Origin of the sequence: Haloarcula sp. 1CSR25-25 (genome assembly GCF_032027985.1) — an archaeon.
Lineage (GTDB): Archaea > Halobacteriota > Halobacteria > Halobacteriales > Haloarculaceae > Haloarcula.
In genome coordinates this window covers 112819-163135 of sequence record NZ_JAHYBW010000010.1, presented here as the reverse complement: position 1 = coordinate 163135, position 50317 = coordinate 112819, and the positions used below count along the sequence as shown (strand labels likewise).

Genomic DNA, 50317 nt, shown 5'->3' with positions numbered 1-50317 from the left:
GCGACGCCGTGCGTGCGCGATCTTGGTACGGTGAATTTCGTGAACTCGTCTTGATGTGTGCGGTTCACAATATCAAGCAATCGCTAAAACAGTGAAATCAAGCTACGTCTGGCGATTCACCACGGCCAATTTGATAGAGTTCAGAGAAGCCTGATGTTCTCAACTTACAAGTACAGGAAAAACATGATAGCCGATAGAATAGCTAGAGTGACCATCAAAATAGTAAAACGAGGGAACATTACACCGAACCGGCCTTGTTGAAACCCTCAATCGGTGATAGTTTCAACAGTCCTGTTGGTACCTATGGGTTATACACTCCACCGGCCCTATAATTTTCCACCGCGCTGTATACGAAGTCCCGGAGCAGCTGGTCCTGGTCTGGTGGAATTTTCGCCTCACCCGTTTCGAACAACACGGTGTGTGGCTTTTCTTCAATATTTTCTGAGGTGAAATAATTTTTCTCGTCGCTGATGACATCAGCAAGGTACGTGTTCGGGGGGTCCCCTTTCAACCACATCACCCCGGTTTTTACGGAGCCAAGATTAATACCCGCACCGCCTACGGCGAATCCACCCACATCGATTCCGAGGACATCCCCTCCGGGAAGATCCAATATAACCATGGATGACCATTCCCATCCGCCAAGCAAAGCGTTGAATCCATGAGCTTCTATAAGGAAAGTTTTGTAGTCGAAGTCGTTGAAATTCGCCGGTTGTTTCGTCGAGAAATTTTCGTAACCTCCCGTAGAAAACGTCGGAACGGGAACGCTAGCGCCAGCTCCTACAACACCATAAGTGCCCGTGCCCTCTACCTTCTGATTGGTTTTTCGATTTTTCAGCCTGAACCTGAAGCCACCCCCGCCCGCGAACGCTTCCACCTCCATTCCCGTCCCTATCTTGATTGCCCAGTCCCGCGTCGCGCCACTAACCCGTTGCTTCTCTTGAATTTTCGCGGTTTGAATAGTATCAATAGCATCATAGAGGGTGATGGTGAGGTCAACGCGACGCAAGGAAGCAGCGTTCGCCCTACGCGCATCTTTACCCGCCTCTTGAAGAGTCTGCTGCGACCCTACCGCGCTGGATTCGACATCAATCGGTGCGGGGGGGTTGAAAAGGTCAGTGTCGAAACTTGTCTGTTGTGAATATCCGAAAACCACTTCATGATTGGGGAGAGCATCACGGAACAGCTGTTCCACCCGGTTGAGAACCGCTTTCTCTCTCTTCTGTGAGAGTTCTAGATTGAGTTTATCGGCCTGAGGACCGGAACTGGCGCTTCTCCAGCGTGGACTAGCATGGCCAGTTACGGTGACCCCCACATATGTCTGACGCTGTCGGTCGGATGTACGCACATCCAATCTTTTTTTGGCATTTCCTGGCGATGTCTGATTCGGGCGCGGTTGTCTAGCGAGGTACTGGCCAGAATGTGATATCGAGAAGGGGTGCTCCTCTGATTTGCCTCCCTCCTGTTGTATGACGTGCGTGAGCTCGTGTGCGATCAGTCGTTGACCCTCGTACGTCTCGGGTGTGAACCGTGCCGGGTTGAACACGATATCAGGACCCACGGTGTAAGCATGAGCGTTCACGTCACGCGTCGACTTCGCCGCTGCTGCGCCGTCATGCACGCGCACGTCCGAAAAGTCGTAGTCGAAGCGCTGCTCCATGTCTCGCCTGAGCGTCGGTTTCAGCGGCCTGCCGGCACTGGCAAGGGTCTGGTCTACGCTGGCTGGCGCCGTATCCGCCTGCCTATTCGACTGTCCTGCGAAGCGCTGGAGACCTGACGGTAGGCCGCTACCGGTGCGGTCAGCCGGCGCTGCCATCACCTGATCGGCAATCCGGTCCGCTTCCTGTTCGTAGATGTCTCCTCGCTTGTTCACCTTCAGTTGCGTTTGTAAACCTGGCCCCTCCTTCTCTCCGCACTGCTCGCACTCACCACCAGCCGCTGTGTGAGTGCCGCAGGCACAGGGACGCTGCATGACAGAGTCCGAAATCCGTGTTACCTGGTCGGCCGCGCGGTCGGCCTCTTGTTCGTAGCGGTCCCCGGAACTAGTGACCCTTTGCTTCTCCTGGGTCTCACTGGAGCGGAGCAGGCGCTGGACAGCCTGATTCCCATGACTCCGCTGTAGGTGGACGGCTGGATGGTCCGTCGAAGTGGGACCGAGATTTTCGTGTTCTCGTTCATCTGAATCCGGCGTACGACCCCGCCTCTTCGCATAAGAGTGCTCTACATTGCCTGTGCTCGATTCTTTCTTTTTTTTCGCTCGCTTCCCTCTCATTGCTCATCCTCATTTGCGACGAGCATTTCTAACAGCGGCCGAATTGCCTCGACACTCGGTCCTTTTGATACCGGGTTTCCGACCCGGTTCCAGTCGATGAATCCATCGCGCACTTGTTTCGGAAAGTGGCCGTCCTTCATTTCGAGGGGGCGCTCGGGCTCCTCGTCACCTGATTCTTCCGCATCAGTACCAACCAGATCATAGTGGTACTGATCGTGACCTAGCAGGCCACGGATCAATCTCCAGCGTTTAACGTGAGCAAGGGCGCCACACAGTCCGTTGGAGGACCGTTCCCTTGGAGCACTCTCCATGCCATGTGAATCCCTCTCAAGCGGATAAATTACGATGCTTTTCACTAGAATATGATTTTAAGAGGAAACGAGTGACAGCCGAGAGAGCTTGCCGACTACGGATAAGAACACTTGGAAGAGAATGACCAAACCATTCTCTTATCTTGCAGAGCGGTACTATCAGCAGTTGAGGGTTTCAACAGAGCCACCGAACCCAAGTAACGCCGTTGGCACACCGATCACAAGCCCAACACCAGTCAGAGATAGCAATCCACCTCCAACGATGAGTATTGCTCCCGCAATTAACCTAGCTCCTGACCCACTCTCCTGAGGATGGTTAGTATCTCGTTGTCTCTTTTCGCGTTTATTGGAATTTGCCGACGGTTTATCTGTTCCACATTGGTGGGCATTCCGACTGATATGGTCTTCACAATAAAATCCATCACAATATTCACAATGTAGACTCTTGCGTGCTTGAAATTCATTTCCACACGTGACACAGTCTACCATACAGTAGATACATTGCTAGGAAATAAAGTAATTTTGACCATCTGAAAATTAACTGTGAACGATTCTATGACACGCTACCGGCGAGTAAGTTCAGAAACTCTTCCTCGGCTGGATCGTCCATCCGCTTTCGACGGTGGGCGAGTTGTACGCTCCGCTCGTCGACACTCTCTCCCTCTTGCACGCTGTTTCTGACAGAAATTGATGAGGTCCGACAAGGCTGTGCAAGATGGTTGTGTACCGACTTGTCCAATAAGTCGTCATCCGGTCAGTACAGTCTGTGAAAGGCAAGGAACCGACCCAATGGGGGGCCGCACTTCGATTGGGTTGTCAGAGGCTACCTCACCCACATGGATCTGCTCCGCGGCAGTAAAAGAATCCCATGTGTTACCCAGATAGTCACAATTCTCCGATTAAAACGAGGTCGTAGTCACCACGCAGATCTACCGTGTGAACAGACCATCGTTCTTTTTCTGAAACGAAGAGTAACGAATTATTACATATACCGCGGTGTTTGTGCACCTTCTCTGAAAACTACAGAGACGAGTCATCAGCGATACTCTTCAACGTCGATGACTCGTTTCGTCTCCTCATGAGTGAGGTCACCGTCGGTCGAGACCACTATCGCATCAAGTTCTCGCCCGACTGCAGCAACGAGCGCGTCGACGCCGTCAAGATATGGTCCCTGTGATCCAATCTCGTCGGCGATTCGCCCCGCTTCGACCGATAGATCTCCATTGATTTCATAGATTTTCCCCCACGACAGCGCTTCAATCGCCTCTTCAATATCGCCCGATGGGAGGTTTCCGACACCGACGAGTGCTTCAGCATGAGCGGGAGCAGGCATTACCCACAGCTCTTCCTCACCACCGTTCGATTTGTAGTACGTTTCTGTGGCGGGATGACCGCTCAGGTAGTCGATGAGAAAGTTTGCATCAAGAACCCTCATGTGCCCTCGTCTAACCGTTGCATCCGCTCTTTCCGCTGCTTTTTCGAGCTCTCGTGCTTGTCTCGAATCCAGTCGGCGTCCTCATCTGAGAGTATTCCGAACCCGTCGTAGAAGTCAGCATCTTCATTCTCGTTGAGGACGCGTTCGAGTACGTCGTTGAACGATTCGCCCTCACGCCGACGGCGATCAAGCTGTCGCTTCACTCGATCACTTACTCGTATCTGCTCATCTGCGGTTGCCATTGTTACGTCAACGTTGGCGTTGACGTTGGTTAATCCTTGTGGGGGTTGAATCGGTGTGTAACGACTTGTTCGATTAATCACTAACTTCTCGATTACGGTGAATTCCTTGACTTCTCTCGGTTATCGAGAAATTGATCGCACCACGTCGGAATGGAATCCATCGGTCCATTTTCAGTCATTTCGATCCGATCTCCTCGAACGCTTGTGTCATCGGGCACACCGAAAAATGGTCCTCGTCGGCGGTTTCGGACTCGTGGGAATTTGATGGCATCAGCGAACACCTGTGTGTGAACGGCTACCACACACAGCCACAAAAAATAATCAGCCGTCAACATGGAGAGGCGTCAGATATTCTGAGCTGACGACTACGGCACTCGCCACACCTTTTTCGCCCAATACGTGGTAACGTGTTACATGGATAAGTCAGAGTCACATATACCCGAATCTCCCCTTGAGTTAGCGGCCGGAGCCGCTGAACCCCACGTAACCGAGGCGTTCAAACTGTTGAGCGACGAGATTCGATTGGCAATCCTGCTGGCACTGTGGGAAGTCTACGATCCTCACGCCGATACCAACGCCATCTCCTTTTCACAACTGTTCGACCGCGTCGGCGTGCGTGACAGCGGGAATTTCAGCTACCATCTCGACAGGCTGGTCGGCCACTACGTCGAGGAGACCGACGACGGCTACCGACTCCGGAACTCCGGGCTCAAAATCGTCCGGGCAGTTATCGCGGGATCGGGTCTCGAAACGCGCCGTCTTTCGCCAACCGAGATTCCTCGGTCCTGCTACCACTGTGGTGCGCCAGTGGAACTCAGTTACGAGGACGAGCGACTCTATCAGCTCTGTACCGAGTGCGAAGGGAATCTTGGCCCTGAGTCTACCGAACAGACACCCGAGGGAACGCTCATCGTGTACGACGATTTCAACCCCGCCGGCTTGTTTCACCGGACGCCGGAGGAGGTTTTTGTGGCAGGAACGATCGAGTATCTTCAAGCCGTCAAGTTACTCATCAGGGGCGTCTGTCCGGAATGTTCCGGACCGATCGAGGAATCGCTGGAGATCTGTGACTCCCACGACGCTGCAGACGGGGGACTCTGCCCCAATTGCGGCACGTCGATACGTGGCGGCTGGAATGAAGCCAGGGTCAGTTACGTGTGCTCAGTCTGCAAGCACAGCGCGTCCTATCCGGCGTGGGTGGCTATCTTCGACCATCCCGCAGTCGTCGCCTTCTACCACGAGCACGGATTCGATATGACCTATGGTCTTGACGACCCCGAGGTCTGTGGTCGGTTGTTTGAACGCCTCAACAAGGAACAGACGGTCGTATCCAGAGATCCTGTTCGGATTCGCGTGACAGCCACGTACGATGGAGCAGCACTCTCCTTGACCCTCGATGGGAATCTTACTGTCGTGGATTTCAGCCGCGACGCCGACGAGTCTGGTCGAGGCTCAACGGAGGACGCGAGTGAGCGGGTTGTGAGCAGTTCCTCCAGTGAGGTCTCCTGTACAGATAGACCGGAGAGTGGTGGTTCGGTCAGTCTTCCAGACACTGATGACTGCCTACAGTTGCTCCGACGCTCTCGTTGGCCGGATGGAACTCGATGTCCGAACTGCGAGAGTATGAATACGATCAAGAAAGGCACGACGAATAAGGGTGCACAACGGTACAATTGCCATACCTGCGATCGCAAATTCAACGACCTGACAGGGACGCTCTTCGCCGACCACCAACTTTCCATAGCGGAAATGGTCCATATCATCCGAGAGGTGAACACAACAGAGATCACGCGAATTGCGCGACAGCTCGATCGTTCCTACAAAGCCGTCCTGGAATTCGCTCATGAGGTCCGAGACAGTGGTAACACGCGTTCCAAATCCACTGCCGTGACAGCCGTATCTCGGTCGAACTCGGACTGACGATTGGTCCCCAACACAACGGACGTGATTGGATATCCGAAAGAGTGCTCCGGGGTCACTGCAATCAGTCTCCACCTGTTCTATCACCCGGTCACAAACGAAGCCAGGTTCGCGATCAATTTTCTCGGACGGCAAACCGAGTTTACCCGACCAGACAGAGCCAGGATACGATGCCTGATTCGAATCTCGTCCGAGTCCAAGTCTTGGTTTTTACATATGACTTCGTAGAGACTTCGAACCCCATCCCCCGCGTCATCAGAATCGCGCCGTAACCAGCAACGCACCTGTGTCGCCAAGACACGGCGAACAAGGTGGATCAGACAGACAGTATGCTTACTGAAATTTCATACAGATTATACTTTTGGTCCGCCCAATAGTATCAGAAGGTGAGTCGTGAGGGCACGATGCCGGCTGCCAATGCCCGCTGAACGACCTCGTGGACGACCAGTGGCACAGAGTATCACGTAGAACGTGACGCGGAAGCACAACCGACGTCGGCCGACTACACGGTGAGTAATCATGGCAGAAACCACACCAGATGATAGAGAACACACACCCGAAGAAACCGAACCGAGTCCGGAACACATCATGCAGGTTGCGACCGGATTTTGGGGGACGAAAGTTTTGGGTGCAGCCGTCGACCTAGAACTCTTCACCGTCCTCGCAGACGGAGGGCTTCGAGCCTCCGAGATCGAACGGGAACTCGGCTTGCACCCCCGGGCGACCAGAGATTTCCTCGACACGCTCGCGTCGCTCGGGTTCCTCGAACGTGACGACGGGGACAATCCCCGGTATCGGAACACGCCGGAGACTGCGGCATTTCTGAACAAAGCCGATCCACGCTACATCGGTGGCGCGATCAACATCTTCAACCAGCAAACCTACGACGTGTGGGGAGGGCTCGAAGATAGCTTGCAGACCGGCGAGCCGCAAGGTGTTATCGACGAGACGGGCGAGCCATTGTGGGAGGAGATGTATGATGATCCCATGGAACTGGAGGCGTTCGCTGAAGGGATGGCCGGTCTGTCGAAGGGGAACTTCGTTGCGTTCGCCGAGCAGTTCGATTTCTCGGGCTACGACTCGATGACGGACGTTGGAGGTGCGCTCGGCGACCTGTCTCGGATCGTGGTCCAACGCGAACCTCGCCTTTCGATCACCACGACGGACCTGCCGGAGGTAACTGAATTGGCCCGCGAGCGCATCCGGGCCGATGGCCTTGAGGATCAGATCGATGCAGTCAGCAGCGACTATAATGAGGACACCATCCCCGATGCTGATCTCGTAACAGCGAGTCTGATACTCCATCAGGAGAATCTGGAGACGAAGAAGACGCTCATGGAGAAGTTCTACGACGCCGTCAATCCTGGAGGAACCTTCGTCGCCATCGACCACATCATCGACGACGAACGCCGGGAGAATACTATGGGCCTGATGATGTCGCTGAACATGCTCGTATACTACGGTGATGCCTTCGACTACACTGGCGAGCAGTTCATGACATGGGCGGAGGAGGCGGGCTTCGAGGACGTCCAGATTCAACATTTGAACGGGCCGGCGAGCATGGGCATCGCATACAAACGTTGAATTTCCACGACTCGGTGGTGGATGAGGTAATCAAATCGGTCATTGATATCAATACGAACCCTCTCACGGCATCCTACACATCACCGGTACGCTGTTCGTCCATACAGACTGATCCGTTGTCGAGGTTCTAGTAAATACGTACGGATATCTTGTAATTGGATCACCCTGCGGAACACTCCTGGAGGTACGTTTATTCGTTCTGTCACGCTATTAGTTACCATGGATCAAACCCGGTTCACTCCCGATCTGAACCTGGATGGACTCTCGCCAAATGAGGCCTTTGCCATTCTAGGAAATGAAATCCGGTTAGATATCATCCGGGTTCTCTGGCGTGCAGACGCTGCTCACGAATACGATGACGGTTCTGATACTGCTACAACGATGTCGTATTCCGAATTGCAAAATGAGATTGATATCGACGATAATGGGAAATTCAACTACCACCTCTCACAACTCGCCCCTCATTTCATCCGCCGCACTGACGATGGATACCGCTTGAGCGGTGCGGGCAAACAAATTGCCAGAACGGTAATAGCTGTTTCCGGAACAGACCGACTCGACTTCTCTACGGAGATCGAAGACGATTGTCCGTTATGTGGAGCACATGTAGAGGCTACCTATGAGGATCAGTGGCTTCGGATCAGGTGTACTGAGTGCGACGGATTGTTCGGAGACCAGGCACCGACGGGGACGCTCTTCCTCACGAGTTATCCGGCCGCTGGAATGACGACCCGCAACCCTGACCAAGCACTCGCAACTGGCCTCTACCGGTGTGCGCTGGATATTACCTATATGATGTACGGTATCTGTCGGGAGTGTGCGGGCCACATCTCCTCGTCAGTAACGGTCTGTGATGGTCACGAAAGTCAGGGGGGCCAGCCCTGCGCCACCTGCGGGACGCCGTTCCCGGTGTGGGCAGACATGCGGTGTGATATTTGCGGGTTCGCCAAGCGGTTGCCGGTCGAAATGTTTGTCACCGGTCTGGCCATGGCGACAGGATTGATAGACAATCAAGAACTGGATATCCATTCTCCCTCCTTCGAGGAGGCCGTCAGCTTGCTTCAAAGCCGTGTGGAGACCACTGTTTCGAAGGGTCCGCTTCGTGCCTCGATTACTATCGAGGGCGAGACGAGTACGTTCACTATCACGCTGGACGACGACATGAACATCCTCGATCTCGACCGAAGGCTTCGATCTGAAACCGCTACCTCGTAACCCGTATTTGCCTCGGTTCGATAAGAGAAATATTATTCTCCTAACACATAAGTCCACTCTCGCATCTAGTATCGTCTGCCAGTAGCGGAGCAAGACCCCGAACGACGTGGCGTCCGTCTCGTGGAAGAACCGAAAAGAAATATCGAGACCTCGGTTGGATGCCACAGGAGGCAGCCAATGACACCACCAAACAACACGAACCCGCACATCGACCGTTTCAGGTTGGGGGCGACAGCATGACGGCCACAGAGCAAAGCAGGCAGGATCGTATTCTTGATTGGGGAGATTTCCCTGGACGGTGGGAAATCACAAGATCGACTGAGGAGACGGACGGCGAGCTGTTGGAAATGCGATTTGAGATTGAATCCGTCCCCGAGGACGGCCCGTTTGTCCACACTCACCCAAACGCCGAGGAGAGCTACGAAGTGCTCTCGGGTGTTCTGGAAGTGTACGAGGACGGAGAGTGGATGGACGTGCCCGCAGGCGAGAAACACACCGTTCCTCCAGGGACGCCGCATACGTTCAGGAACAAGACGCCCGTCGAGCTCATCAATATCCACGAGCCCGCGCTCCAGCACGAGGAGTTCTTCCGCAGGTTTCATCAGCTCGTATCGGAGCGAGGAGTGACATTGCCTCCAGGGGGCTTCAGTGATATCGTGTTGATAGCGATGCTAACGACAGAACATGAAGAGGATATCCGCGCAGTAAGCCCACCGCAATGGGTTTTTCAAATCCTGGCTGGCATCGGCCGCGTACTAAGATACGACATACCGGACTAATCGGCGACGGTGAGTTACGGGACGGGAATCCGTACGCAACTCCGAATCTCACCTGTGCTCTCCGCCTCACATTCTACCGGTGTCAGCCTTTGATGGTTTCGAAACTACTAGCGGTGTCTGAGACATTATTGTGACCGACTATCCGCGAACCCTTGGACGGAACGGGGATGAAGCGGATTCTTTGAAACAGCGTACCGGAATCCCGGCGAATCCATCATTCAACGAATTTCGAGCGCTACTATACTGAGTGTCAAAAGTAATCGGATATTCTGTCCGAGATCCCCGGATTGTGGGCGTCTGAGACCACCAGTCTGCCGAAGTTCCTCCATGGAAACTTCTGGCTTTTAGTATAGTAATCCGTTAGTGTGGTCACCGCGCAGCTGGAGAGGGACTTCTCGGGAAACGGCGTTCCACATTCAGAAACTACTAGTAGCGGTAAATCTGCCAAGAACCAGCAGACGGCAGCTGATTCCCGAATTGACCACCTCAATCTCTGAAATGACTTTGTGGCCTACTGGAGAGGGTACGAATCATGCACAGATTCACTCCCCACTCAGATAATCAGAATGCTCAGTACAGGTGGCTCATTTATCGCTTTTGAGCACCCCTCTGTCAGAATCTGACTACAAAATATTGGAAACTAGAATATGTCCAGTTTTACCTTCTTGAACTCGTTCCCGTCGAATACCATCTGATAAAACTCGACAGGCAAGGAATCGTCTCCCTGATTCATTTCGGAGAGGATTCGAATTATTTCAAAACGATCCTCAAGCTTGGTACGTAGACCAAATACAACTCCTTCAAGTTGAGACATATCATATGTAACCTTTCGATGGGACCCATCTGAACCCGACAGATCGGGTAGCACCATGCGGACTTCTTGTTCATGTTCCCATTGGCCTAGCTTCCTCGTTGACATACTGCCGAAATGTTCCCATAGCTCTTCTCGCCAAGCATCCGGGTCTTCAAAGACTTCATCTATCATTTGACTGGTGTTTCCATCCGGCGTTGAATGCCATGCTGACTCAAGCTTGGGGAGGGGGAGCGTGCCTATAAACCGAAAGAAGTCCACTTCTGGCGGTGGAGATCCATAGTCAACCTCATGCAGTGATGCTGTAATATCCCCAAATATAGGTCCCGAACTTCCCTGACCAGTTCTACCATTGACGGTCATCTCGCCCCATGAATCGTCAGTTTGGCGGTCTGCGCGGAACATTAAGGCGGCTCCTTTGTGTTCGTCTGCATACGTAGCCCACATCGGAGGACTTGCGCATTCCGTTGCGAAACACAATGTGTGCCAATTCGTGTGAATTAGTGAGTTGGTTATTTCTCTAATGTACCGGCGGGGGAACGAATTGTGTAAGAGGTGATGTTTTTTATGACGTAGTTCAAGTTGTTCCACCCCCGATTGCACCGCTTGCCGAAGGTGCGTGTGCGATTTGAGAGGGCCAAATTGCGATGAAACTGATTCTAACAGTTCTTCGTTCCCGTTATCCATCATGGTAGAAAGAGCTTCCAACGTTTCCTCAACAGATTCAGAGTCTAGAGAATTAGTAAAATTGGGGAAATCAGCAAAGGCCCTCATCTCCTCCAAGACAGACTCAAGTGCCGAGGGGTGGATATACGACAAGATTTGTTGGAGATTGTTCCTCTTCAGAGGCTTTGGCAGGGAAGATAGGCTTGAGGAGATTCTTCCAAATCCTTTTTCCTCAAAAAATGACAGACAAATGGCATCGAATTGTTGGCAATATTCATCGCTGGAAAGGTCGTCTCGGGTGAGTTTGGGTTCTATGGCATATTCATATAGATCTTCGTCATTGTCAGCAAGCGAGCAGATAGTGACTGCTCGATGCAGATTTAATAAATAATGTCGGAGCAGGTTCTCCCACAGGACCTCATCCCCTTCCCAAAACACGTCTTGATACCCCTCAAGTGGGTCGTTAAAGTATCGCGGTGAGGAAAGAACAAGTTCCTGCTCCTCAAGCTCGTTGTATTCGTGGAGCAAATTGTCCATTGAGCGGAATCGATAGATAACGGTCATATGAACCCATCCTTGCATGGCGATAAACGCTTTATGATGGAACAGCTAACAATGGCGAGAAATATACCTCAAGAAGTAGGATTCAATGGATACGCATGCTTGACTGAGCGGATAGTCCAGCGCAGTAGTAGTGAAATAAAAGCGGCCAGCAGGAGAGCAAATCCCTATTTTGTACGTTCTACTAGTAGGTCTTCGATGTGGGAGTCGCACAACTGAACAGGGACTACGCCGGGAACGGCATTCCACATTCGAGAACTACTAGTAGCGGCTAGGGGGTCGGGAACCGGTAGCCTGGACCGGACTGGTCCTTCGAAGTTCCAGATGCAATATGTTACCAGGTGAATCTGCTAAATACACAGCGCGTATCGTGCACGAATCCAGTCGAATCTGAAGTAAGCCAATTCTGCTCTCAACGGAAGCCCTTGGAGAACAGGTGTTTATATCAATTCTATAGGGAGACTTTCGGCTACTCTGAAGATACATCGGACGCCGGATCATCAATGATATCCGTGAATGCTTCGTCAGGAATATCTTCGCTCTGAAGTAGTATTTGTGCCATATCGGTCGCACGCTTCCGCCGGGGATCCGAATCGTCAATCTCGCTGAGATCCTCACCACTACTGTGCGCCCAATACGTGAGTGCTTCAATTAGAATTAATTTATCCTGAAATGGGAGATCCTGTAAATCCTTGAAATCAAGCGCGTCAGCGTTATCTTCTCTCCAAGCATTTTGCAATGCGACCATCCCTAAATATTGAGAAATCAATCGTTGTTGCGATTCATCTAAATCTTCGATGTTGCGTTTGTGCTGCAACTGTTCCCTGATATTAGAATCGTAGTCAGATGCCGCCTTTCCAACCATTTCAGCGACAACCCCCACAGGGAGATCTTCGGCCGTTGTGTTGAAATATTGCTCTGCTATTTGATGGAATAGATCCGGGTTCTCGTTGTATATCGAATCTAGTTCGTGTGTTACAGAGGTGGGTAAAAGAGATTCGATAGACCGTATGTGATTTTTAGATTCTAGCATTGTAGGACTCATGTCAGGTATCGGCTCCCTTTCCCTCAGATTTGCAATAAGATCGTCAATCGAATGGTTTTGTTCAAAATCATTTAATGAAGCATCATTTCCAAATTCCTCACGTATCACTTTCCGTGTCGCTCTTTTGGATACTTCTTCTATCTCATCGGCGGGATAGACACGTGTCCCTTCGGTGGGACTCTCATGGAATTGATGAACTACCGCAATAAGTGTACCAAGGCCAGCGATCAGGAAAAACACTGTCTCCGGGGCGTACCGTGTACGATATCCAGCAGCAATGGACACTAATAGAGAAATCACCAATACCACAGCTATTTTGACCGCGAGACGTTGACGGTCTTCTTTAATGAAAGGAATGCTAATCACCTATCATCGTTAGGTCGTGATGCTCCCTCCCAATGTTTATTACTTGTCCAGCAATTTCCTTCTCCTACGCAGGGAATCGCATTTTGAATACTATGCGTACTACATTCTCTACGTCTTGCACGCCGTTTCTGACAGAAACTCGTAAGTATCGGCCGGATCGCCGATGATGAACTACTAGCAGTTCTCAGTTATGGTGACCGCACAATTCGAGAGGGACTTCTCCGGAAACGGCGTTCATCAGTGTCTTCTTCCCGACTACGTGGCAAATCTTTCCGATGCAATTTCTGGCTCAGAGTTGTAGTCCATTCCATCCGAAACGAAAGATCAGACAATCGCACTCCCGCGACATCAACCCCGCTCAATCGGCCATTGATTTACTACCCACCTCCCATCGGCCATCAGTGAAGGCACGAAGGCAAGGGCCCGCAACCATAGTATGGATGAACTCCAGACCAGACTCACAATCTCGAACCCACCAAAAAAGCGGAAACGGATGGTAGAGATACTGAGTACCGGGAAACTGTGAGCTCACAATCGTGCAAACTATGGATGGGGCCTGCCGGATTTGAGTCAAATGATGTCCGAAACAGCATCGTTCTCAGGATCGTGGAACAGAACGTGCCAAGGTGATTTTGATCGTGATTATCGACGGATGCTCAACCGAGTTGTCTAATGATTGGTACAGATGATATATTTGTAACCCATTTAATCAAAAATCAGATTTAGGTTAAAATGATAACATGTACTTTACGATAGGTTGTATGCTAAACAGTATTGTTAGTTCCGGTGTCGCAAACGACTGGACGGTTGCGACGAATCGTCCTTCGACCGCGTGTATACTCCCGGTGATGTTCACGCCGATGAACCAGGAGAGCTGGACGCCTGCCTCCCAGATGAGACTGTTCGCAACGAGCACGATACCGAGAATCAGTGCTGTCGGGGCGACGTGACGAGCATTCTTCCGAGCGTCTCTGAGCGTGCTTCGAACGTCTTGAATGGGTGCCAGAGTGTACAGGCCGATTACGTGTAGGATAGCGACGACCACGACCACTTGCAGAATGACCTGGAGTAACGTCATGTTATCCCTCCAAAGAGCGAATCGTTCTCATACCGATAGCCAGCCTCGCGGAACGCATCTCGGGCCCGTTCGACAGTAACCTCGCCATCGGTCCCAAGGAACCCCGTGACGGGATTCCCGTCGCTCCATTGAAGCTCCGCAGGATACCACTCTGTATCCCAGAGTGGTGCGTGAAGATCTCAACGAGGAGTTCGGGTCCCTAACCATCGACCCGAAGCTGACTGTCGATATCGAGTCCCACGAGACGGATCAGGACTCCACCCAGAGGAGGAGTGAATTCGACGACTGAGGTGAAGAGACGAGAACCGCTCAGGCGGCGTAGCCCGGGGCGAGCCGTTCCAACCGCTCTCATGTCCATGGTTGAATCTCGCCGCTCTACAAACCGTCTAAATACTGCTGACAAATGGATGGAAAACAGGCCTAACTGCAGGTAGTATCTACTGTGGTTCGACACGGAGCGGCTTCTCCGCTGAGTCCAAACCAGCGCTATCTAACTCCTGGGCTTCGAAGGGGCGGGCCTCCGTCCGGCACTGCTCGTAGACCGACTCTGCCCATTCGCGGGCCTCGGCGGAGGTCGTATCGATCACGGCTTCGAGCTGGGCCGTATCGGGATCGTGACCACAGATGCCGATGCAGTCATCCATGATATTGAGTCCACACTGGGTGTCGTCCGGGAGGTCGTCGTGGAGAAAGACAGTGCAGTTATCACACGCGAACGCTCGGGCGGTCAGCTCGGGATTCCAGTCGACGATCGCCTGGAGTACCGCAGGCGAGTAGAGGTACTCCATCTCCATCCCATCAATCACACGTCGGCAAAACACGTCGAGATTCCCCGACTTGTAGATCGTCGTTCCGAGCCCGCGAATGGAATCAGTCGATTCGAGGAGGTGAGTCACCCGCTCGACGGGCGTGTACGGATAGTTCGGTCCCGGATACGCGACGACGGCGTCCTCGAAGTGTTCGACGGCAAACCCTTCCATCTCCCGGGGTAGCCAGTGCCAGACTTCGCGGAGCGTGTCGGCCGTTCGCATCCCCTCGCGTAATTCGAAGAAGCGCTCAGTCACGAATTCACCCAACGGTGAAAGTTCGTAGTACGGCCCGTCGCGCACGATCCAGGATCGGTTCTCGAAGTCGCGAATGACCCGTCCGATTGTGGGGTCAGAGGCCCCCGTGACAGCGCGCAGGTCGCGCCGGTCGTGTCCGCTTTCCGAGAGCGCCCGCAGTGTCGCGACGCGGTGCTCTGACCGTGCCAGAAACTCGATTTCCTGAATCGCGGAACCCATGCTAGGAATCCACACACCCAGTATATAATCCTTCGTTCGAGCCGAACCCATCGGGGCGCCGAGATGTCCGATCTCAGCAGTAGTACACCCAGAATTTGTGCCCCGCCGGACAGTGGACGACGCTGTGCTCGCCGAAGGCGGCCACATATGGACTTACCGTGGGGTCGATCTCTCGATCCGGCACCGAAACCTCCACCGATCGCTCACAGCGCGGGCACACGACCTCCGCCACCAGATCCGGATCCGGTGACACTACGGTGGATTCTTCCATCATGCACTCTCGCTCAGTTTTGTCTGCACGTGGTCGAGGACTGAAGCGTGCTCGTCCTGTGGACTGAACATGACGATATCGGAATCGTCGTTCGCCCGGACCGTGTGCCCCGGCGGCCAGTACAAGAGTTCACCGGTTTCGGTGACCTCTTCGCGCCCATCCGAGTAGATGGCAGTTAGCGATCCCTCCAGAACGTATCCCCAGTGCGGACACTGACAGAGGTCCTCCTCAAGTCCCTCTAGGAGTGGTGTGAGATCCGTCCCGGCACCGAACGTGAAGTATTCGCCACTGAGCTCTCCGTAACCGCTCGTGTCACCGAAGTCCATCTGTTGACGGGCGACGGCGTCTGGAGTGTCGACTTTGACCGGTACGTCTCGTTTATTTTGCTTCATTTCGTTCACCTTCTACTAAGAGGCAACTCTAGACGGCCATGCATCAACTCCGTATCAGCGTCTATCAGGTCGGGGTCATCGGTACTATCCCGCTGATCGGATAGGCCGTCTGCATGGTGTGCCTCTTAGCACTATAACCGTTGGTACGGGAGAACATGTAGTTATCTAGTGAATATATTCACTAGGTGAATGTCGTTCCATCTCCACACAACAAAGCCGTCAAGCGTATGGTTTGAAGGGTAGTTTCTACGCCCGGAGCGAGAACTACCAATAATCAGTCGATCACATCGGGTTTGAGTGAAAGTGTCTGCTTGGGAAGGGTGTGGAAGCTACCGAAGCAGACAGCGAGATAGAAGAAGAGCACCTGCTTAATTTTGTCGTCAACAGCCTCGACGAGGAGCTTGCGATAGACCTTGGTGAGGACGTTGAGGCCACGGCAGAGACCTCGATCAACCACGTCTGCGAAACGACAGACGACTCACCGCACGCCAACACCGTCCGGGGGCATCTCACCGACCAGTTCGACCTTGACACTGTTGAGGCGGTTGGAGACACGCTCCTCCAACGAGATGCGCTTGAGACACTCCTGGATCGCCCGGTGGAGGTCGTCGCCGACCTCCACCTCGATCCCTACTACGGCGACGAAGACGAGACAGAAGCGCTGTACTTCTCGGAGGCGAAACGGGGTACAACGACGTTTCACGCGTATGCGACTCTCTACGCGCGGGTACGCAACAAGCGGTACACGCTGGCGGTGCGCCAGCTCGTCGCTGGCGACACCACCAGCGATGTCCTCGCTGAGTTCCTCGAACTCCTCGACGGCCTTGACCTCGGCGTCAAGGCCGTCTACCTCGATCGCGGATTCTACAACAGCACCTGTCTCGGACTGCTGTACGCCCACAACTACGCCTACGTGATGCCGATCGTCAAGTGGGGCGAGACGATTCAAGAGGAACTCAGCAAAGGCTGGAGCCGCGAGATCGAACACGATCTCGCCGGCGAGGTGACCTTTCCCGTGTTCATCGACTGCGTCTACCAGCAGGGACGATACGACGAACACGGGGTGGCGCGTCACGGCTACGCCGCTGACGCGCCGTTTATCGACACGCCACGGGATGCCCGAGAGCACTACAGCAAACGCTTCGGCATCGAGTCGAGTTACCGCTTAGCCAAACAGAGCCTCGCATTCACCAGTTCTCAGGACGCTGGTCTACGGCTGGTGATGTTTGTCGTGTGCCTGCTGCTCCAGAACAGCTGGCGGTATCTTCACTGGAGGTACGTGGCGGCGCCCCCCGCGGCGGGGCGCCGCCTCTGGAGGTGGCCGTTCACGGAGTTTTGTGAGATGGTGCTGCGGGCCGCCTGGACAGCGCTTGGTGTGCGCAGGGCTGTTCCAGCGAACCAGCCACTCGACGACCGGTTCTTCCGGTAGCTGTCCACCGGTACGGACAGCGGTCGTGAGTGGCGACACTGTCGCGTCGGCGGCAGTCTGCCGCCGACAGCGACGGTCCATCCCGAAGCCAACGCTACCAGCGCTTCGAAGACGCCCCACGATCAGTTCGATCTGATTCACCGCCATCAGACAAGATTACGCGACTGTCGATGTGATCGACTGAGTTTCCCTTGGAGGGCCTCGTTTCAATTTGCCCGTAGATCGCATTCAAAACCGCCAACCGGAACCCAGTGGTAGAGCGGTACCTCACCATATGCTGGCCACTCAGCATTGATTGTTATACGGTTCGTCGAAAGACAGCGGCCAATCGGTTCTACCGGGAGCTCGAAGTCTCCAACATAATCAACAAGCTGACCGACGAACTCTGAAGTACTGAACAGACAGGAGCTTGAGTCGTATGCATTAATACGACCGGTCTCAACTTCTCCGCGGCCGCCGTTTGGACCCGGTTCCGAGAATAATCGCGAGACTTCAAGCAGATAGCTTGCTACACAATCTGCATATTGTACAATGCGCACGAAATCTGAATGATGAGGGAAATCACCCAAATCCAATGTTAGTCGTTCGTAGCTTGCTCGCTCAGCATCTCCACAACTTCCTGGACACGTTCCTCATCGGCTTCGATACCACGCTCCTGGAGGATCTGGAGGGCAACCTCATCACCGTGGTCCGCAATTACTCGGAGACACGCATCTTGAAACTCTCTTCCTTCAAATTCGGGAACATCAAATATAGAGCACGCAGCAGTTACCGATGATCGCATCCGGGTGACGCCATTCCACGTGTCCTCCCGGACATAGAAGCCGTGCATATCGGTCTCGTCAAAGGGGAAGGCCGGTCCACCGGTGGATTCGTCCACATCCTCTTCATCCTGCTCAGGAATGGACTCAATCTCCGACTCTGTGTCCCCAGTAGTTATCTCTTCATCCGGTTGCAGTTCATCCTGAGTGTCAGTACGTTCGTCGTCATCCGATTCAGCTCCTTCCTCCGTTTGTTTGAGCTGTTCAGCGACGTCCCCAAAACGGTCATCCTCATTAGGCATGGCTGTGTTCCTCCACGAGGTCCGCTAAGTGGTCGAAATTCGGAATCTGGTCGCAATCTTCGTCGAACTCCGAAACGGGCATTCCTTGCTTGAAGGCGCGGGAAATTGCGGTCCGTTCGCGAATCCCCGGCTTCGGAATATTATCGATGGTGCGTCCCGAATCACCGAGGGCGTCAAAGGTCTCCGGGTCCACACGAGCGTACTCAGGGACGAACGAACCGAACTCTCGGTTGAGATTTTCAACGAGAGTCCGATGCTCGTTGCGTTGTCCCATCGTTTCACGAATCATATTCGGAGTAACTGCGAGGATATCTAACCCGATATTCTGCCGGATTGGGGAGATCTGGCGTTCAATCATCTTATTGAGGCCATTGATCGAGCCAGCACGGGGAATCAGCGGAATTATGACGCGCTGGACGGCGATGAGGGCGTTGTCTGAGAGTTTCCCACGGCCGCCTGCGGCATCAATTATCACGTAGTCGTATCCGTTTTGGATGAGCGGATCAACGACGTTCCGCCGAAGCTTCACGTCTGCGAACCGTTCGTCCTTCAGCCTCGTCTCAACATTCTCGAGTTCGTTACTCGACGGGAGGAGGTGAACGCCGAAGTCCGTCTCGATAAGCAGGTCTTCGGGGTCCTCACCATCGATAAGGGCGTCACCGAGGTTCGCATCTCGGTCGTACGCATCGTCGTATCCCAATTGGGTCGTCATGTGCCCGTCCTTATCCAGATCCAATAGTACCGTCTCATGGCCACGAGCAGCGAGTCGATCAGCAATGTTGAGCGCGATCGTGGATTTCCCTACCCCTCCCTTGAGCAACGAGACAGCTGCTCCGGGGAGCCCTTCAAACTCGTCAGCACTCATAGCTCAGCACCCCCGTAAGAAGCAGATTTTGTACATTTTGTAGGTAATGTACATTGGGTAGATGTTGAGGGTTGCGCGAGTTTTGTTGATAATGTAAATTTCGAATCGGTCATACGCGGTCAATGAAGCTCGTCCACCTTAATTCTGCGTCAGACAGATTGCGTACGCTACCTACACAATCTGCATTTCGTACATTTCGTAGATTGTTGGCACAACCTCAATTGTCATAATCACCGTCGACCCTACGCAATCTACATAATTTAGATTGTCAGAATTTCATACGTATACATCGCGATCCTTACCATCCACACCAACCAATCAAACATAGCCAATTTAAATTATCTACATTATTCACATTATGTAGATTGGCTATGAGGTCTACAATCTCCAGCCATTCAATAGGAGGGTCCTGAGTGATAGAACTCAGCCAGAGCCGCTCGATCCAACCTTCTAGTAAGACTTTTAATAGTTACCAGATTATTGGTAACTACCAGATGTACGAGGTTCTCGACGACACCGCGGCGCAAGTCATCCTCGCTATCGAGAGTGGTGACTCCATCCGCCGTGTCGCCCAACACCTCCACACTCCGTACGAGACGGTGAGACAGGCCGTTAATCGGCTGGAAGACGCAGGCTACGTCATCTATGACGACGGCCTCACTGTAGTCAACGAGCGCGTACGCGACGCAGCGCTCGAGCTCGTCGCTGCCAGCGCCGGCGTCAGTCCACCCTCCATCGAGGAAACGTACGTCATCCCACAGTTCAGTGACTGGCTGTTCGCGTTCACGCGGATCGACGCCGTCTACGTGTGGACTCAGGGCGGCTACCAGGTCGGTCGCGAGCCCAACGACTATCCATTGTTCCTCGCTGTTCGTGAGCAGGATGTCGACGCCTGGGAGGCGTTCTTTGAGTCATTCGGCCTTACTACCGCATTCGAGCGACAGCCCCGAGACGAGTTGGACGAACCGCTGCAAATCGTCCTCGAGCCACGCGCGTCACTCGATATCGAGCACGTCGAAGGGTACCCGGTGATTCCGAGAGCAGAGACAATCGAGTATATGCACGAGAACTACGCTCAGTTCCAGTCGGCGCTGGCGATGCTCGACCGGATGTACGAGGACCTCGACCTCGGTGTCACGTATCCAGAGACTGAACAGGCACAGCCATGAGCTTCAACAACCGCAGTGACGCGCTCATCGAATTGCTCGATGAGCTCACCCAAGAGGGCCACGAGTACGTTCTCGTCGGCGGTTACGCTGTCTCAGCGTTCAATGCTCGCTTCTCCACGGATCTCGATATTGTCGTTGCGCCGGACTCCAAAGCTGACTTCGTCGAGTTCCTCGAACAGCAGGGATTCGAGGAAACGGACAGCCACGCCAAGAAATGGTTCTACGACACCGAAGTAATCGAGTACGAGAAGCGGCTCACGCCGCAGCAGCCGATCGGCTTCGATCTCCTAGTGAACGGGCTCGGGTGTCGCCAGACGGAGGCACAGTGGTCCTTCGACTACCTGTACGAACACAGCCACCAACAGGAGGTGAGCGGAGGTACAGTGACGACAACGCGCTACGGGAGCAACTTGAGCGTGGCCTGGAAATCTTAGAGAGCGACGAACTCAAGCACGGATTTCAGAGTGACTTCGGGGCCTCAGCTGTCTCAGAAGAAACGGTCACCGCTCTTCAAGAGTATCTGACTGCGCACATTGACCACCTGAGCTGAAGCGGTGGAGCTCGTTGATCGGAAGCAAATATATGGCGCTCTTCAGCGGTGCTTACAGTCAGTCAAAAAATTGGAGTGGCGGTATCAATCGACCGTCGCTAACACACGGACATCCGTAGCTGAGTATCGTTCCCGTTCAGTACGAGCACCGTGCTCGCGGAGGAACCCATCAATACAGTCGGCAAGGGACTCCGCATACTCCCTATCGACGTGGACGATCAGCGTCGGACGCTCCTTGTCGCTGTTCTCAATCACGAGCGAGACATCCTTGAATTCATCCGGCTGTCTATACGCCTCGAATTCATCGGCGACCTAGTCGGCCAGGTCGTCGAGTACCTCAATCGGTTCCTTTGTCATAGATTGAATTTCGCCCTCAAAGATCGTGCCATCGTGAACGCGTGAAGAAAATTTTCCGAATATTGGCTGAATGGCGCCGTAACGAAAATCGAGAGTGGGAATTCAACAGGAACAGTTCCACAGTAGAGAACGAACGAAACAACATCAAGGCGGCTGAAATTCGGATCTGGAAGGAGTAGCTCATAGAACTAATTCCCGAGTCCGAATTCAAGACCTGCGACCTCTGTGAGTCTCTTCAAATGCCAAAAAGCGACCGGCGCAAGAGTCGAGAGTATGTGTGGGAATGGCCTGACTGCTCCTAGTCTGGGCCCACGACAGTCTGGTGATACAATCGAAGAACGCTAGAATAACTTGAGGGATGAGTTGGACTGTCAAAGTCGCGCTGACAACGGAGTGTACCTCATCCCCTGGAGTGAACACGAAGCCGAAGACTGGCAAAATCCCGGTGTAACGAGTTCCCACCCCCGTGACCTGATTCCGAAATCCCGGAAACCTTGAATTTCCGCGAGTGGTCGTCGACGACGAGAAATCCTCGCGAGACCGGGTCGCCCTCGCACACGAGGAGATCGAGACCTACGACGCCTCGTACTACGAGTCGCAGTTGGTCCGAACTGTCGGGAGAACACTGGCACCTCTTGACTGGGATCGGAACGATATCCGACGAGAGCTCAACGGAACACGTGTAGTCGATATCACGGACTGGACCTGACGAACCCCCTCCCCCCTTTTTCGAGTTGTAAACTCGTGGCCTCAGGGAGAGGGTGAACAGCAAGAGGGACTGCAAAGCAGCTGATATTGACGAATATGCACGATAGAGGGGCTGAGTGTCTAATCTTCTAACTTGTATCTAGATATGCGAAAGTTTATATTACAAGTCACCTTACTATAACCGCACTGGAGACAAAGAAAATATATCGTCTAGTGGAGGTAGACGATTGATGTCACGGGATGTAGAGGACGACTTCATCTCATTCGCGATTCTCATTCCGTGTATTATCACGTCTCACCGCCTCTACACCAATTTTAGTTACCTCACCTCTTGTTACACTATGTCTTGGATGGCCTGTTCCCCCGTGACTTACAACTCGAAAAAGGGGGGAGGGGGTGAAAGATTCGAGATTACCAAAGCAGCTTCACCAGCAATCATGTCCGAAACCCGGCATTCCTCTCACTCGTGGACAGATTCTACGAGCGTCGTTCTTTCGCAACTATTCTGGCGCTTACTACTCGAAAACGGGGAGTGTGAAAAAGACCGTATCACCCTGGGCATCATTCACAAAATCCGGATTATGTGGATTTTGCTCCGAGACCCACCTCGACTCACTTCACCTTACAACGTGAGGAGTGAAACATCGAACCAAGTGTATTACCGCCCCCACATCTTACAACTCGAAAACGGGGGGTCCGGGTCATCGAGGAAGATCGACGACAGCGAGCTTTGTCAAACCGTTACAACTCGACAACGGAGGGTGATAGATTCCGAAGACGGTATCTGACTCATCCAGAAGATACGGGGTGTAGTCGTTAAATGACCTGTTTTCGCCCGGTTACAACTCCACAAGGGTCCATATTTTTATACCCAGAGTTCGAGGGGGTTCATAATGGGACGAGAGGGACGTAGAGCAGGATCGAATAATCCGGCAGGTGAGGAGGATGATCAATCTTCTGCTGCTGATCCTGAAACTCCTGAATCGACGGATGAGGAGGTGGCGTCTCCTGGCACGTCACAAACGACCCTCGAAAACGAATCAGATCCCGCTGATTCGTCTCAAGAAGCAACTAATGGCGACGGTGGCGGCATTTCAATTCGTGATCGGCTCCAAACCGAGTCGTCCGGCGGGGTCTTCGCGAACAAAGACCTCGTCCGGTCAGATACCATCATCGACGAGGACCGTATCGTCGGTCGTGACGACCAGCTAGGCCGTGTCGTCGACAATCTAAAACCGGTCCTCCAGAATGAAGGGATCCCGGATATGCTTCTGAGTGGTCCTTCTGGAACTGGGAAGTCGCTCATCATTCATGCGGTCTGCAAACAGATCGTAGAACTGTGTGAATCCCAAGGCAAGACCTTCGGGGTCATTTCAGTCAACTGCGAGGGGCCGAAGACTGCAGATCGGGCTGTCTATCGGTTAGTCAAAGCTGCTGCCGACGACCTCGGCGTTGATCCTGGTGTTCCCCAAACCGGTGTCTCAACGGATCAGAAGCTGGAGCGACTGTACGAACTCATGCGAGAGTATTACGACGGTGTCATCTTCATTCTCGATGAGATCGATATGCTCGAGGGGCCGTATCAGGAAGCAGAGTACAATTCTCTCATCTACCAGCTTTCACGGGCTCGCAAACTCGCTGACTTTGATGGTCCCATCTCGCTCACGACGATCACGAACTACGCCGACTTTATGAAGGACCTCAACAGCCGCGCACAGAGTTCTTACAACCCTGACGACATCTTCTTCGACGATTACGATGCGAACCAACTCCGTAGTATTCTCCGCAACCGGCGGGACGCCTTCAAGCCAGACTCACTTGTAGATGACGTTGTTCCGCTTGTTGCTGCGTTCGGCTCCCAAACGCACGGGGATGCGCGGAAAGCGATTGATCTCCTCAGATGGGCTGGTGAATTAGCCGAGCGGCGTGGGGCTGACACGGTTATCGAGACTGATGTCCGTGATGCTCAGGAAAAATACACCGAAAACCGCAAGCTCCGCCATATCAGCGGCATTTCGACTCAAAAGAAACTCTCCATCTACGCTGTGGCGGCCACTGCCCACTACGCAAGAGAACATCCTGAGTGGATCCCTGCTGGACCTGCGTTCAAGACGTATCAATTCATTGCTGATACGATGGATGCGGACCAGTACAGTCGCGAGACGTTCGTAAATCACGTCACAGAGCAGAGTACGTACGGTGTACTGGACTTCGAGCGTCGGGGCAAGGGGCGAGGCAGAGGAGTGCATATGTATTTCTCCCTCTCCGAGGATCCGGAAACGATCATGGAGACGATCCGTGAGGATTCCCGGTTCGAAGATCTAGCTCACGAAGAGGCGACTATCAGCGCGGTTGTCCGCGAACGGCTGAAGCAGTTCCGGAATAAAAACTAATCTCGCCAGTATTCTCCTCGCACTTACTTCTCGAAAATGGGGGGTGCCATTCCTCGGGATGTCTCGTTACTACTCGAAAACGGGGGGTGGGTGAGCCAAGAGATTTGACGTGGCGGTCGATGTACTGTGCTTTCTCCTTTCCCTCTCCCATTTACAACTCGAAAACGGGGGGTATGGTCCTTTCAAAATCAGCGTCACCCCCTCCACCCACATCCAGTTACGACGGAAACGTGGGGTGGGTGTCCTCCCTCATCGAGTTTTACTCGTCCGGGTTGACCGGACCCATTCACACTCTGTGGGGTGTCGCCTGCTACGTCTCTAATGATACTGAAAAAACATCGGACTACAGTTCAATCTCGTCTACTCGTCGGGATTCACTGGCCCCTTGTACTTCGACGTCACCGAATCTCCTTCCCGCCACTGCCAGTAGTAGTAGCGGTTGTCGTTGATTGCCTTGATTGTGATCGTCGCCTTCGCCGGCACGTCGTCCGGGAGGTCATTGGGGCGCTTCTCGACGTCGGCGTCGTCCGCATCCTCCTCAAGACGAGCTTCACGCTCCTTGTGTTCGGCCAACGCCTCGGCGTAGCTGGCAACGTCCCGAAGATGTTCCGGTGTGGCTTCATTGAGCGTGTTGACGATTTGCGTCGGAAGGTTTGCCGGTGGGGTCGGGGGTTCGTAGGACATCGGCTCCTCTCGTGTTAACCAACACAGCCCGTTAATCCATAGTTTTGTTGGTTAAGACGGTGGAGACGGCTCTCGTGTCTGCTCGTTGTAACACTACTCGAAACTTCTTTATAAACAAGTTTCGTACTATGTTACACCGTGCTCCGGCGAATCGAACTCGAGGTCCTCGCCACGGTCGACCGCGGCGACACAATCTCCGAGCTCGCGACGAAACTCGACCACAGCGAGAGCTACCTCTCTCGTGCCGTCGCCGACCTCGTCGAGAAGGGGCTCGTCTACACGGAACGCGATGGCCGGCGAAAACGAGTCGTCCCGTCGGATGCTCGCGCCGTCGAACTCTATCGGGACCTTGTCCGCCAGCACTCCCATATCGAGTTCCCCGACCTGCTGACCGGCAAGGCACTCGAGGTGCTGTACTACCTCGACCAGCCGCGAACCGTCTCCGAGATCGCCGACCAGAGCGACAACTACCGCAACACGATCAACCGTGTTCTCAAGCGGTTTCGTGACCGTGGTCTCGTCGGGACGGCCGACGGCCACTACGAGTTCAACGCCGACTTCGACCGCCTCCACGAGTTTGCCAGTGAACTCGCACACCATCTGCATCGCCAACGCCTCGAAGCCGTTGCCCCGAAGGGCACGATTCTCTGGGAGGACTACGACGAATTCCTCGCCCAGGCCGAGACGGAGATCGACGCGGAGGCATTCCACGAAACTGGCCTCGCTCGATTCGCGGCCTTCGACCTCCAGTTCCTGCTCACCGGCCACCGCTACCACGTCTACTCCGAGGACCTCGACGAAGTCTCGCCGGCGGAGCTCTGCTGTCACACGCTGTTAATCGACGACGGCAGCCGCCACCGCTCGTACTGTCTCCTCCTGCTCAGCCACGTCGACGTCGACGAAGAGAATCTCCGAGAACAGGCGGTGAAGTATGACTTCGAAGACGAAACCGACGCCTTGCTGCGCTACCTCGAGACGCACGGCGAGGTCGATGACGACTGGCTCCCGGCATGGGACGAGTTCCAAGAGCTGGCGGCTGACTACGAGGTGCGACTCTCCTGAGACCGAACTCCGTCGCCAGTCGTGGCGTCTCCCAGGGTTAGTTCGGGTCGTAGGGATTCGTTGCTGTCTCGAGCCGATAGACATCTTCAACAGCGTCAAAATCGTCGTCAAACGTATACAGGTAGCCGAGCCCCTCGGTTTGCATATACGCGACAATGCAGGCATCGACGAAGGAGAGGGGTTCTTGTTGACGAAAGAGGGCCTTCCCTGTCGCGAGGGCGTCGGTAGTGAGCGAGTCGATGTGGAAGCGGGCGTTTTCTTCGATTCGATCGAGGAGATCGACGGCTGCGTCGTGGCCGGCGTGGGTCGTGAGGCCGTTGAGCGTTTCCGCGAGCACGTAGTCAAGGACGACTGCTTCTGGTAGTGTTCCATCGTCGATGCCTCGGAGCACCGGGAGCGCAACGTCGTGAGATCCATCCCGCCGGTATGCGGCGGCAAAGAGGACTGTCGTATCGATCAGTGCACGGGGCATTTACTCGACGTCGACGCCCCAGGCGTCGTGCTCGCCCGTGACATCGGTCGGCTCCTCACCAGCATAGCCGTCGAAGTCGGCGAACGTGCCCGTTTGCTGTTGGATGACGTGGACTCGGATGCTCCCGTCGTCCTCGAGATGCCAATGGAGCTGATCGCCATCGTCGATATTGAGTTCACGCCGAATCCGGGCGGGGATGTTTGCCTGGTTTCCAGACACCTTGCTTTCGGCGTCGATTCTGTCGCTGCTCATACCTCCCGGTAGGTGACCGGCCGTAAAAAGTCTAGTGTGCCGCCACACTACCACGCGCTCCAGAAGATCTCGTTCTAGTTCGAGGGTGCTGGAAGGCGCCCATCCGGACGTGGAACACGACCCTGTTTTATTTCGTGATCGACGCGACGCAGATGCTTACAGCCGCCTTCGGGTGAGCGCTGCTGCCAGTCAGGGCAGGTACACGACTCGTCGATGACGTCGACTTCGTACCAGTTTCCGGACGCGGACTGTACTTCGTAGCGGCCACCTTTCGAGAGGAGCGAGACGTCCATCGCTTCGTCGACAGCACGCTTCGTGCGGGGCTCGAGATCGTCCCGTGACTGGTCGTTCTCGTCGACGACCAGCCGGTCGCGAACGTCGCCCGTTCGGCCACCGTCCGGCGCGACGGTGTCCGCAGGGCCACGGAGCCGCTCGTTGAGCACTTCCTCCGCCGGATGGCCTTCCGGCCAGAGGTAGTGGACCTCGCGGCGCTCGCGATGGTCGTAGGAGCCGCACGAGGCTGCGCTCCCGGTCCACACTCGCCAGGCACCCAGCGCGGCCATCACGTCGACGATGTCGCGGGGAACCGTCTGGTGGTCGTCCGGGAAGAACACCCGGAAGCGGGTACACGCCTCCTGCGGCGGGACGGTCTCCCACCAGTCTTCGCTGGAGCCCCAGCTGTCGTACATCGCCTCGTCGCTCCCGTAGCCGACGGTCACGCCGTCGATCGGCGTCCAGTCTCCTGGGAGGTGGTCCGACTCGCCTTCAAGCACTCGGAGGACGGCGTATCGGAGGTACTCGTGGGCTTGGTTGTCTGTCGATCGAGCGACCTGGTCGTGCTGCTCGGCAACGTGCTCGGCTTCCTCGAGGACCGTCGTGAGATAGGATTCAGTCATCATTCGACGGAGGTCAGAACGCGCCTCCGCCCCTCCGCGGGCGCTGAAAAACTTAACCAACAAAGCGGAAGGAATCCATCATTCTGTTGGTTAATTGGGTTGGGACGAGGATTCGCTCTCGAGAACGTCGATGAGCTCTTCTGCCGTTCGACTAATCCGTCCAAGCCGCTCGCGAACGACCTCGGGGTCGTCCGACTCCCACGCAGCGAGGTAGAACGCTGACCCACTGGTGTCGAGCCCGCAGTAGCGCCCGACGACATATGCGACGGCTTCGGCCTCGACTTCGCGTTTTGCCCGCTCGGTGTCGTCGTCGACGTCGAAGTGGAGCAGAGCGTGGGCGTACTCGTGAATCAGCGTCCGCGCGAGGTCGGCCTCGTTCTCCCGATCACGCACCTCGACGAGCGGCTGAACGTCGACGAGGCTCAGCTGCTCACAGATACCCTTCGCCTCGCCGTGGGTCCACTCCTCGGCTGGAACGATCCGCACCGTCACGCCGAGGTCGTCAGCGGCGTCAGTCAACTGTTCGACGAGATCGCTGGCGTCCCCGGTCGCTTCAGTGTCTAGGTCGGGAAGCGGCTCGCCTTCGGTCTGGGAGACATCGAACACCGGCGCAGGCTTGAATCCGACCAGGCCCTCGGACCACTCCTCAGGCGGCGTCTCATCGTAGTCACAGTCGCTGTCCTCGTGGTAGCTCGGCGAGTTCTCGCACTCCGGGCACTGCTTCGTGATGATTGGCGCCCAGATCCAGATGGCTGACTCACCCTCCTTGACGTGGCGGTCGAACTCCTCCTGCCACGTCCGGTAGCCCGCCACCCGGCTCGCCTCGGGACACTGCCGCTTGATCAGGAGCGTGTTCCGATACGAGTAGTCGTGGAATCGACTCTGGACGTCAAGCCACTCCTGGAACTCCGCGCTGGCCTGCGCGTCGTCGACGCCGGCGACGAGGTCGTCGATCCACTGTTCGATCGTACTGTTCATCTCGTCGGATCGTGTGTCGGTCTGGTCGAAGGAGACCGACGAATCACTGGTCGTAGCCATTGTGTTGTCCGAATCACGTTCACGGCGACTGCATCTGTTCAGACCGCGCCGCACCCCTCAGGGGCGTTCAAAAACACATCTCCACAGGGCAGCTGACTGGTTATGCCGACTCTGCGGGAGAACACTCGAAGAACTCTTACGACAGCTCGGTCACCGATGGGAACTTACGACTGCTCCTACCATCTCTACAAAACGAGGGTCGGATTGATTGATGTCGGTACTGGCCCCCCTCTCCGCTCATCTATGACCATACTCTCGAAACAGTGGATTCAGCACAATCAGGTCGCGATCTACGCCGTCGCCGTTCTCCTCGCGATTGGGGTCGGGCTTGGGCTCCCGAGTGCGAGTTCTGTGCTGGAACCGCTCATCAATCCTGTCTTAGCCGTACTGTTGTACGTCACGTTCCTCGAAATTCCATTTGTCCGGATTCGGCGGGCGTTCCGAAACGGCCGATTCATGGCGGCTGCACTTGGGATGAACTTCTTGGTCGTGCCGGTCGTCGTATTCGGCCTCACGCGGTTCCTCCCGCAAGAGCCAGTCATCCTCGTTGGCGCGTTCATGGTATTGCTGACGCCGTGTATCGACTACGTCATCACGTTCACTGAACTCGCCGGCGGTGACGCCGAACAGATCACGGCCGCGACGCCGGCACTGATGCTCATTCAGCTACTGTTGCTCCCGCTGTACCTCTGGCTGTTCATGGGACAGCAGGTGGCCGAGTTCATCGAGGCCGGGCCGTTCATCGAGGCGTTCGTCGTCATCATCGCGCTGCCACTGACGCTCGCGTGGGTGACCGAATACTGGGCGGAGCGCTCCAGCCGCGGTGCACAGTGGCAGGACACGATGGGGTGGTTGCCGGTCCCGATGATGGGGGCGACGCTGTTCGTCGTCATCGCCTCCCAGCTGCCGCGCGTGCAGGATTCGATCGGACAGATCGCGTCGGTCGTTCCTGTCTACGTGGCGTTCTTGGTCATTATGCCGCTACTTGGTCGATTCGTGGCGGGCGTGCTGGGAATGGAGGCTGGCGAGAGTCGAGCGCTCGTCTTCACCTCCGTCACGCGGAACTCGCTGGTCATTCTTCCGCTGGCGCTCGCGCTGCCGTCAGGCTATGCGCTCGCACCAGCGGTCGTCGTCACCCAGACGCTCGTCGAACTGACGGGGATGGTCGTCCTCACGCGAGTTGTCCCCACCTGGTTAGTGCCGGATTCGCCAAACCAGTTCTTTGATGTTGGGCAGAGTGACTGAGCTACGCTCTCCCGCGATCCAGACTATGGGCTTCGATCAGCGGAGCTCGTGGCGTTCGTCCGCAAAGCCAACCGAGACGAGGTACTCGAGGAACTCGTCGAACCGCTCGACGTCACTGGGCGTGTCGGTCGCAAGATGACGCGCCCACTCGATGGCCCACTGGAAGGCGGGATCTGTCCCGCCCTTGCCGTGTAGATACCACCACCGGGCTGCTTTGAGAACCACTATGGGATTCGTCGGCGGCTGCTCACCGGCGAGCCCACGGGTAATGGATTCGATTTTGTCGGGGACGTCGGCGGGATCGACCTCCGCTGATTGCGTGTTGTCGATATCGACGGGAATATCGTTGACCGATACGTTGTCGGGACTCTGTTGTTGACTCACTGGAAGTCACCTCTGAGAGCTTTCGAAGGAGCCCTCGCCCTCTCTGGGGGCACGAAAAACAGTCGAAACAGACGGCCTCTCCTGACAACTCTCAATGGTGATTTACGCCGAAGTCCTGTTTTCAGCAGTCATTCAATATTCTGGAGAACGGTGCGTTTATTTGTCCAATCACCGGAGACAGAAGTGAAACACGGGCGATGGAGTCCGCCTTCCCCAACCGCCGATACGGCTGATGACTCCTACTTTCGGCTCATCAGATGCTACGGAGACAACTCATTCGGCACGGGGAAGCGATCGTATTGATTGCACTTGGTGGCATCGTTGGTGCGAACCTTCGATACGCTGTCGGGGCAGCAGCGGGTGACGCACTCCTAGTCACACTCCTTGTCAATACCATCGGGAGCTTCGGACTCGGGTTACTCCTCTTTGATGCTCGAGCAGATGAGTTCCTCACGAAACGGCTGCGTTATGTCTTCGGAACGGGCTTCTTCGCCTCATTTACGACCTACAGCACGTTCGTGGCCGATATTGCGTTGACTGCACCGGAACTTGCCGTCCCCTATATTATCGCCAGTTACGCATCCGGGTTTGGTGGAGTCCTCGTCAGTCGAAAAATCGTAACCAGAACGTCTACAACTGCAATTCAGCCGCCGTCGCCGGGGGATGACTAATGGAGGTTCTGCTCATCAGTATTGGCGGGGCAGTTGGTGCAGTCCTACGCTATGTGGTTGGGCAGCTGATCGACAATACGTCGTTCCCATGGGCAACCCTCGTCGTAAACGCACTCGGGAGCTTCATCCTCGGTTCAGTCATTTTCGGGGTGAGTGATTCCGACATCCTCCTCTTGGTGAGTGTCGGATTCTGTGGGGCTTTCACGACATTCTCATCGTTTAGCTTTCAGACCGTTAGCCTCTGGGAGCAGGCCGAACAGAGAGCAGCATTCTTGAATGCGCTCGCCAATCTGACCGCGTCTCTGCTTGCCTTCGGGGTGGCGTGGGTTCTCATAGCCTAAGAACTGAGAAATCCCAGCTCACCATTCGGATCGGGATGATTGGGATGAGAATCGACCCCCATCTACGTCACGCCGGCGGGAGGTAGACGCTCTGCTTGCCGGCGATCTCTTCGGGTGTCTCAGCGGCCGATGGTGCCTTGGCGTGTAATCGGTGCGTCCGGATTGATGCTGAACGCGACGATAGTGGCGTCCTCGGTTGCAGTGACGGCCACGTCGTTGTCGCCGGTCACGAGTGCGCTCTCGGTGTACCCGACCGGCTCATCGCCGACCTCGACGGCCCCGTCGAAGACGTACAAGTAGGTGTGGCGGCCCGGTTGCGACGGAAGCGTGGTCGTGGCCCCGTCGACGAGGCGGCAGTCGTAGAAGTCGACGTCATTCCGAACGGACAGCGGGGCGTCGGTGCCCTCAGGACCGAACAGGTGACGCCACTCGCCGGCGATCGGGTCGGGAATCGGCTCGTGCTGGATGCCCGGTTCGAGGTCGAGGCTGTGCGGGCGCACGAAGATCTGGAGCATCCGCAGGGGCGGGTCGTCGGCCAGCGTCTCCTCGGCGTGCCAGAAGCCGCTGCCGGCGTTCATCACCATCAGATGGTCGGAATCAGTGACCAACTGGTTGCCCTGGCGGTCGTCGTGGCGCATCACGCCCTCGGGCACCCACGAGATGATCTCCTCGTTTTTGTGCTGGTGCATCCGGATCAGGGTTCCGGGGTCCATGAACGACTCGACGACGGTTGCCAGGGGCCCGTACCCGTGGTCGTCGTGATCGGGGACGGCGCGGCCGGGGAAGTTGAAGTGGATCCGGAACTTGCCCTGGTTTTGCGAGATGTCCGTTCGCGGCGCCGTGTAGATGCGAGATTCGGTCTGTGTGGAAGGCGACTCGTCCATTACCCTGTGTAGTCGCTCACCCGCTAAATGGGTTCTGCGCTCCGACCCCTGGCTTCCCGCTGAGTAGTGGATCGTGTCTCTCACGCCGGCGGCAAGTAGACACTCTGCTCGCCGGCGATTTCCTCGAGGTTGTTCCGGTGACGGTGGCTGAAGTAGCACTCGTAGCTGCAGTAGCCACAGATTGCGCCAGTATCGTATTCGGCGACATAGGGACCGCGCCGGGTTCGCCAGACGTTCGTTCCGCACTCGGTACAGGCCGCTTGCTCGAGGTCGGCAGGCCGCGGCCCTTCGTACTCGACGCCCAACCCGTCGTCTTGGGGTGTCGATTCGGGCCAGACACCGTGGGCCTCCCAGAACTCGCGGATGCGGGCGAGGCTGTGGCGCACGGTCTTTCGGACGGTGACGTGGTCGGCGTCGCGACCGCTGTCGTCCCAGCCGTCGGCCGTCCAGAACTCACCGAACTGCGCGCCTCGATGCAGTCCGTTCCAGTCGACGCCGACGATGTCGGCCGGTGGATCGTCCGTGAGTGTCGGCCGGGTCAGCTGTCGAATGGCGTCAAGTTGCTTCGGCGGACTCCCTCCGAGAATATGGACGTGTCGCCCTCTCCAATCAGCCGGGTCGGAGAACTCGTGGGCGAGGCGGTCGGCGTACCCGCGTGAATACCCGAGAACGATATCATCTGGAATCGCGTCGATCACTGCCTGGGATTTCGGGACGATGATGAGCTCGGCATCGGGAAAGCTGCCCTGAATCTCGCGAGCGGCAGCAATGTGGTCGTCGACGTGGGCGGGGTCGTAGACGTCGCCGATGACTCCGACCTGAGGCTCGTACTCGAAGAACCGATCGACGAACCGTTCCAGATCGGGGTTCCGGAAGTCGTTGTCCAACATTCCGACCGAGAGGGTGAGGTCCTGATACTGGTCTGCTTGATACCCACAGTCCTCTCGGAAACCAGGGAGATACCCGAGTCTGAAAGCGTCGAGCGCGAACGGGAGTCGATGAAGGAAGGCCACGAACTCTACCTGACGGGCAGCGGCGATTTGGCTGGCCGTGGGACTGCTGTGGCTCTTGAGAATGGACATGAATGCGACTCCGCGGGCTCCACACCCCGCACCCTTCCGGGGGTGGCTGACAAACCTTTGATTAACCAACAACTCCGGGAACCGGCGAGGTGCTGTGGGTTAACGGGGTTACTCTTCGTCCTCTGCCTCGCGGAGTTCAGCTGCCTTGCGCTCGAGTCGCTTCAGGATCGGCGTTCGATTCTGGTGAGCGTTCTCGTACGCGACGCAGTCCCGGAGCGTCTCCATATCAGGAATCGTCGCAATCCCGGCCTCGATCAGGCGATGATTCGGCGCTTCGAGGCGTTTCTCAGGCGGGAACCCGTCATCGCCTTCGTCGGTATCCGTAGACTGAGCCATCTCTGTTGGCCTCCACCCCTCGAGGGCGAGAGAAACAGACCGCCGACTACAGCCTCGTCGCGACGTCAGCCCATCGCGTCTTGGAACCGCTCACGGAGCGCATCCTCACGCTCCTCGAACTGGTCGACCTTCTCTTGCAGGTCGTCGCTGACGCGTTCAATGCTTGCGAGCGCCCGCTCGCCGGCGAGCGACGCCTGCGACCCGTCGTCGCCGTCCGCCTCCAGCTCCTCCTCGTAGGCACGCTCGACACGCTCGATGGTACCTTCTGGGTTGAACAGGATGTCGTTGGCCGTGCGAACGTAGCCGTCCAGCGATGCGCCCTCCTTGCCCTGGAAGAAGTGCGTGAGCGCGTACGTCGCCCCGGAATGTAGCGTCCACATATCGATCTCGACGGGTGAGGCCGCGTTGACCTCCGCATCACTCGCGGCGCGCTCGGCCAGGTAGTCCGGGAAGCCCAGCAGGCTGTAGAACTCCGTGACGGTGAACGGGAGCTCCGAGAAGTTGAGGTCGATATTCTGGGCGTCCCGGATGAACTCGAAGAGGTCGTCGGCGACGAGTTCGACCTGTGCGAGGATATCTTCCCACCAGGTCCGGAAGTTCCGGACGCCGCCGATGTGTTTGATGATCTCCTTGTCGGTGAGCGAGCGCATCGTGTTCGAGCAGTAGCCATCCTGAGCGAACCCTTCCACGTAGACGGCGTGCTCGCCGAAGAAGTCGTAGCCCGACGTGACGCCCATCGTGATCGGGTCCGACCGGCCGGGCAGGCGCACTTCGAGGCCGTCGAACATAATGTCCATGTGGACCTCGCCGCCGCCCCGGTAGCGCCGAATCTCGCCGAACATCACCTCGCCCAGCGGCGTCCCGTCGATGGTCTCCTCGCGGAGGACCTCTTCCAGGGGGCCGTAGACGTCGACCGGGTTGATGATCGAGTACGAGTCGGTCGGAATATGGAACAAGGAATCCGTTTCGGCGTCCTCCTCACGGGCCTGCTCTCGAGCGCGACTCGGCTCGACGAGCGCGTTGAACCGCTCCGTCTCGACCCACTCGTCGGTGTGCGGATTCTTGTAGGCCACGGTCGACTCGACGGCCTGCGGGAGGTCGCGGATCGCCTCAGCGAAGCTCACGGTGTCTTTGCCGCCGTGACGCTGACGATACCACTCGGGTAGTTCGGTGTCGGTACATCCATCGACGCCAGCGAAGATGGTTCTCGACTCTGGGTCTTTCATCTCAGTCACCTCGACGCAGGAACGCTCATCGACGGCCACCTGCATCGTCTCGCGCCCTGCGCCCCTCTGCCGGGCGAAACAACAACACCACGTTAACCAACACTGTACTAGGAAATGGCCGACTGTTGGCTAACGAAGGACGGAACTGCGGAAAGAGTGCCGGGTTCAAAACTGCCTGAAGACTGGTTATTGAAGCCGAATCTATTCCTGTGAGGCCTCTACCAATCCCGTCCGACTATTCAAATACCATGCCGGAGATAGCTCTGCAGTGACCTGTGAGCGAGCACGGATGCCCAGATTGTGAGCAGTCTTTTGATTCCCGTATAGGGCTGTCTGTCCATTACGCACAGGCCCACGAGGGGAGTCTTGCAGGATTTGAGTGTACCATCGAGGGCTGTCAGCGGGAATTCAAGCGAAGCGGAGACCGCGACGAACATGTTGAACAGCATCACGGTCTCGGTAGTGACGGTGCGACTTGCCCGACTTGTGGGAACACCTATGCTAGCCCTCGGGCAGTAGCGACTCACCACGCGACATCACATGGCGAGAGTATTGCTGGGTACGAGTGTCCGATTCAGTGGTGTGAACGCACGTTCGAAGACAGAGATCAACTCCAGCGGCATACCACGAATCATCCCAGACAGGAGGAGATGACAAGATGCCCTACCTGTGGGGAAATATTTGATAGTCGCCCTGGTATGCGACGTCATCATTATCACGCTCACGGAGAGTCGTTAACCGATAACGCAGTTTACGACTGCCCGATGGCTTGGTGTACCAACTCGTTCGCCCGCCGATCAGAGCTTACTGCCCATCTTTCTGACCATCCAACCGAGAGCGAAGCCGTAGATTGTCCGACTTGCGGACGAACCTTTGATGGCCATGCTGGATTGGGAGTCCATTTCAGAGCCACGGGCCACCGTCCAGATTTAGAACGCCAGACTCAGAGGCGTCTGATCGGACTGTTACTCGGTGATGGCTGTGTCAGCGCACAACCAGACGGGAAGATGCATCAGTTCGTACTTTGCTTGGTGAATCAGGAGTTCTTGAAGTGGGTCGATGAGCAGTTGGGGTGGTTTTCGACGGGTGTTGTTCAAAGCTTATCGCCCGACGAATCTGCGGCGACCAGTGGGCTGGAGAAGGCTACTGATGACCCCGACAACTACCAAGCAGTCTATCGGCTCACCTCTCACACTCATCCGTTTTGTGACCGGCTCCGTCGCCGATTCTATCCGAACGGGGAGAAAACGTTGCCCTCCGATCTATCGCTTACACCAGAGATGGCTCGTATGTGGTACGTTTCAGATGGAGGACTCGGGCATAATTATTCCACCAGCGGCAGCGCCACCGTACGGCTTCACAGCGTGACCTACGATCTGGAGTCTATGGCCGACCTATTCCGCGAACACGGATTCAATCCCGTTGTTGGACAGAATCTTCTCCGGTTCAACGAATCGGACGCGGATGCCTTGTTAGAGTGGATGGGCTCTGCACCCCCTGGATTCGAACATAAGTGGGAGCGTGCTTCCTCAGCAGCAGTGACGTACGGCGAACAGTGACCGCCCATGTCCATCGCGATGAATGGGACACGAGCACCCCTCGGGAGTGCGCGTGTACTGGAACCCGGTACCCCGCCGCTGGCCGGGAGAACGTGTCTGAGTCACGAGTCGGTGCCGTCAGTCTGCTCTTGCCGGTCGTTGTACCGCTCCAGTTCGCGACCGATTTTCTCGAGCGCCTCGACCCCGCGTTCGAGCAGCTGGTGGGTGGCTCGTGACAGCCGAATTGTCTCCATCAGCACTCCCCCTCCGGTGGCTCGATGAGGTTGTTGCTCTCGTCGGCCAGGGCCCGGATGGCCTGCTCGACATCGGCATCGTCCGAAACCGTCCGGCTCGCTAGGGGTGCTGGGTAGGCGCGATCGCCCTGACTACAGAGGACGGCCAGCCAGCCGTCGGTCCCCTCGCTGAGCACGATGTAGTGGTCGCGATCAGCCCGCTGGAAGACTCGCCGGTCAGGGCGAGTGACCGTTCGCCAGTTCTCGGGGAGTGTCGGTGACGGCCCCCCGCCGTCGGGAAGGGCGACGACGTCGTCGGCGATCGTCGCCATCGCCGCGTCGATTTCTTCGCCGGTGAGGTGCCAGCACGCCGCCGGGCCGTCACACTCGAGCTGGCTGATCACGCAATTCTGGAACCCGATGTAGTGTTCTTTCGCGACCTGGGCGTCGTTGTAGTAGTCGAGGAGGAGCCCACAGGCGAGCTGTGCGGGCCCGCTTCCAGCGTATCCCCACTCGAAGCCTGTCGGGCTGTGGTTGACCAGATCGAGACTTCGATCAGGAGTGAGACGCTGGTGTTCGGAGAGATTCAGAATGACGGCCTGGCCGTCGATGCGAAAGCCGACGTATTCGACGGAGTCGTCGCGACGGTTAGCGAGCGCTTCTGTCTGGACTACGTTCGACGTGGGGCGTCGTGCGTTCCCGTTCATCGGTACGTTGCGGGAGTGGTGACCCCCGCACCCCTCTCGGGGGTTCTACAAACAGAGCCGGAAACGCCCTCACCGTCCCTACTGGCTAGCTGCGGGGAACTCGAACCCGCCGGTGTCGGTCTGTGACTCCTCCGAGTCGGTAGTTTCTGATTGGACTGCCTGGCGGGCGTCTTCCAGTTCCTCGCGGCGGTCGTCGACGCTCTGGTGGATGCTGATGTCGTGCTGCTCGCAGAGCGCCCGCTCGACGGCGAAGGTCATCTCGTCGAAATCGACCGCCGTGATGTCGACGTCCTCCGGTGAGGGCGTCTCATCAGCCACGTCGATGTCTCGCGACCAGGTATCGGCCGAAATGTCGCTGGTCGGGAGCCGCCACTCGTCACCCTCGAGCTCTTCACGCAGGTACTGCGCGAACTCCTTGTAGTGGTCGAGCGCGATGTTCTTCGTCGCTGAATCGGCCAGCAGCGCGATCGCGAGTTGATCGATGCGGGCCTCGTCAGCCTGTGGTCCCCAGTCGAACCCGCCAGGGGCGCGGCGTAGGACGTGGAGGTGCTTGTCCAGCACGTCGCCATCGGGCGTGTACACCAGCTGTCCACCCATACAGCGTTCACCGCGGTACGCTCGGCCGCCGGTCATCGAAACCCACCCTCCCAGTGACCCATACCTCGTGGTCGTTCTAGGGGCTGACGGGGACGGGAGTCCAACGGTCGACGGGCGGTGTCTGGACCGCGTCCGGCTTCCTGATTGCTCGCACTCGCGGTCCCGGTTGGTCGGGACCCGACGTACATCGGCTTTCGCGCTTGGCTCCGCTCTGTGACGACCTCCCGATGGAGCAGCGTACAGAGCTCCATGACGCTCTCGGCGAGCGCGAATGCTGCCTCTCGGGACCGGAGATCGTACTGGCTGAAGAGGATCGTTCCATCGGCTCGATCGACCCGGACCAGCCAGTCCGAGGATTGCTGGACGTGGCAGAGGACGGATTTCGAGAACTCGTAGGCGAACACGAAATGGTCGTCGTCTGTTCGTCGATACAACCACCAGTTGTCGGGGGCGCTCTCGCTGTTGCTCTCAGAACTCATCGGTTACCCGGGACGGATGTGTCGTCCCGCACCCCTTGCGGGACGAACAACAACGCTCATGTCGTCGCGACTTCGTCGCCACCGTCGGCAACGTATATAGTCATAGCAAGATACTGTCCAATTACATTCGGATGGCTATACTGGACGACCTCTCGGGATTTGAGTTCGAGGACGTGATGGAGGACGTCTTCCGGAACCTCGGCTACGAAAACGTCCGCCAGGCCGAGCGGACGGCCGACGAGGGGCGCGACGTCATCATGGAGGAGGTCGTCGACGGCACGCGACGGGCGATCATCGTCGAGTGCAAGCACACCGGGACGGTCGGCCGGCCGGTCGTCCAGAAGCTGCACTCGGCCATCGCGACGTTCGACTTCGACAGCCCGAAACGCGGGATGGTCGCCACCACAGGTCGATTTACGAACCCTGCCGAGGAGTACGCTGACCGGCTCCAGCGGAACGACGATCCCTATCCCATCGAGCTGATCGACGGCGAGGACCTTCGGGAGATCGCCGACAAAATCGGTCTCGATCTCTACAACGGGCGCATCGAGATCCTCTGTGACGAGACGCTCCGACCGTACGATCCGGCGGCGGATGTCGACGCACCTGTCCAGGAGGCGTTCCGCGACATCGAGAACATTGAGGCCGCGGATCTGCCGGTGCCGCACTCGCAAGTGACGTTCCGACCGGTGGTTGCGATCACCGCCGACACGAACGCTGTCTTCGAGACCTCAGTCGGTGTCATCCACCGGATCAACGACCGCACACAGTTCGTTGTCCACGCTGAGCGCGGCCATCCGAAGGTGGCCGACGACGATGTCGCGACGCTGGTCACCGAGAACTTCCACGCGACGGTCCCCCTCGATACTGGGCAGTTTACCGAGGTATTCGACGATGTCGACGAGCGCCGGTTCGGCCAGACCCAAACGGAGTACAAGGAGTGGGCTGTTGACCGCCTCCAGGATTACCACACGACGTCGGTGACCTACACCGGCGATAATAACGTCACGTACAACAAGACGTGTGAGCCGAATCTCTCGGACATCTCCGTGCAGTCGATCGAGCCCGTATACCTCCCCGAGGTTCGGCACACGACCGACCTCCAGGAGTACACCTATCCCTACGAGTACTACGCGGCAGGCCCGTCACGAGTGACAGCGGAGGACGGCATCCACCGCTGCGTCCATTGTGACACGAGCGGCGGCGACGAGACGTACACCTACTGTCCGAACTGCGGGGCCATCGCCTGCACCAGCCACATCAAAACGGAGCGGCTGGAAGGCGAGCCGATCTGTACGGGCTGTGCGAGGACGGAACGGTTCGCGCTGAAGACGAAGTACTTCTACGACGAGGAGAACCTCGAAGCGTTCCGCGAGAAGTACGCCGTGATGCCGCTTCACGAGAAGGCGATGGAGAACAAGTGGCTGGCCGGGGGAAGCGTTGTCGCGACGCTGCTGGTCGTCGTCGGACTACTCGTCATCGGCGGCATCATCTGAGCGGGCTGAGCGTTCACGCCGGCTCGGCGACGATCTTTTCGAACGCGTGCTCAAGCGGGCCGTGGAACTGCCAGCTGGCCCGCTCGAAGGCTTCCTCGGTCGGGCCATCCCAGCGCGGGAAGGCGGAGTGACCACTCACCTTGACGGTCCACTCCGAGGGGTCCTCGAACGGGTTCCGGGTCGGGAGCTCGACGACGTAGAGGTACTCTTCGTCGCCGTGAATGCCGTCGGCCGGGTTCTCGACACCGTGTCCCAGCAGGAACATCGGCTGGTCGAGGTGCTCCATATTGTCCGGGTCGAGGAGATCCGAGGGGTGGTCAGCGTGGATGCTCCGGTCACGCCCTTCATCCACGTAGAGGGTCATCGCCGAGAGCGTGTCGAGGAACAGGAACTGGGCAGCGGCGTACGCAGGCCCGCGCTCTGTTCGTGTCTCGTCGAGCAGCTGCTTCAGCTGGACAAGGTCACGGAGGACGCTATCGGGATACCCGTCCGAGTGGCGGTAGATTTGTGCGATGCGGTCGGTTTCGGACTGTTCGTCTGCGGGCTCGCTCCGTTGGATGAATCGGAGCTGACTTCGTGTCGACATCGATCACCGCCGGCGCGTGTGCGCCGGCACCCATTGCCGGCGCAGAAACAACACCACACAGTCGTAGCGGGATTGCAATCCGCTACGCGAGATGTGACACCTCGTCTGGTTCCTCCACGTCGTCGAATTCACCACGCCCGACCGGCTCCCAATCCTCCCCAGGTGCTGGACTCCACCAGTCGATCTCATAGGCACCCGGTGCACCGAGGATTTTTGCCCGTGCCGAGCCGTCAGGCAGGTCGCGACGGAGCTTCTCGTCGACGTGAAGGTTCCACGTCGAGTCGGTGTCGAAGCACGCGAGCACAGCCTCCTCGTAGCCACGGTCTTCTCGGGACTCTCGGAGGATGACCTGCGTATTACAGTTCTTGCAGAACACTCCCTCGAAGGGAATGTGACTGAATACCTCGTGTCCACACACGGGACACCAGAGGAATTCGAACAGTGCCCCGCTGTGTCGGTCAAGTACTTCAAGACTCATTGTTGGGCCAACCCGGTTTGACCGGGTCACTCTCTCGGCCCCGGCCGAAAAACACCCTGCGTGTGTACGTTCTCAGCGTTCAGGGCCGTAGACGATGCGCGAGGAGGCTTCGTACCCACAGTCCGGACAGTCGTACCAGCGCTGTACCTTCACTCCATCAGCTGTCTTCTCACCGACGAGGACGTCGTCGTTTGGACACTCCGGACAGTTCAGTTCGGGCGCTGGCCGCTCCCGAAGCGCATCCCGGAACGTTGTCGCGTCCTTCGTCTCGAAGCCTCGCGACCACACCGGATAGCCGTCCACGAGGATTGCCCCGCGCCACTTGTACCGGTATGAATCCGGAGCCCGGTGTAGAACAGCTCGCGCTCCAGTCTCGGTGTTTCGATACACGAGTGTTGGTGTACGACTCTCCCGGGACCAGTTTGTGATTCTGGGCATTGTCCGTCAGAAGTGGACGTCTGCGGGGACAATCCAGAGTGTCTGGCTGTCTTCCTCTTCCTCGAGGACACGATCGAGCTGATCGCGATGGCGAATCCCCATCGCGTGCTGGTCGTACATCGGGACTGATGGTCCCTCGTAGGCGCCGACCTGATGGAAGGCGTGTCGGGCGAGGTCCTCGTCGCGCATGATCGCCTCGTCGCTGAGCTCGTCGAGCGCCTCCTTCGCGCGATTGAGATTCCGCTGGAACTCTTCCTTTGTGGCGTTCCAGGCTCGATCGAGCAGTTCACCGCCCTCCTCTGAATTGATGGGTGCTGCTGTCGGTAGGTCTCCCCAGCGAGCCTTCCCGGCGACCGTCGTATCCTCTTTGTCAAAGGTCACAAAATAGTCGAATACTGCGCAGAAATGCGGCTCAGACCCGACTAACCGTTTGAACACCGTTCTCCCTGCAGCTAATGCCTCGTTTTCTGTCGATGCCTCGACCAACGCGTAGATGACCATATGCATCTTTGTTCACCTCGGAGCGCCGACTCACCGGGCACTACTCAGCTTTGTCTGCTCGGTGCGCCGGCACCCATCGCCGGCGCTCGAAAAAACTCGCTTCGCGAGATCGCGTTCAGGAGTCGCGTGTCCGCTCGACGGTGATCGTCAGGTCGCCCGACTCGTAGTCGGCCTCGAAGTCGGTGCTGAACGCGTCGGAGTCGTAGGCGGCGTGGTAGGCACGGTGCAGTTCGAGCGCTCAAGTCGTTCGACCCGTCGCGATGGGCCGACCGATGGCCTAGCGACACCCCGGCGTATCTCCCGTTCGGAGCAGGGTCGCACGCCTGTATCGGCCGGCAACTCGCGCTGACAGAAGTGCAACTCGTCGCGGCTGGCGTGCTCCAGCCGCATGGGGATGTCACAGCGCCGGTTCGCAGCCGGTTAGTTTGATGGCGCGACAACCCGTCGTGCTGCGACGCTGGCGGGCCCGTATCCGCACGTCCGGTCGTCGTCACCCCCCACGGCCACGCCTCAGGCGTCCAAGTAGGGCCACAACGTTTCGTGCCCACTGCGGGCTTGTCCCTCCGGTACGTGGGACAACAAGCCGGTGCCGAGTACTGCCGCAATCTGCATGATTAAAACGCATCAGCTCGATAGTTCATCCACTGTTCCCGTAGCTCGGAGCGTCTCTCCACGTGTGCGACCAGTGATCACAAGCCGCTCATGATCACCATCCGTCAGCCTCGAACTGTCGGCGGGGACGCCTCCACGCGGGAGCCCCATACTACCTATGGCACCAGACAATGACACCGTTGATCGCATCGACTACACCCGGCGAACTGTGCTGCAGGGGCTCGCAGGGGCCAGCCTGCTCGGGTTTGGAACTGGGAGCGCGCTGGCCGCGAGCACGCCGTTCCCGGACGAAATCCCCCTGCCGGATGGGTTCCAGCCCGAAGGCATCACGACGGGCCGCGGTACCACCTTCTACGTCGGGTCGCTGGCGTCCGGCGACATCTACCGGGGCGACCTGCGGACCGGCGAGGGGGAGGTGCTCGTCGAGGCGGCCGCCGACCGCGTGGCAATCGGCCTCTCGTACGACCGGCGCAGCAACTACGTCTTCGCAGCCGGCGGCAGCACGGGGCAGGCGTTCGTGTACGACGGCGACAGCGGCGAGTCGGTCGCGGCGTTCGACCTGACCGACCCCGCCACGTTCGTGAACGACGTCGTGGTGACGCGGGAGGCGGCGTACTTCACCGACTCGTTCCGTTCGGCGTTCTACGTCGTTCCACTGGGCCCGGGTGGCGACCTCCCCGAGCAGGATGCCGTCGAGGAACGCACGCTCGGCGGTGAGTTCGAGGCGGTCGACGGCTTCAACGCCAACGGAATCGACGCGGCTTCCGACGCGGCGTATCTCCTCATCGTGAACTCGACGACCGGGCGGCTGTATCGGGTGCCTCCCGAGTCGGGCGACGCGACGGAGATCGACCTCGGCGGCGAGACGGTGACCAACGGGGACGGCATCCTGCTGGATGGACAGACGCTGTACGTCGTCCGCAACCGCAACAACCTGATCGCGGAGGTCGCGCTCGAGGCGGATGCGACAGCGGGTGAGGTGGTCGACGAGCTCACCGATTCGGCCTTCGATGTGCCCACGACGGTCGCCGACTTCGGCGACAGTCTCTACGCCGTGAACGCGCGATTCGGCACCGACAACCCGGACAGTGCGGCCTACGACGTCATCCGCGTCTCGAAGTGACTGGCTCGGCTACCCACATATATGCTGCTGTGATCCCGGAGGAGACGGACGTATACTGTCGTGAGGAGCCGGTTGCCGGCGGATCGTAGCCAAAGTCTCCTCAAGCGTATCCACACTCTCGATCGCCGCGAACTCGTCAGTAATTTCGTCGATGAATACGGCTCGCTCGACGGTCTCGAACGGACGAACTTCGTAGCGGATGTCGTTGGTCGCTTCAGCTGCGCCGGCACTCATCGCCGGTGGTCGAAAAATTCTCCTCGTGATGACGGATTCTCAGGGCTCGTCCGCTCGTTCAGCAGTGATGGTTAGCTTACCAGATTCGCAGTCGGCATCGAAGTCGACGGTGAACGCATCCGAGTCGTGCGCGGCGTGGTAGGCACGGTGCAGTTCGAGCGATCCGGTCGCCTTGAAGTGGAAGAACGCAGCTGAGGTGTAGGGCTTGCTCTGGGTTTCGACCTGCGTCTCGACAGAGGCCGGGAGCGCGATTTGTGGTGTATCCGTGTCGATACTCGCAGCGAACGCCTTCGCTTCCTCGACAGTCGCCTGCGAATGTGCGGGCGTCTCGCCGGTGAGCACGTTCACCGGTGTCTCGGTATCGTCGGTGAACAGGACATCGTGGAAGGTGCGCGTCCCGAGGACTGCGTCGGGACCTAGTTCGCAGTCGTGAAACGGGTCGTCGTCTGGTTTCTCGGGCATCCAATCACGAGCCTACGGCGGGGCTCACCCATTCCGACCCCCGAAAAACAGCAGCTGCCACGAAGCAGATCGACCTAGGAGTGGTTCAGACTCGCCTTCTCGAAGGGTGACTCTCCGGTCGGAATGAGCAGCTCCTGTCGGTCGCCGACTCGCTCGGCCAGCTTCCGTTTCAGGTACTGTCTCGCCGTCGACGGCGTGAAGACGCCCTTGTCGATCATGTCGCCGACGACGTCTTTGAGGGCCGCGAACTGTCCCTGGAGGTGGCCGTCGCCGACCGGCTCGCCGGCGTACCAGCGCACCGTCGCGAGCGCGCCGTTCCCGACCGTCTCTCCCTGTTCGACCGTCTCTGAATCGTATTGGAGACTGAACCACAGCGTCCGGTGACATCCTCCGCGCCGTTCTGGCACGGCTTCCCGCGCATGGGGAATACCAGCTAAGTGCGACTATTGCTGGTAGAGGGTTCCGACCCGCAGAATGCCGAGAGAGTCATCTGCGAGTGTTGCTCGCTCCTCTCACGGTGGGTCGTGGTGCTGTCACAGGCACTCCCATCCCGAGGCGAGTCATTGCCTGCCGGTTTCAGCGGCACGCTCTCTCCCCACGGGTCAGCCCGTTTTGCAACGTCGATTGCGCCGTTGATATCACCCTGAAACACTGTGATTTGACACTCGTCGTTCGTACACCGGAACGTGCCTTGGGCGGCTCTGCTTCCGATGTGATCGCAGGCATGACACGTCTGGCTCGTGTACTCCGGCCGGACGTACTCGAACGGGATACCCGCCTCTCGCGCTTTGTCCTCGACGCGTTTCTGTAGCCGAGCGAATGCCCAAGCATGGAGTCGGCGGTTCATGTACCCCCCGTAGTCCAATTCTTCGCGGATATAGGTCAAGTCCTCCATCACGATTACCGGCTTCTCGAAGCGACGGGCGTACTCGATAGCCTGCCGAGACACCTTCTCGACAATATCTGTCAGCGCGTTCTGGTAATAGTGAAATCGTTCGTCAATCCGCCACTCGGCGGCGTCACGCTCTTGGAGTCGTTTCAGGGTGGTGTGCATCTCTTTCCGGAGACACTTCGCACGCGAACCGTCACACACGAACGGGCCAGTCGGTGAACCGTCCTTGAGGGCACAGCCCGTAATCAGGGCCGATTCACCGATGTCCAGACCGATGTGTGTCACGTCGTCACTATCTGTCGTGTAGTCGGGTTCTTCGACCGGGAACTCGACGGTAACGTGAAGCGTCCACGAGGTGCGATTCCGTTGCAGGTGGAGTTGTCCTGGGGATGCGTCCCCGTCCACGAGGTCATGCCACAGCCCCTTTTGCTCGGGATTGATTCGAAGCGGTATCCAGAAGTTCGTCCCGCGACCGGGCTGTGGTACCCACCACGTAAACTCGTAATCGCGTTCTGGCGAGTGGTCAAATTCGGCGGCTTGGTTGGTGAGTCGAACCGGGTGGTCGTCATCCAACTTCTCTGCGTCGTAGGTGTCGTGGAGCTGCGGGACGTAGTTGCAGAGCGCCGCTTTCGCCTGATACGGAAGGTCGTAGGGCGTCACCACGTCGCTGGTTGCACTCATCGTGTCGCACCCAGCCTCGAACGCCTCGTGTAGCCCCTCACGGTAGGTGTCGCGCAGATCGCACAGTTTGTGCTCTTTGTGGGCTGTTGGCGGCGCGAGTGTGGCTTCGAGCGTCTTAGTTGGCATTAGCCTCTAACCCCTTCTCGATTATCTCGCTGTTGGCACGCGGATGGAAGATACCATTCTCACGGAGCGTCTCCCGTTTGTGTGTATTTGACCGCATTTGTTTCCTTTCGCAGGCCGTCCACGACTGGTTCACCCCGCAACACTTCTTGGGGGCGATAAACACTCTCAGAAGCGATTCAGCCAAATTCATCGTTTCGACACCGTTCAGGACTCGATCTGCGCATCGCCGTCTCCACTGTGTTCCGGCTGGGAGAGCAGACTCACGTCTTGCAGGAGAGCTCTCGCTGCCTCGATCCGCTCCTGATCTGCGTCGTCGAGTCCGGCCGTCTCGATGCGTTTGAGATTGGTGAGTGAGCGATGCAGTCGATATCCGGGTGTGTTGCGTGGGTCCATGTGTAGCGCCTCGCCGATTCACGGCGCAGAGAAACCTCTCCGGCTGCGGGTAGCTGTCGGACTGGGGCTGCTCGTTAACCAACATTGGTGTGTTTCTGTGTCGCTATGTTGGTTAAGACGAGTCCTGACCCGCTTTGCTGGGTCCGTAGCGAGCCGAGCCACACACCCGACACTCCCAGATCGGTTGTCCCGTCCACGCCTCATGCGGGACCGACTCGTGGGTCTTGAACTGATGGTCGGTCGCCCGTCCACAGGTTTGACAGTCGAGTTCCTGCGTCGTCGGTACCGACGACGCCTGGCGATCAGCCGCAGCTTCGCCAGTAGATTCGGTCAGCGCCATCGCTGGAACCAGCCACACCGCGTCGTCGGCGTCGTCGAGGACCGCGTTGAGATGCGACGCGTCGCGGATGCCGTCCCCACGCTGGTCGTAGAGCCGCGTCGGGGCCTGCTCCTGCCGCTCCGACGCTTCCTGCCCGTGCCACCCAGTCCGGTCACGGGCGGCACTGAGAAGCCGCTCTCCCTCCGCTGACGCCACCTGTCCCGCGTCGGGGAGTGCGGGCCAGTGCTCGGCCAGCTGGCGCGCCGGCGCCTCGTCGAGGTCGTAGATGATCGTGGAGTCGTCGACGGCCGGCTCCGCCTCGTTAGCGGAGAGGAGGGTCGCCGCGGCGCCGCCCTTCGCGACGGCGCCGTAGAACGTGGCCGACTCGACGACCAGGTGGACGATGCCGAGGACCGTCGTCGACGCCGACTCGGTCCTGCGAGTGGCGTCACTCCCGAGATGGTTAGAGAGGCAGAACCGGCATTTTGTCTGGCCGTCTGGGACTGACGCCCCACAGGACCGGCACTCGGCGTCGGTTACCGTCGGCGCATCGGGGTAGCCACCAGCGCTCGTCGCGACGCGTTGCCGTCGGGGGTCACCTTCACACCCGTCGTCCAACCTCGTGTCCGGAATGTGGGACGCCTCGCCGGTCGGCCGCAGTTCCTCAAAATCAGAATATCTGTTGTGCATCGGTTGGCTCATAGCTTCTGTCGGTTTCGTATTTCAATGTCCGGACGCCTATGCTCGTAACAAACTCTCGATTATGCGAGAAGGTACAATCATATATGAGTGTAAGGCACGAACACTATTGCAAGAGGTGCCACGCATGTCCGAATCTCCGCGAGATGGCGTTCAGTCGTGGGATAAGTCGATGAGCGCCCGCGACCGCATTCGGGCGGTCGCCGAATTACTTCGGGACCCCCGCTCAGTTAACTGGATCAGCGAGCAGGCCGACGCCGCCTGGAGCACGACCAACGAGGAGCTCCAGGATCTCGTTGACCAGGGCCAACTGCGTCGCGTCGAGGCCGGCGAGACGACTCGCTATCAGCCGGACTACACGCGCCTGCTCTTCGAGGAAATCCGTTCGCTCATCGAGGAGAACACACGCGAGGAGCTGCGCAACGAATTGGCGGCGATCACCGAAGAGATCGAGGCTTGGCAGGCGGCCTACGATGTCGAGACGTGGGAAGAGCTCGAACAGTCGCTTGCTGATGGCGACCTCGCAAGTGACGAACTTCACGAACGCCGTGACGTGATTACACGCTGGGAAGAGAATCTGGAGGACCGTCGCCTCATCAAGCACGCGTTGGTGCTCTACTCGGATGTCGAAGCTGCTCGCGAACAGCGAATCAACGTGGCTGACCGCGATACAAACTAATTCTCGTGATCTTCGAACTTGTGGGCGTTATCGAAGGCGACACAGCTACTGGCAGGACTACTCATCCGCCCTTTCCCGGAGATCGACTGCTGCCTTCTCGAAGTGTTCCGCGAGGAACGGCGTTCCCGATGTCGCCCGCTCCTCAAGGAATGCGACGGCGTCAGTGACCGCATCAGCGTCGCGTTCCGCGATCGCGGCACAGTCGACATATCCGTCGAGTGCCCGACTGAACGCACACGAGAAGTGGTCGTACGCGCCGTCGACGCGCTCCATGTTGTCGTCGAGCGACTCGACGAGGGCCCGATAGACGGTCGCCGCCGACGCGTACCGCCCTTGCTCGCGGTACTCGTTCGCGAGATCGAACCACTGCGTGAAGTCGATCGGCTCGAAGACGACGTGGTACTCAGGATTCGTCTCTTCGAACCGCCGGTCGATCGAGGCACGAAGCTCGTCGACCGACTGTCTCGTCGGCTCGCCGACGTGGGCGAGAAAACGGGCGCGGAGATCCGCATCGGTCGCAAGTTCCTCACGCAGGAACGCGTGGAGGTCGTCGGTGTCGGCGCCGTTAAGTGCGGCGTCGAGTTGATCGCCGTCGTCAGGCGGGAGGTTGTCGACACACCGAAGCAACACGGCGACAACGTGCTTGCACGCTCCCGGCCCATCGTACGGACAATCGCACCACGGGGCAAACCCCTCCGTGGCGAGGTCAACACGAACATCGTACTGACGGCTGCCACTCACGACGGCGGTTACGGTGGTGTCGACGCGGTGAATCTTGCGGATACGGCCTTCAGCAAGATATCGTTCGCCCCGTTTGAAGACTGCGTCCGTGCAGATGTCCCGAACTGCGTCCTCGGTTACATCCATCCTTACGGTGGGTTTGACGCACTATTCAGCCGACCCAGTGCATCATCCTCGTACGCTGCCCGCCACATCGCATGGACGGCACGCGTCACGAGTGAGACCTCAGTCACGTCGATACAGGACTGCTCGGCGGCCGTCGTCGCGGCCTCGGGCGGAGGATGGAAGTGGATCTCGGGCGAGTGTGTATTCGGGTGGCGATCGAAGCGCCAGTTGATGTCGTCGCTATCGACGTAGTGGAACGAATACATCCCCAGTTCGCTCCATTGGATATCGAGCCGAGCGCTCTCAGCGTCGCCCAACCCATCGCTGAGGCTGATCTGCAGTTCCGTTGGGGCGACGACGTCGTCATACGCCGTTTCGTCGACGAGCGGCTCAAGGTTGAGCCACACGTCACGGATCCGCTGGAGCGCCGGAAGATAGATCGGCCCGAACTCGCCGGCGCGGTCGTCGTCGCTCATACAGCGAGCTGGTGGCTGGCCTCGTCGTACGCGAGTGCTGCTTGCGCGACGGCGAGATTCTGTCGCGTCGTGCGCCACGCGGTGAGGTCATCCCAGCCCTTCGTCTCGCCGGCTTCAAGCTGCTGGGCGAGTTCTTCCGGGGACACCACATCGTACCGATCCTCGTAGCGCCGGATCTCGGCCTTCATTTCCTGGATACTGTCCAGCAACTCCGGTCGAGTGACTTCCTCACGCAGCTCGCGGATCCGGGACATCAACACCCGATCACTGTTGCGCTTGTACAGCGTCGTTTGGCCATCCTGTTCCGTCTCGGCGAAGCCCGTGTTCACGAGCGACTTGCAGTGGCGACGCGCTGTCGGCTCACTCACGAGGGCCCGCTCGCCG

General features: G+C 57.4%; 54 protein-coding genes, 5 pseudogenes and 1 riboswitch (1 of these 60 cut by a window edge). Of the genes and pseudogenes, 21 read left to right on the top strand and 38 right to left on the bottom strand.

Translation table 11 applies throughout. From position 1 onward, the window contains the following. A pseudogene (locus tag KZ498_RS21790) lies at positions 1-95 on the top strand (IS5/IS1182 family transposase); the annotation flags it as partial. Between the two features lie 206 nt (positions 96-301). On the opposite strand, the gene KZ498_RS21785 reads toward KZ498_RS21790, so the two are convergent. The 4 genes from KZ498_RS21785 to KZ498_RS21770 form a co-directional block, all read right to left on the bottom strand. After that, positions 302-1972 carry a DUF4157 domain-containing protein gene (locus tag KZ498_RS21785; RefSeq protein WP_312621573.1) on the bottom strand — a complete coding sequence of 557 codons (1671 nt, stop codon included), beginning with the start codon at positions 1970-1972 and terminating at the stop codon, positions 302-304. 296 nt (positions 1973-2268) lie between these two features. After that, positions 2269-2628 (bottom strand): hypothetical protein, encoded by a 360-nt coding sequence (locus KZ498_RS21780; protein WP_312621572.1) that lies wholly within the window; start codon positions 2626-2628, stop codon positions 2269-2271. Positions 2629-3619: 991 nt separating this feature from the next. Then, positions 3620-4018 carry a PIN domain-containing protein gene (locus tag KZ498_RS21775; protein WP_312621571.1) on the bottom strand — a complete coding sequence of 133 codons (399 nt, stop codon included), beginning with the start codon at positions 4016-4018 and terminating at the stop codon, positions 3620-3622. Further along, positions 4015-4260: an antitoxin VapB family protein gene (locus KZ498_RS21770; RefSeq protein ID WP_312621570.1), complete on the bottom strand. Its 246-nt coding sequence runs from the start codon at positions 4258-4260 to the stop codon at positions 4015-4017. Before KZ498_RS21770 ends, KZ498_RS21775 begins: the two co-directional genes overlap by 4 nt. A gap of 414 nt (positions 4261-4674) precedes the next feature. Between KZ498_RS21770 and KZ498_RS24785 the strand changes: the two genes are divergently transcribed. The 4 genes from KZ498_RS24785 to KZ498_RS21750 all read left to right on the top strand — a co-directional run bounded on the left by KZ498_RS24785 (position 4675) and on the right by KZ498_RS21750 (position 9758). Further along, entirely contained in the window at positions 4675-6180 is a 1506-nt protein-coding gene (locus tag KZ498_RS24785) for a transposase (protein ID WP_396276170.1), read from the top strand. A 519-nt stretch (positions 6181-6699) separates the two neighbouring features. Further along, positions 6700-7764: a methyltransferase gene (locus KZ498_RS21760; RefSeq protein ID WP_312621568.1), complete on the top strand. Its 1065-nt coding sequence runs from the start codon at positions 6700-6702 to the stop codon at positions 7762-7764. Between the two features lie 219 nt (positions 7765-7983). Continuing rightward, positions 7984-8979 (top strand): hypothetical protein, encoded by a 996-nt coding sequence (locus tag KZ498_RS21755; RefSeq protein ID WP_312621566.1) that lies wholly within the window; start codon positions 7984-7986, stop codon positions 8977-8979. Positions 8980-9215: 236 nt separating this feature from the next. Further along, positions 9216-9758 (top strand): cupin domain-containing protein, encoded by a 543-nt coding sequence (locus KZ498_RS21750; RefSeq protein WP_312621564.1) that lies wholly within the window; start codon positions 9216-9218, stop codon positions 9756-9758. Between the two features lie 640 nt (positions 9759-10398). On the opposite strand, the gene KZ498_RS21745 is transcribed toward KZ498_RS21750, so the two are convergent. From KZ498_RS21745 to KZ498_RS21735, 3 genes are all read right to left on the bottom strand, one after another. Continuing rightward, complete coding sequence (locus KZ498_RS21745; RefSeq protein WP_312621562.1) at positions 10399-11772, bottom strand: hypothetical protein; 1374 nt, start codon at positions 11770-11772, stop codon at positions 10399-10401. 493 nt (positions 11773-12265) lie between these two features. Further along, positions 12266-13207 (bottom strand): hypothetical protein, encoded by a 942-nt coding sequence (locus KZ498_RS21740; protein ID WP_312621560.1) that lies wholly within the window; start codon positions 13205-13207, stop codon positions 12266-12268. Between the two features lie 727 nt (positions 13208-13934). Continuing rightward, positions 13935-14285: a hypothetical protein gene (locus tag KZ498_RS21735; protein WP_312621559.1), complete on the bottom strand. Its 351-nt coding sequence runs from the start codon at positions 14283-14285 to the stop codon at positions 13935-13937. Positions 14286-14451: 166 nt separating this feature from the next. On the opposite strand from KZ498_RS21735, the gene KZ498_RS21730 reads away from it, so the two are divergent. Further along, on the top strand, positions 14452-14574 hold the full coding sequence (locus KZ498_RS21730; RefSeq protein WP_312621557.1) for a hypothetical protein: 123 nt from the start codon (positions 14452-14454) through the stop codon (positions 14572-14574). Positions 14575-14722: 148 nt separating this feature from the next. On the opposite strand, the gene KZ498_RS21725 is transcribed toward KZ498_RS21730, so the two are convergent. The 3 genes from KZ498_RS21725 to KZ498_RS21715 all read right to left on the bottom strand — a co-directional run bounded on the left by KZ498_RS21725 (position 14723) and on the right by KZ498_RS21715 (position 16165). Continuing rightward, on the bottom strand, positions 14723-15568 hold the full coding sequence (locus tag KZ498_RS21725; protein WP_312621555.1) for a transcriptional regulator: 846 nt from the start codon (positions 15566-15568) through the stop codon (positions 14723-14725). 73 nt (positions 15569-15641) lie between these two features. Then, complete coding sequence (locus KZ498_RS21720) at positions 15642-15839, bottom strand: hypothetical protein (protein ID WP_312621553.1); 198 nt, start codon at positions 15837-15839, stop codon at positions 15642-15644. After that, entirely contained in the window at positions 15839-16165 is a 327-nt protein-coding gene (locus KZ498_RS21715; protein ID WP_312621551.1) for a cupin domain-containing protein, read from the bottom strand. Before KZ498_RS21715 ends, KZ498_RS21720 begins: the two co-directional genes overlap by 1 nt. A 388-nt stretch (positions 16166-16553) precedes the next feature. On the opposite strand from KZ498_RS21715, the gene KZ498_RS21710 reads away from it, so the two are divergent. Next, positions 16554-17660 carry an ISH3 family transposase gene (locus KZ498_RS21710; RefSeq protein WP_312621549.1) on the top strand — a complete coding sequence of 369 codons (1107 nt, stop codon included), beginning with the start codon at positions 16554-16556 and terminating at the stop codon, positions 17658-17660. Positions 17661-18237: 577 nt separating this feature from the next. Here KZ498_RS21710 and KZ498_RS21705 read toward each other — a convergent pair. Together KZ498_RS21705 and KZ498_RS21700 are read right to left on the bottom strand one after the other, a co-directional pair. Next, the gene (locus tag KZ498_RS21705; protein ID WP_312621547.1) at positions 18238-18723 is read right to left on the bottom strand and encodes a hypothetical protein; all 486 of its coding nucleotides are present in this window, start codon (positions 18721-18723) and stop codon (positions 18238-18240) included. Continuing rightward, on the bottom strand, positions 18716-19588 hold the full coding sequence (locus KZ498_RS21700; protein WP_312621546.1) for a ParA family protein: 873 nt from the start codon (positions 19586-19588) through the stop codon (positions 18716-18718). Before KZ498_RS21700 ends, KZ498_RS21705 begins: the two co-directional genes overlap by 8 nt. Before the next feature lie 494 nt (positions 19589-20082). Here KZ498_RS21700 and KZ498_RS21695 point away from each other — a divergent pair, with 494 nt between their 5' ends. From KZ498_RS21695 to KZ498_RS21675, 5 genes and pseudogenes are all read left to right on the top strand, one after another. Then, the gene (locus KZ498_RS21695) at positions 20083-20757 is read left to right on the top strand and encodes a helix-turn-helix domain-containing protein (protein ID WP_312621545.1); all 675 of its coding nucleotides are present in this window, start codon (positions 20083-20085) and stop codon (positions 20755-20757) included. Beyond that, a pseudogene (locus tag KZ498_RS21690) lies at positions 20754-21307 on the top strand (nucleotidyltransferase domain-containing protein). The gene KZ498_RS21695 and the pseudogene KZ498_RS21690 overlap by 4 nt, the downstream one beginning before the upstream one ends. 150 nt (positions 21308-21457) lie before the next feature. Further along, positions 21458-21709, top strand: coding sequence for a hypothetical protein (locus KZ498_RS21685; RefSeq protein WP_312621544.1), 252 nt, complete (start codon positions 21458-21460; stop codon positions 21707-21709). A 460-nt stretch (positions 21710-22169) separates the two neighbouring features. Next, positions 22170-22373, top strand: a pseudogene (locus tag KZ498_RS21680) (DNA polymerase I); the annotation flags it as partial. A gap of 892 nt (positions 22374-23265) precedes the next feature. Further along, on the top strand, positions 23266-24765 hold the full coding sequence (locus KZ498_RS21675) for an AAA family ATPase (RefSeq protein ID WP_312621542.1): 1500 nt from the start codon (positions 23266-23268) through the stop codon (positions 24763-24765). 360 nt (positions 24766-25125) lie between these two features. On the opposite strand, the gene KZ498_RS21670 is transcribed toward KZ498_RS21675, so the two are convergent. Next, the gene (locus KZ498_RS21670; RefSeq protein WP_312621540.1) at positions 25126-25449 is read right to left on the bottom strand and encodes a hypothetical protein; all 324 of its coding nucleotides are present in this window, start codon (positions 25447-25449) and stop codon (positions 25126-25128) included. Positions 25450-25587: 138 nt separating this feature from the next. On the opposite strand from KZ498_RS21670, the gene KZ498_RS21665 reads away from it, so the two are divergent. Then, positions 25588-26511, top strand: coding sequence for a helix-turn-helix domain-containing protein (locus KZ498_RS21665; protein ID WP_312621538.1), 924 nt, complete (start codon positions 25588-25590; stop codon positions 26509-26511). Between the two features lie 37 nt (positions 26512-26548). On the opposite strand, the gene KZ498_RS21660 is transcribed toward KZ498_RS21665, so the two are convergent. The 4 genes from KZ498_RS21660 to KZ498_RS21645 all read right to left on the bottom strand — a co-directional run bounded on the left by KZ498_RS21660 (position 26549) and on the right by KZ498_RS21645 (position 29169). After that, positions 26549-26983, bottom strand: coding sequence for a PIN domain-containing protein (locus KZ498_RS21660; RefSeq protein WP_312621536.1), 435 nt, complete (start codon positions 26981-26983; stop codon positions 26549-26551). Beyond that, complete coding sequence (locus KZ498_RS21655) at positions 26984-27235, bottom strand: AbrB/MazE/SpoVT family DNA-binding domain-containing protein (RefSeq protein ID WP_312621534.1); 252 nt, start codon at positions 27233-27235, stop codon at positions 26984-26986. It abuts the gene before it with no gap. 74 nt (positions 27236-27309) lie between these two features. Further along, a complete protein-coding gene (locus KZ498_RS21650; protein ID WP_312621532.1) occupies positions 27310-28131 on the bottom strand; it encodes a hypothetical protein in 822 nt (273 codons plus the stop codon). Between the two features lie 90 nt (positions 28132-28221). Next, entirely contained in the window at positions 28222-29169 is a 948-nt protein-coding gene (locus KZ498_RS21645) for an ArdC-like ssDNA-binding domain-containing protein (protein ID WP_312621530.1), read from the bottom strand. A gap of 243 nt (positions 29170-29412) precedes the next feature. On the opposite strand from KZ498_RS21645, the gene KZ498_RS21640 reads away from it, so the two are divergent. Then, complete coding sequence (locus tag KZ498_RS21640; protein ID WP_312621529.1) at positions 29413-30414, top strand: arsenic resistance protein; 1002 nt, start codon at positions 29413-29415, stop codon at positions 30412-30414. A 36-nt stretch (positions 30415-30450) separates the two neighbouring features. Here KZ498_RS21640 and KZ498_RS21635 read toward each other — a convergent pair whose 3' ends face one another. Beyond that, positions 30451-30798, bottom strand: coding sequence for a hypothetical protein (locus KZ498_RS21635; protein ID WP_312621528.1), 348 nt, complete (start codon positions 30796-30798; stop codon positions 30451-30453). 184 nt (positions 30799-30982) lie between these two features. After that, positions 30983-31047: riboswitch (Fluoride riboswitch) on the top strand. A gap of 50 nt (positions 31048-31097) precedes the next feature. Here KZ498_RS21635 and KZ498_RS21630 point away from each other — a divergent pair. Both KZ498_RS21630 and crcB read left to right on the top strand, forming a co-directional pair. Continuing rightward, complete coding sequence (locus tag KZ498_RS21630) at positions 31098-31469, top strand: fluoride efflux transporter FluC (protein WP_396276168.1); 372 nt, start codon at positions 31098-31100, stop codon at positions 31467-31469. Further along, positions 31469-31810 carry a fluoride efflux transporter CrcB gene (crcB, locus tag KZ498_RS21625; RefSeq protein ID WP_312621525.1) on the top strand — a complete coding sequence of 114 codons (342 nt, stop codon included), beginning with the start codon at positions 31469-31471 and terminating at the stop codon, positions 31808-31810. Before KZ498_RS21630 ends, crcB begins: the two co-directional genes overlap by 1 nt. 119 nt (positions 31811-31929) lie before the next feature. Here crcB and KZ498_RS21620 read toward each other — a convergent pair whose 3' ends face one another. The 4 genes from KZ498_RS21620 to KZ498_RS21605 form a co-directional block, all read right to left on the bottom strand. Then, positions 31930-32694, bottom strand: a complete 765-nt coding sequence (locus KZ498_RS21620; RefSeq protein WP_312621523.1) for a pirin family protein — start codon at positions 32692-32694, stop codon at positions 31930-31932. An 80-nt stretch (positions 32695-32774) separates the two neighbouring features. After that, the gene (locus KZ498_RS21615; RefSeq protein WP_312621521.1) at positions 32775-33776 is read right to left on the bottom strand and encodes a DUF6610 family protein; all 1002 of its coding nucleotides are present in this window, start codon (positions 33774-33776) and stop codon (positions 32775-32777) included. 108 nt (positions 33777-33884) lie between these two features. Continuing rightward, positions 33885-34112 carry a hypothetical protein gene (locus tag KZ498_RS21610; protein ID WP_312621520.1) on the bottom strand — a complete coding sequence of 76 codons (228 nt, stop codon included), beginning with the start codon at positions 34110-34112 and terminating at the stop codon, positions 33885-33887. A gap of 65 nt (positions 34113-34177) precedes the next feature. Then, positions 34178-35338, bottom strand: a complete 1161-nt coding sequence (locus tag KZ498_RS21605) for a hypothetical protein (RefSeq protein ID WP_396276167.1) — start codon at positions 35336-35338, stop codon at positions 34178-34180. 650 nt (positions 35339-35988) lie between these two features. Between KZ498_RS21605 and KZ498_RS21600 the strand changes: the two genes are divergently transcribed. After that, complete coding sequence (locus KZ498_RS21600) at positions 35989-36897, top strand: C2H2-type zinc finger protein (protein WP_312621518.1); 909 nt, start codon at positions 35989-35991, stop codon at positions 36895-36897. 101 nt (positions 36898-36998) lie between these two features. Here the strand turns inward: KZ498_RS21600 and KZ498_RS21595 are convergent, their stop codons facing one another. From KZ498_RS21595 to KZ498_RS21580, 4 genes are all read right to left on the bottom strand, one after another. Continuing rightward, positions 36999-37130 (bottom strand): hypothetical protein, encoded by a 132-nt coding sequence (locus tag KZ498_RS21595; protein WP_255511576.1) that lies wholly within the window; start codon positions 37128-37130, stop codon positions 36999-37001. Next, entirely contained in the window at positions 37130-37816 is a 687-nt protein-coding gene (locus KZ498_RS21590) for a DUF6166 domain-containing protein (protein WP_312621515.1), read from the bottom strand. The genes KZ498_RS21595 and KZ498_RS21590 overlap by 1 nt, the downstream gene beginning before the upstream one ends. A 78-nt stretch (positions 37817-37894) precedes the next feature. Then, complete coding sequence (locus KZ498_RS21585) at positions 37895-38449, bottom strand: DUF6166 domain-containing protein (RefSeq protein WP_310930727.1); 555 nt, start codon at positions 38447-38449, stop codon at positions 37895-37897. Next, positions 38446-38892 (bottom strand): hypothetical protein, encoded by a 447-nt coding sequence (locus KZ498_RS21580; RefSeq protein WP_312621510.1) that lies wholly within the window; start codon positions 38890-38892, stop codon positions 38446-38448. The genes KZ498_RS21585 and KZ498_RS21580 overlap by 4 nt, the downstream gene beginning before the upstream one ends. A gap of 131 nt (positions 38893-39023) precedes the next feature. Between KZ498_RS21580 and KZ498_RS21575 the strand changes: the two genes are divergently transcribed. Then, the gene (locus KZ498_RS21575; RefSeq protein ID WP_312621509.1) at positions 39024-40388 is read left to right on the top strand and encodes a restriction endonuclease; all 1365 of its coding nucleotides are present in this window, start codon (positions 39024-39026) and stop codon (positions 40386-40388) included. Positions 40389-40401: 13 nt separating this feature from the next. On the opposite strand, the gene KZ498_RS21570 is transcribed toward KZ498_RS21575, so the two are convergent. The 4 genes from KZ498_RS21570 to KZ498_RS21555 form a co-directional block, all read right to left on the bottom strand. Next, on the bottom strand, positions 40402-40974 hold the full coding sequence (locus KZ498_RS21570; RefSeq protein ID WP_312621508.1) for a hypothetical protein: 573 nt from the start codon (positions 40972-40974) through the stop codon (positions 40402-40404). 82 nt (positions 40975-41056) lie between these two features. Further along, a complete protein-coding gene (locus KZ498_RS21565; RefSeq protein ID WP_312621507.1) occupies positions 41057-41452 on the bottom strand; it encodes a hypothetical protein in 396 nt (131 codons plus the stop codon). Positions 41453-41524: 72 nt separating this feature from the next. Beyond that, positions 41525-41890 (bottom strand): hypothetical protein, encoded by a 366-nt coding sequence (locus KZ498_RS21560; RefSeq protein ID WP_312621506.1) that lies wholly within the window; start codon positions 41888-41890, stop codon positions 41525-41527. Between the two features lie 6 nt (positions 41891-41896). Further along, a complete protein-coding gene (locus tag KZ498_RS21555) occupies positions 41897-42397 on the bottom strand; it encodes a hypothetical protein (RefSeq protein ID WP_312621504.1) in 501 nt (166 codons plus the stop codon). Positions 42398-42646: 249 nt separating this feature from the next. Between KZ498_RS21555 and KZ498_RS21550 the strand changes: the two are divergent. Next, a pseudogene (locus KZ498_RS21550) lies at positions 42647-42820 on the top strand (cytochrome P450); the annotation flags it as partial. A gap of 340 nt (positions 42821-43160) precedes the next feature. Continuing rightward, positions 43161-44126, top strand: a complete 966-nt coding sequence (locus tag KZ498_RS21545; RefSeq protein WP_312621503.1) for a hypothetical protein — start codon at positions 43161-43163, stop codon at positions 44124-44126. A gap of 273 nt (positions 44127-44399) precedes the next feature. On the opposite strand, the gene KZ498_RS21540 is transcribed toward KZ498_RS21545, so the two are convergent. The 5 genes and pseudogenes from KZ498_RS21540 to KZ498_RS21520 all read right to left on the bottom strand — a co-directional run bounded on the left by KZ498_RS21540 (position 44400) and on the right by KZ498_RS21520 (position 47923). Further along, positions 44400-44822, bottom strand: coding sequence for a hypothetical protein (locus tag KZ498_RS21540; RefSeq protein ID WP_312621501.1), 423 nt, complete (start codon positions 44820-44822; stop codon positions 44400-44402). 74 nt (positions 44823-44896) lie between these two features. Next, a pseudogene (locus tag KZ498_RS21535) lies at positions 44897-45205 on the bottom strand (DUF6735 family protein); the annotation flags it as partial. A 50-nt stretch (positions 45206-45255) separates the two neighbouring features. Next, positions 45256-46521, bottom strand: coding sequence for a transposase (locus KZ498_RS21530; protein ID WP_312621499.1), 1266 nt, complete (start codon positions 46519-46521; stop codon positions 45256-45258). Positions 46522-46725: 204 nt separating this feature from the next. Then, positions 46726-46914, bottom strand: a complete 189-nt coding sequence (locus KZ498_RS21525) for a hypothetical protein (protein WP_312621498.1) — start codon at positions 46912-46914, stop codon at positions 46726-46728. Positions 46915-47026: 112 nt separating this feature from the next. Continuing rightward, the gene (locus tag KZ498_RS21520; RefSeq protein ID WP_312621497.1) at positions 47027-47923 is read right to left on the bottom strand and encodes a hypothetical protein; all 897 of its coding nucleotides are present in this window, start codon (positions 47921-47923) and stop codon (positions 47027-47029) included. A 136-nt stretch (positions 47924-48059) separates the two neighbouring features. Between KZ498_RS21520 and KZ498_RS21515 the strand changes: the two genes are divergently transcribed. After that, positions 48060-48611 carry a hypothetical protein gene (locus KZ498_RS21515; RefSeq protein WP_312621496.1) on the top strand — a complete coding sequence of 184 codons (552 nt, stop codon included), beginning with the start codon at positions 48060-48062 and terminating at the stop codon, positions 48609-48611. A gap of 57 nt (positions 48612-48668) precedes the next feature. Here KZ498_RS21515 and KZ498_RS21510 read toward each other — a convergent pair whose 3' ends face one another. The 3 genes in view from KZ498_RS21510 to KZ498_RS21500 are tightly spaced (at most 2 nt apart) and all read right to left on the bottom strand, a layout consistent with a single transcriptional unit that may run on beyond the window. Next, positions 48669-49478 carry an SWIM zinc finger family protein gene (locus tag KZ498_RS21510; protein WP_312621495.1) on the bottom strand — a complete coding sequence of 270 codons (810 nt, stop codon included), beginning with the start codon at positions 49476-49478 and terminating at the stop codon, positions 48669-48671. Between the two features lie 2 nt (positions 49479-49480). Further along, complete coding sequence (locus KZ498_RS21505) at positions 49481-49933, bottom strand: hypothetical protein (protein WP_312621494.1); 453 nt, start codon at positions 49931-49933, stop codon at positions 49481-49483. Next, on the bottom strand, positions 49930-50317 hold the 3' portion of the coding sequence (locus KZ498_RS21500; protein WP_312621493.1) for a winged helix-turn-helix domain-containing protein. It continues 125 nt past the right edge of the window; the window shows 388 of its 513 coding nt (coding positions 126-513); the start codon falls outside the window, past its right edge; it ends in the stop codon at positions 49930-49932. Before KZ498_RS21500 ends, KZ498_RS21505 begins: the two co-directional genes overlap by 4 nt.

Excerpts from the sequence above, each read along its gene's own strand:
- KZ498_RS21785 (WP_312621573.1), bottom strand. The coding sequence starts at position 1,972 with ATGCAGCGTCCCTGTGCCTGCGGCACTCACACAGCGGCTGGTGGTGAG.
- KZ498_RS21775 (WP_312621571.1), bottom strand. The coding sequence starts at position 4,018 with ATGAGGGTTCTTGATGCAAACTTTCTCATCGACTACCTGAGCGGTCAT.
- KZ498_RS21770 (WP_312621570.1), bottom strand. The coding sequence starts at position 4,260 with ATGGCAACCGCAGATGAGCAGATACGAGTAAGTGATCGAGTGAAGCGA.
- KZ498_RS24785 (WP_396276170.1), top strand. The coding sequence starts at position 4,675 with ATGGATAAGTCAGAGTCACATATACCCGAATCTCCCCTTGAGTTAGCG.
- KZ498_RS21760 (WP_312621568.1), top strand. The coding sequence starts at position 6,700 with ATGGCAGAAACCACACCAGATGATAGAGAACACACACCCGAAGAAACC.
- KZ498_RS21755 (WP_312621566.1), top strand. The coding sequence starts at position 7,984 with ATGGATCAAACCCGGTTCACTCCCGATCTGAACCTGGATGGACTCTCG.
- KZ498_RS21750 (WP_312621564.1), top strand. The coding sequence starts at position 9,216 with ATGACGGCCACAGAGCAAAGCAGGCAGGATCGTATTCTTGATTGGGGA.
- KZ498_RS21745 (WP_312621562.1), bottom strand. The coding sequence starts at position 11,772 with ATGGACAATTTGCTCCACGAATACAACGAGCTTGAGGAGCAGGAACTT.
- KZ498_RS21735 (WP_312621559.1), bottom strand. The coding sequence starts at position 14,285 with ATGACGTTACTCCAGGTCATTCTGCAAGTGGTCGTGGTCGTCGCTATC.
- KZ498_RS21725 (WP_312621555.1), bottom strand. The coding sequence starts at position 15,568 with ATGGGTTCCGCGATTCAGGAAATCGAGTTTCTGGCACGGTCAGAGCAC.
- KZ498_RS21720 (WP_312621553.1), bottom strand. The coding sequence starts at position 15,839 with ATGGAAGAATCCACCGTAGTGTCACCGGATCCGGATCTGGTGGCGGAG.
- KZ498_RS21715 (WP_312621551.1), bottom strand. The coding sequence starts at position 16,165 with ATGGACTTCGGTGACACGAGCGGTTACGGAGAGCTCAGTGGCGAATAC.
- KZ498_RS21705 (WP_312621547.1), bottom strand. The coding sequence starts at position 18,723 with ATGCCTAATGAGGATGACCGTTTTGGGGACGTCGCTGAACAGCTCAAA.
- KZ498_RS21700 (WP_312621546.1), bottom strand. The coding sequence starts at position 19,588 with ATGAGTGCTGACGAGTTTGAAGGGCTCCCCGGAGCAGCTGTCTCGTTG.
- KZ498_RS21695 (WP_312621545.1), top strand. The coding sequence starts at position 20,083 with ATGTACGAGGTTCTCGACGACACCGCGGCGCAAGTCATCCTCGCTATC.
- KZ498_RS21675 (WP_312621542.1), top strand. The coding sequence starts at position 23,266 with ATGGGACGAGAGGGACGTAGAGCAGGATCGAATAATCCGGCAGGTGAG.
- KZ498_RS21670 (WP_312621540.1), bottom strand. The coding sequence starts at position 25,449 with ATGTCCTACGAACCCCCGACCCCACCGGCAAACCTTCCGACGCAAATC.
- KZ498_RS21660 (WP_312621536.1), bottom strand. The coding sequence starts at position 26,983 with ATGCCCCGTGCACTGATCGATACGACAGTCCTCTTTGCCGCCGCATAC.
- KZ498_RS21655 (WP_312621534.1), bottom strand. The coding sequence starts at position 27,235 with ATGAGCAGCGACAGAATCGACGCCGAAAGCAAGGTGTCTGGAAACCAG.
- KZ498_RS21650 (WP_312621532.1), bottom strand. The coding sequence starts at position 28,131 with ATGACTGAATCCTATCTCACGACGGTCCTCGAGGAAGCCGAGCACGTT.
- KZ498_RS21645 (WP_312621530.1), bottom strand. The coding sequence starts at position 29,169 with ATGGCTACGACCAGTGATTCGTCGGTCTCCTTCGACCAGACCGACACA.
- KZ498_RS21640 (WP_312621529.1), top strand. The coding sequence starts at position 29,413 with ATGACCATACTCTCGAAACAGTGGATTCAGCACAATCAGGTCGCGATC.
- crcB (WP_312621525.1), top strand. The coding sequence starts at position 31,469 with ATGGAGGTTCTGCTCATCAGTATTGGCGGGGCAGTTGGTGCAGTCCTA.
- KZ498_RS21620 (WP_312621523.1), bottom strand. The coding sequence starts at position 32,694 with ATGGACGAGTCGCCTTCCACACAGACCGAATCTCGCATCTACACGGCG.
- KZ498_RS21615 (WP_312621521.1), bottom strand. The coding sequence starts at position 33,776 with ATGTCCATTCTCAAGAGCCACAGCAGTCCCACGGCCAGCCAAATCGCC.
- KZ498_RS21610 (WP_312621520.1), bottom strand. The coding sequence starts at position 34,112 with ATGGCTCAGTCTACGGATACCGACGAAGGCGATGACGGGTTCCCGCCT.
- KZ498_RS21605 (WP_396276167.1), bottom strand. The coding sequence starts at position 35,338 with ATGAAAGACCCAGAGTCGAGAACCATCTTCGCTGGCGTCGATGGATGT.
- KZ498_RS21600 (WP_312621518.1), top strand. The coding sequence starts at position 35,989 with ATGACAAGATGCCCTACCTGTGGGGAAATATTTGATAGTCGCCCTGGT.
- KZ498_RS21595 (WP_255511576.1), bottom strand. The coding sequence starts at position 37,130 with ATGGAGACAATTCGGCTGTCACGAGCCACCCACCAGCTGCTCGAACGC.
- KZ498_RS21590 (WP_312621515.1), bottom strand. The coding sequence starts at position 37,816 with ATGAACGGGAACGCACGACGCCCCACGTCGAACGTAGTCCAGACAGAA.
- KZ498_RS21585 (WP_310930727.1), bottom strand. The coding sequence starts at position 38,449 with ATGACCGGCGGCCGAGCGTACCGCGGTGAACGCTGTATGGGTGGACAG.
- KZ498_RS21580 (WP_312621510.1), bottom strand. The coding sequence starts at position 38,892 with ATGAGTTCTGAGAGCAACAGCGAGAGCGCCCCCGACAACTGGTGGTTG.
- KZ498_RS21575 (WP_312621509.1), top strand. The coding sequence starts at position 39,024 with ATGGCTATACTGGACGACCTCTCGGGATTTGAGTTCGAGGACGTGATG.
- KZ498_RS21570 (WP_312621508.1), bottom strand. The coding sequence starts at position 40,974 with ATGTCGACACGAAGTCAGCTCCGATTCATCCAACGGAGCGAGCCCGCA.
- KZ498_RS21565 (WP_312621507.1), bottom strand. The coding sequence starts at position 41,452 with ATGAGTCTTGAAGTACTTGACCGACACAGCGGGGCACTGTTCGAATTC.
- KZ498_RS21560 (WP_312621506.1), bottom strand. The coding sequence starts at position 41,890 with ATGCCCAGAATCACAAACTGGTCCCGGGAGAGTCGTACACCAACACTC.
- KZ498_RS21555 (WP_312621504.1), bottom strand. The coding sequence starts at position 42,397 with ATGCATATGGTCATCTACGCGTTGGTCGAGGCATCGACAGAAAACGAG.
- KZ498_RS21545 (WP_312621503.1), top strand. The coding sequence starts at position 43,161 with ATGGCACCAGACAATGACACCGTTGATCGCATCGACTACACCCGGCGA.
- KZ498_RS21540 (WP_312621501.1), bottom strand. The coding sequence starts at position 44,822 with ATGCCCGAGAAACCAGACGACGACCCGTTTCACGACTGCGAACTAGGT.
- KZ498_RS21530 (WP_312621499.1), bottom strand. The coding sequence starts at position 46,521 with ATGCCAACTAAGACGCTCGAAGCCACACTCGCGCCGCCAACAGCCCAC.
- KZ498_RS21525 (WP_312621498.1), bottom strand. The coding sequence starts at position 46,914 with ATGGACCCACGCAACACACCCGGATATCGACTGCATCGCTCACTCACC.
- KZ498_RS21520 (WP_312621497.1), bottom strand. The coding sequence starts at position 47,923 with ATGCACAACAGATATTCTGATTTTGAGGAACTGCGGCCGACCGGCGAG.
- KZ498_RS21515 (WP_312621496.1), top strand. The coding sequence starts at position 48,060 with ATGTCCGAATCTCCGCGAGATGGCGTTCAGTCGTGGGATAAGTCGATG.
- KZ498_RS21510 (WP_312621495.1), bottom strand. The coding sequence starts at position 49,478 with ATGGATGTAACCGAGGACGCAGTTCGGGACATCTGCACGGACGCAGTC.
- KZ498_RS21505 (WP_312621494.1), bottom strand. The coding sequence starts at position 49,933 with ATGAGCGACGACGACCGCGCCGGCGAGTTCGGGCCGATCTATCTTCCG.